At 63.0% G+C, this 57,297-nt stretch carries 53 protein-coding genes and 1 tRNA gene (1 of these 54 only partly in view); 30 read left to right on the forward strand and 24 right to left on the reverse strand.

Annotated features, from left to right (window positions below):
- Positions 1-47 precede the first annotated feature (47 nt).
- Genes ATN37_RS17150 through ATN37_RS17165 form a run of 4 tightly spaced genes read right to left on the reverse strand, consistent with a single transcriptional unit; the run spans position 48 to position 5,017 of the window.
- Entirely contained in the window at positions 48-875 is an 828-nt protein-coding gene (locus ATN37_RS17150; RefSeq protein ID WP_218695440.1) for an oligosaccharide flippase family protein, read from the reverse strand.
- Between the two features lie 7 nt (positions 876-882).
- Positions 883-1,905, reverse strand: a complete 1,023-nt coding sequence (locus ATN37_RS17155) for a glycosyltransferase family 1 protein (protein ID WP_223304406.1) — start codon at positions 1,903-1,905, stop codon at positions 883-885.
- A complete protein-coding gene (locus ATN37_RS17160; protein WP_223304407.1) occupies positions 1,833-3,239 on the reverse strand; it encodes an O-antigen ligase in 1,407 nt (468 codons plus the stop codon). Before ATN37_RS17160 ends, ATN37_RS17155 begins: the two co-directional genes overlap by 73 nt.
- Positions 3,240-3,250: 11 nt before the next feature.
- Positions 3,251-5,017: an alpha/beta fold hydrolase gene (locus ATN37_RS17165; protein ID WP_233272335.1), complete on the reverse strand. Its 1,767-nt coding sequence runs from the start codon at positions 5,015-5,017 to the stop codon at positions 3,251-3,253.
- Between the two features lie 116 nt (positions 5,018-5,133).
- On the opposite strand from ATN37_RS17165, the gene ATN37_RS17170 reads away from it, so the two are divergent.
- Complete coding sequence (locus tag ATN37_RS17170) at positions 5,134-6,270, forward strand: glycosyltransferase (protein WP_020908547.1); 1,137 nt, start codon at positions 5,134-5,136, stop codon at positions 6,268-6,270.
- Here the strand turns inward: ATN37_RS17170 and efeB are convergent.
- Genes efeB through efeU form a run of 3 tightly spaced genes read right to left on the reverse strand, consistent with a single transcriptional unit; the run spans position 6,243 to position 9,571 of the window.
- Positions 6,243-7,523 (reverse strand): iron uptake transporter deferrochelatase/peroxidase subunit, encoded by a 1,281-nt coding sequence (gene efeB, locus ATN37_RS17175; protein WP_218695441.1) that lies wholly within the window; start codon positions 7,521-7,523, stop codon positions 6,243-6,245. The two genes, ATN37_RS17170 and efeB, sit on opposite strands and share 28 nt — an antisense overlap.
- Positions 7,524-8,654, reverse strand: coding sequence for an iron uptake system protein EfeO (gene efeO, locus ATN37_RS17180; protein WP_218695442.1), 1,131 nt, complete (start codon positions 8,652-8,654; stop codon positions 7,524-7,526).
- Between the two features lie 14 nt (positions 8,655-8,668).
- On the reverse strand, positions 8,669-9,571 hold the full coding sequence (efeU, locus tag ATN37_RS17185; RefSeq protein WP_003946279.1) for an iron uptake transporter permease EfeU: 903 nt from the start codon (positions 9,569-9,571) through the stop codon (positions 8,669-8,671).
- 140 nt (positions 9,572-9,711) lie between these two features.
- Here efeU and ATN37_RS17190 point away from each other — a divergent pair, with 140 nt between their 5' ends.
- From ATN37_RS17190 to ATN37_RS17215, 6 genes are all read left to right on the forward strand, one after another.
- Positions 9,712-10,524: a lytic transglycosylase domain-containing protein gene (locus ATN37_RS17190; RefSeq protein ID WP_156665930.1), complete on the forward strand. Its 813-nt coding sequence runs from the start codon at positions 9,712-9,714 to the stop codon at positions 10,522-10,524.
- A 214-nt stretch (positions 10,525-10,738) separates the two neighbouring features.
- Positions 10,739-12,025 carry a phosphopyruvate hydratase gene (gene eno, locus ATN37_RS17195; protein WP_003946309.1) on the forward strand — a complete coding sequence of 429 codons (1,287 nt, stop codon included), beginning with the start codon at positions 10,739-10,741 and terminating at the stop codon, positions 12,023-12,025.
- A 20-nt stretch (positions 12,026-12,045) separates the two neighbouring features.
- Positions 12,046-12,771, forward strand: coding sequence for a septum formation initiator family protein (locus tag ATN37_RS33005; RefSeq protein ID WP_075833969.1), 726 nt, complete (start codon positions 12,046-12,048; stop codon positions 12,769-12,771).
- The gene (locus tag ATN37_RS17205) at positions 12,768-13,313 is read left to right on the forward strand and encodes a DUF501 domain-containing protein (protein ID WP_054827653.1); all 546 of its coding nucleotides are present in this window, start codon (positions 12,768-12,770) and stop codon (positions 13,311-13,313) included. The genes ATN37_RS33005 and ATN37_RS17205 overlap by 4 nt, the downstream gene beginning before the upstream one ends.
- Positions 13,310-14,275 (forward strand): Ppx/GppA phosphatase family protein, encoded by a 966-nt coding sequence (locus ATN37_RS17210; RefSeq protein ID WP_218695443.1) that lies wholly within the window; start codon positions 13,310-13,312, stop codon positions 14,273-14,275. The genes ATN37_RS17205 and ATN37_RS17210 overlap by 4 nt, the downstream gene beginning before the upstream one ends.
- Before the next feature lie 34 nt (positions 14,276-14,309).
- Positions 14,310-14,386 (forward strand) — tRNA-Leu (locus ATN37_RS17215).
- A 93-nt stretch (positions 14,387-14,479) separates the two neighbouring features.
- On the opposite strand, the gene ATN37_RS17220 is transcribed toward ATN37_RS17215, so the two are convergent.
- The 3 genes from ATN37_RS17220 to ATN37_RS17230 all read right to left on the reverse strand — a co-directional run bounded on the left by ATN37_RS17220 (position 14,480) and on the right by ATN37_RS17230 (position 17,290).
- Positions 14,480-15,166 (reverse strand): hypothetical protein, encoded by a 687-nt coding sequence (locus tag ATN37_RS17220; RefSeq protein ID WP_007728826.1) that lies wholly within the window; start codon positions 15,164-15,166, stop codon positions 14,480-14,482.
- Between the two features lie 962 nt (positions 15,167-16,128).
- A complete protein-coding gene (locus ATN37_RS17225) occupies positions 16,129-16,323 on the reverse strand; it encodes a hypothetical protein (RefSeq protein ID WP_007728824.1) in 195 nt (64 codons plus the stop codon).
- Positions 16,324-16,612: 289 nt separating this feature from the next.
- Positions 16,613-17,290 carry a tellurium resistance protein TerA gene (locus tag ATN37_RS17230; protein ID WP_007728823.1) on the reverse strand — a complete coding sequence of 226 codons (678 nt, stop codon included), beginning with the start codon at positions 17,288-17,290 and terminating at the stop codon, positions 16,613-16,615.
- A gap of 296 nt (positions 17,291-17,586) precedes the next feature.
- Between ATN37_RS17230 and ATN37_RS17235 the strand changes: the two genes are divergently transcribed.
- From ATN37_RS17235 to ATN37_RS17270, 8 genes are all read left to right on the forward strand, one after another.
- Entirely contained in the window at positions 17,587-19,890 is a 2,304-nt protein-coding gene (locus ATN37_RS17235) for a bifunctional diguanylate cyclase/phosphodiesterase (protein WP_225320105.1), read from the forward strand.
- Positions 19,883-22,258 carry a bifunctional diguanylate cyclase/phosphodiesterase gene (locus ATN37_RS33010; protein ID WP_218695444.1) on the forward strand — a complete coding sequence of 792 codons (2,376 nt, stop codon included), beginning with the start codon at positions 19,883-19,885 and terminating at the stop codon, positions 22,256-22,258. The genes ATN37_RS17235 and ATN37_RS33010 overlap by 8 nt, the downstream gene beginning before the upstream one ends.
- Before the next feature lie 46 nt (positions 22,259-22,304).
- On the forward strand, positions 22,305-23,156 hold the full coding sequence (locus ATN37_RS17245) for an SDR family NAD(P)-dependent oxidoreductase (RefSeq protein WP_030536264.1): 852 nt from the start codon (positions 22,305-22,307) through the stop codon (positions 23,154-23,156).
- Positions 23,157-23,159: 3 nt separating this feature from the next.
- The gene (locus tag ATN37_RS17250; protein WP_042448880.1) at positions 23,160-24,065 is read left to right on the forward strand and encodes a TIGR03619 family F420-dependent LLM class oxidoreductase; all 906 of its coding nucleotides are present in this window, start codon (positions 23,160-23,162) and stop codon (positions 24,063-24,065) included.
- A 68-nt stretch (positions 24,066-24,133) separates the two neighbouring features.
- Positions 24,134-24,820 (forward strand): nitroreductase, encoded by a 687-nt coding sequence (locus ATN37_RS17255; RefSeq protein ID WP_003943290.1) that lies wholly within the window; start codon positions 24,134-24,136, stop codon positions 24,818-24,820.
- 73 nt (positions 24,821-24,893) lie between these two features.
- Positions 24,894-26,030, forward strand: a complete 1,137-nt coding sequence (locus ATN37_RS17260) for a class I SAM-dependent methyltransferase (protein ID WP_218695445.1) — start codon at positions 24,894-24,896, stop codon at positions 26,028-26,030.
- A 194-nt stretch (positions 26,031-26,224) separates the two neighbouring features.
- Positions 26,225-27,076: a Bax inhibitor-1/YccA family protein gene (locus ATN37_RS17265; protein ID WP_192712320.1), complete on the forward strand. Its 852-nt coding sequence runs from the start codon at positions 26,225-26,227 to the stop codon at positions 27,074-27,076.
- A gap of 120 nt (positions 27,077-27,196) precedes the next feature.
- On the forward strand, positions 27,197-27,952 hold the full coding sequence (locus tag ATN37_RS17270) for an enoyl-CoA hydratase/isomerase family protein (protein ID WP_218695446.1): 756 nt from the start codon (positions 27,197-27,199) through the stop codon (positions 27,950-27,952).
- Between the two features lie 81 nt (positions 27,953-28,033).
- Here ATN37_RS17270 and ATN37_RS17275 read toward each other — a convergent pair whose 3' ends face one another.
- Complete coding sequence (locus ATN37_RS17275; RefSeq protein ID WP_019744600.1) at positions 28,034-29,251, reverse strand: acetyl-CoA C-acetyltransferase; 1,218 nt, start codon at positions 29,249-29,251, stop codon at positions 28,034-28,036.
- Positions 29,252-29,372: 121 nt separating this feature from the next.
- Positions 29,373-30,344, reverse strand: coding sequence for an SGNH/GDSL hydrolase family protein (locus ATN37_RS17280; RefSeq protein ID WP_042448870.1), 972 nt, complete (start codon positions 30,342-30,344; stop codon positions 29,373-29,375).
- A 71-nt stretch (positions 30,345-30,415) separates the two neighbouring features.
- On the opposite strand from ATN37_RS17280, the gene ATN37_RS17285 reads away from it, so the two are divergent.
- The 3 genes from ATN37_RS17285 to ilvA all read left to right on the forward strand — a co-directional run bounded on the left by ATN37_RS17285 (position 30,416) and on the right by ilvA (position 34,317).
- The gene (locus ATN37_RS17285) at positions 30,416-31,801 is read left to right on the forward strand and encodes a cystathionine beta-synthase (RefSeq protein ID WP_003943292.1); all 1,386 of its coding nucleotides are present in this window, start codon (positions 30,416-30,418) and stop codon (positions 31,799-31,801) included.
- Positions 31,802-31,845: 44 nt separating this feature from the next.
- Positions 31,846-33,018, forward strand: coding sequence for a cystathionine gamma-synthase (locus tag ATN37_RS17290; RefSeq protein ID WP_003943272.1), 1,173 nt, complete (start codon positions 31,846-31,848; stop codon positions 33,016-33,018).
- Positions 33,019-33,153: 135 nt separating this feature from the next.
- The gene (gene ilvA, locus ATN37_RS17295; protein WP_228402296.1) at positions 33,154-34,317 is read left to right on the forward strand and encodes a threonine ammonia-lyase; all 1,164 of its coding nucleotides are present in this window, start codon (positions 33,154-33,156) and stop codon (positions 34,315-34,317) included.
- Between the two features lie 6 nt (positions 34,318-34,323).
- On the opposite strand, the gene ATN37_RS17300 is transcribed toward ilvA, so the two are convergent.
- Complete coding sequence (locus ATN37_RS17300) at positions 34,324-35,118, reverse strand: FAD:protein FMN transferase (RefSeq protein WP_003943281.1); 795 nt, start codon at positions 35,116-35,118, stop codon at positions 34,324-34,326.
- Positions 35,115-35,360 carry a hypothetical protein gene (locus ATN37_RS17305; protein WP_153211881.1) on the reverse strand — a complete coding sequence of 82 codons (246 nt, stop codon included), beginning with the start codon at positions 35,358-35,360 and terminating at the stop codon, positions 35,115-35,117. Before ATN37_RS17305 ends, ATN37_RS17300 begins: the two co-directional genes overlap by 4 nt.
- Positions 35,361-35,565: 205 nt before the next feature.
- Here ATN37_RS17305 and ATN37_RS17310 point away from each other — a divergent pair, with 205 nt between their 5' ends.
- The gene (locus ATN37_RS17310) at positions 35,566-36,666 is read left to right on the forward strand and encodes a bifunctional lysozyme/C40 family peptidase (protein ID WP_003943296.1); all 1,101 of its coding nucleotides are present in this window, start codon (positions 35,566-35,568) and stop codon (positions 36,664-36,666) included.
- A gap of 88 nt (positions 36,667-36,754) precedes the next feature.
- Here the strand turns inward: ATN37_RS17310 and greA are convergent, their stop codons facing one another.
- On the reverse strand, positions 36,755-37,249 hold the full coding sequence (gene greA, locus ATN37_RS17315) for a transcription elongation factor GreA (protein WP_007726385.1): 495 nt from the start codon (positions 37,247-37,249) through the stop codon (positions 36,755-36,757).
- A 227-nt stretch (positions 37,250-37,476) separates the two neighbouring features.
- Positions 37,477-37,902, reverse strand: coding sequence for a DUF4307 domain-containing protein (locus ATN37_RS17320; protein ID WP_007726384.1), 426 nt, complete (start codon positions 37,900-37,902; stop codon positions 37,477-37,479).
- Positions 37,903-38,181: 279 nt separating this feature from the next.
- Between ATN37_RS17320 and mca the strand changes: the two genes are divergently transcribed.
- From mca to ATN37_RS17335, 3 genes are read left to right on the forward strand one after another with little or no spacing between them, the layout of a single operon-like run.
- Complete coding sequence (gene mca, locus ATN37_RS17325) at positions 38,182-39,060, forward strand: mycothiol conjugate amidase Mca (protein ID WP_007726383.1); 879 nt, start codon at positions 38,182-38,184, stop codon at positions 39,058-39,060.
- Positions 39,057-39,371 carry a hypothetical protein gene (locus ATN37_RS17330; protein WP_007726381.1) on the forward strand — a complete coding sequence of 105 codons (315 nt, stop codon included), beginning with the start codon at positions 39,057-39,059 and terminating at the stop codon, positions 39,369-39,371. Before mca ends, ATN37_RS17330 begins: the two co-directional genes overlap by 4 nt.
- 19 nt (positions 39,372-39,390) lie before the next feature.
- A complete protein-coding gene (locus ATN37_RS17335; protein WP_218695447.1) occupies positions 39,391-41,418 on the forward strand; it encodes a thioredoxin domain-containing protein in 2,028 nt (675 codons plus the stop codon).
- Here ATN37_RS17335 and ATN37_RS17340 read toward each other — a convergent pair.
- On the reverse strand, positions 41,385-42,053 hold the full coding sequence (locus ATN37_RS17340; RefSeq protein ID WP_003945269.1) for a hemolysin III family protein: 669 nt from the start codon (positions 42,051-42,053) through the stop codon (positions 41,385-41,387). The genes ATN37_RS17335 and ATN37_RS17340 overlap by 34 nt on opposite strands.
- 172 nt (positions 42,054-42,225) lie before the next feature.
- Between ATN37_RS17340 and ATN37_RS17345 the strand changes: the two genes are divergently transcribed.
- The gene (locus tag ATN37_RS17345) at positions 42,226-42,993 is read left to right on the forward strand and encodes an isoprenyl transferase (protein WP_003945211.1); all 768 of its coding nucleotides are present in this window, start codon (positions 42,226-42,228) and stop codon (positions 42,991-42,993) included.
- A gap of 6 nt (positions 42,994-42,999) precedes the next feature.
- On the opposite strand, the gene coaA is transcribed toward ATN37_RS17345, so the two are convergent.
- Positions 43,000-43,932 (reverse strand): type I pantothenate kinase, encoded by a 933-nt coding sequence (gene coaA, locus ATN37_RS17350; protein WP_003945270.1) that lies wholly within the window; start codon positions 43,930-43,932, stop codon positions 43,000-43,002.
- A gap of 172 nt (positions 43,933-44,104) precedes the next feature.
- Between coaA and ATN37_RS17355 the strand changes: the two genes are divergently transcribed.
- The 5 genes from ATN37_RS17355 to ATN37_RS17375 all read left to right on the forward strand — a co-directional run bounded on the left by ATN37_RS17355 (position 44,105) and on the right by ATN37_RS17375 (position 50,655).
- The gene (locus tag ATN37_RS17355; RefSeq protein ID WP_007726370.1) at positions 44,105-45,301 is read left to right on the forward strand and encodes a hypothetical protein; all 1,197 of its coding nucleotides are present in this window, start codon (positions 44,105-44,107) and stop codon (positions 45,299-45,301) included.
- Positions 45,302-45,377: 76 nt separating this feature from the next.
- Positions 45,378-46,685 carry a serine hydroxymethyltransferase gene (gene glyA / locus ATN37_RS17360; protein ID WP_003945195.1) on the forward strand — a complete coding sequence of 436 codons (1,308 nt, stop codon included), beginning with the start codon at positions 45,378-45,380 and terminating at the stop codon, positions 46,683-46,685.
- 152 nt (positions 46,686-46,837) lie between these two features.
- Positions 46,838-48,271 (forward strand): amidase, encoded by a 1,434-nt coding sequence (locus ATN37_RS17365; RefSeq protein WP_218695448.1) that lies wholly within the window; start codon positions 46,838-46,840, stop codon positions 48,269-48,271.
- A 63-nt stretch (positions 48,272-48,334) separates the two neighbouring features.
- Positions 48,335-49,012, forward strand: a complete 678-nt coding sequence (locus ATN37_RS17370; RefSeq protein ID WP_209447816.1) for a LuxR family transcriptional regulator — start codon at positions 48,335-48,337, stop codon at positions 49,010-49,012.
- A gap of 275 nt (positions 49,013-49,287) precedes the next feature.
- Positions 49,288-50,655, forward strand: a complete 1,368-nt coding sequence (locus ATN37_RS17375; RefSeq protein ID WP_007726365.1) for a PhoH family protein — start codon at positions 49,288-49,290, stop codon at positions 50,653-50,655.
- A 60-nt stretch (positions 50,656-50,715) separates the two neighbouring features.
- Here ATN37_RS17375 and ATN37_RS17380 read toward each other — a convergent pair whose 3' ends face one another.
- The 5 genes from ATN37_RS17380 to ATN37_RS17400 all read right to left on the reverse strand — a co-directional run bounded on the left by ATN37_RS17380 (position 50,716) and on the right by ATN37_RS17400 (position 55,540).
- On the reverse strand, positions 50,716-51,120 hold the full coding sequence (locus tag ATN37_RS17380) for a carboxymuconolactone decarboxylase family protein (RefSeq protein ID WP_073512628.1): 405 nt from the start codon (positions 51,118-51,120) through the stop codon (positions 50,716-50,718).
- Between the two features lie 30 nt (positions 51,121-51,150).
- Positions 51,151-51,576 carry a limonene-1,2-epoxide hydrolase family protein gene (locus ATN37_RS17385; RefSeq protein ID WP_007726363.1) on the reverse strand — a complete coding sequence of 142 codons (426 nt, stop codon included), beginning with the start codon at positions 51,574-51,576 and terminating at the stop codon, positions 51,151-51,153.
- A 17-nt stretch (positions 51,577-51,593) separates the two neighbouring features.
- Positions 51,594-53,207 carry a serine hydrolase gene (locus ATN37_RS17390; RefSeq protein WP_209447815.1) on the reverse strand — a complete coding sequence of 538 codons (1,614 nt, stop codon included), beginning with the start codon at positions 53,205-53,207 and terminating at the stop codon, positions 51,594-51,596.
- 97 nt (positions 53,208-53,304) lie between these two features.
- On the reverse strand, positions 53,305-54,876 hold the full coding sequence (locus ATN37_RS17395) for an MFS transporter (RefSeq protein ID WP_003945261.1): 1,572 nt from the start codon (positions 54,874-54,876) through the stop codon (positions 53,305-53,307).
- A 97-nt stretch (positions 54,877-54,973) separates the two neighbouring features.
- On the reverse strand, positions 54,974-55,540 hold the full coding sequence (locus tag ATN37_RS17400; protein ID WP_003945239.1) for a TetR/AcrR family transcriptional regulator: 567 nt from the start codon (positions 55,538-55,540) through the stop codon (positions 54,974-54,976).
- Between the two features lie 340 nt (positions 55,541-55,880).
- Between ATN37_RS17400 and ATN37_RS17405 the strand changes: the two genes are divergently transcribed.
- Entirely contained in the window at positions 55,881-56,336 is a 456-nt protein-coding gene (locus ATN37_RS17405) for a nitroreductase family deazaflavin-dependent oxidoreductase (RefSeq protein ID WP_042920867.1), read from the forward strand.
- Between the two features lie 59 nt (positions 56,337-56,395).
- Positions 56,396-57,115, forward strand: a complete 720-nt coding sequence (locus ATN37_RS17410; RefSeq protein WP_080909223.1) for an NADPH-dependent F420 reductase — start codon at positions 56,396-56,398, stop codon at positions 57,113-57,115.
- 49 nt (positions 57,116-57,164) lie between these two features.
- Here the strand turns inward: ATN37_RS17410 and ATN37_RS17415 are convergent, their stop codons facing one another.
- On the reverse strand, positions 57,165-57,297 hold the 3' end of the coding sequence (locus ATN37_RS17415) for a class II fumarate hydratase (protein WP_003945220.1). 1,271 nt of this gene lie beyond the right edge of the window; the window shows 133 of its 1,404 coding nt (coding positions 1,272-1,404); its start codon lies off the right edge, out of view; the stop codon is at positions 57,165-57,167.

Here is a 57,297-nt window from a genome sequence, read left to right on the forward strand (position 1 = left end):
CATGGTCACTGCGGCGACATCCCGCCAGCAGAGTACGAGAAGACGTTCTACGCTACTGAGCAGGGTGAGCAGGCCTTGGTTGAAATCAAATAGCCAGAGCCTCCATCAGACCCAGGGCGATTCACTCGTGACGACGGCCTAGGCCCGGCGACGCCCTTTCGGACACCGCGCACTTTCACGACGGCCGCGACCACTTCGTTGATAACCGCAGGGATGACGAGAACGAGGAGGATCGGCTGCCACAAAACCGCGACGATGGTCGCGACAAGCTGGGCGAGTTGCCCGACGCCCTCGGCGATCGCGACATACGTCATGCGCAGGCGGCTCTGGTACATGACGGAAAGTGCATGGCTGGGAGTGGCAACGACAACGACCAAACCAGCGACCGCCGTTGCTTCGACCACTTCTGCGGGGTAGCGGAGAATCCAGACATAACCCACCGCGACGATGTATCCGAAAAGACCAAGGGCGACCCGTAGGGATATGAACGCGGTGGTGACCAGCGAAACTTCCCACGGATTGCACTCGACCAACTTCGCGAGCACCACTCGGCCGACGCCGAGATCGGTGACGACGGACAACAATCCGAGCAATCCGAAGATGAGGGAGAACTGACCGAATTCGTCAGGGCTGATCGAACGCGCGATCAGAACCGAGCCGGTCCACCCCATCGCTGCCACTGCGATCCGGCTTCCGAGCATGATCGCAGTGCTTCGGCGTGCATCGTTCGCAGTCAAATCCGGAGCGGCCGGCCCGTGGATTTTCGTCTCTCGCTCGCGACGTTCCTTCTCGAACTTGTCGATAGCGGCCTGGCGCAATTCGGCGAACTCTCGCGGCGATACGGGCTCGGTGCCCGTCGAATTGCGATTCGTCATGAGCAACTCACACGCTCAGCCCTGCAGTGCGGTACGCGTCAACCGTGTATTCGGCTGTTCGGGTCCACGTCGATCGGGCCGCGACACGTGGCGCAGATATACGGAGTGCGGTGTTGACATCGTCGTCCAGGACGACTGAGCGAAGAGCGGCCAACCAGGAAGCCTTGTCGTGCTTGCGGACAAGCACGGCGGCGTTGTCGGCGAATTCGGTCAGTGCTCCGACCGCACTCGCAACCACTGCCGCGCCGCACGCCATGGCTTCGAGTGGCGGCAGACCGAACCCCTCGTAGTGGGAGGAGTAAGCGACAGCAGTTGCGGCGGAATAGAGTGCCGGAAGGTCTTCTGTCGCGACGTAACCCAATCCTCGGGCGGAACGGGGCGCGTCGGGGCCAGTCGAGCCGGAGCCCGCCAGCAGAAAAGGAATCGACAGCTCCGTGCACGCTTCGGCGACCAGAGCGACATCTTTTCGAGGTTCGATCGTTCCGACCTGCAGCACGAATCGCTCCGGTAGTTTCAATCGCCGCCGAACTTCGGTCACTGCAGCTTCGGTGGGGATCGTGGCCCAGGATGCGGGTGCCAGCGGCGTGACAACGGCATGCCGACCGCTCAGTGCGAGTATTCGTTCGGCGGTGAAGTCCGATACTGCAATCACGACGTCGGCCTTGCGTAGCGCCGCGGACAGGAGTCGGCGTTCGCCAGCTGCTCGATATCGACTGAAGGCCCACGGAACGTCGAATACCGACATGTCGTGAAACGTCGAGATCTTCAGGCCGCCTTGCCCGATCGGGAGGTCGACGTCGAGGCTGTGGAACAAGTCGCTGCCCGCGACCGGCACCATCGCCCACGCGGCTCTGCGTGCTCCGGAGGCAACAGGGCGCGTCACGGCGCGCACTCCGGTTGGAATCTCATCGACAGCGTCGATTTGCACTGTTGCGCTGAGGTTCGTCGATTCGCTGATCAGTGGGGAGAGTTCTCGGAGTAGTTCGCGTGCATAGGTTTGGACGCCGCCCCCACCAGGTCGGAGTGCCATGGCTCCGAGGGTGATTCGTGATCGGATATCGCTTCTTTCTCCGAGTGGTGTTGAGTCAGTGCGCATCCCACGGTTCCAATCAGTAGCCAAAAGTAGAGGTCGAGGGGAAATATCTCGAAATATGTCGAGACGACAGAAGCGACCGCGGCCGCGACGATCGAGGCGCTGACACCGAGAGCCAAAGCGCCGTCCGAGCCGGGAAGCACACGCGATGCCCTCAGCGCGGACGCTCCGGAAGATATGAGGACCAGGACAAAAATCCACAAGCCGATCGGTCCGAGCTCGACTGCGACTTTCATGTAGTAGTTGTCGGGCTGATAGGGGATCAGCCCAAGTGTTGTCGCGGCCTTGATCGTCATCGTGTTGAGCATCGGTTGCGCTGCTTCCGCCGCCTTTGCTGCCGCGGATCCTGTTGCGCCCAGACCTTGCCCGAGTGGATGCACGAACAGCGAGCTGATTGTCGACGACCATCCGCTACCGCGTTCTTCGAGACTGTACGACGAGAACAGTGGTTTGACGATTGATGGTGGTGCCAACAGAAGTACAAAGGGAACGGCAGCGGCAGCCGCGCCGAACAACATCAAGATAGACCGATACTTGTATACGGCAATCCAGAGAAGCCCGACAGCCAACCCGATGTAGCTGGCCCGCACAATCGAGACTCCCATGCCTACGACCATGATCGGAGTTGCGGCCAGAAAGATAATGTTGCGCAGCCGTTTCGGATCCGCGAGAGCGACCGAAATACCGACGATCAAACTCAGCATCACGAAGAGACCGAACGCAAACGGACCGGTGAAAGTGCTGAAGCTTCGCAAGATCGAGCCGGTGATTCGAATCTGTTCGGTGTAGCTGTAGCCGAGATCCACCAGGTATGCAGGCCCTACTGCTTGCTGAAGGAGTCCGATGACTGCTGTCAGTATCCCCATACCCATCAGGACGGACACGAGATGATCTCGGTCGTCCCGCGAGAACGGTGCGCGCCAGAGAATGACGGGTATCAAGATGTAGAAGTAGGTGATCTTTATCGATGTCACCCCGGCGATACCGGACAGAAGCAGTGCTGACGCGGAACCGAAAGCTACCCAGGCCGCGGCAGCCGGCCACCAAGGCATCGAGGGGCGCACTACCCGAAGGCGATTGGGGCTGACGAAGGTGCATCCCAACGTGAGCAGGAGCAACCCCTCCTTCCAACCGGCCATCGATGTCCCGCCGGGAATGATCGCCAACAGACCGTGGAGCGGAGCGAACAGTGCAACAAGCAGCAAGCCGCGTTGTGGTCGCTGGTAGATCGCAACGACGATGGGTACTGCGAAGATTGCAGCAACAAACATGAATGATGTGTTCACGCGATGAACCGGTTCGCATTCGCCGTGTCGGCCCGAGGGACCGTCGTAATTCCGAATGCTTTCGCAATCGAAGAAATCGCCTTTGTTTGCACGATATTTCGGAGGTCACGATGGTAGGACGGGTGATCGCCGACCGGTGGCATGATCGCGTCGAACGTTTGTCCTCGGTGAGTCATCCGGGCAACGCCTTCGGGTCCGCGTTGCTGATTGAACCATGCGGCGTCCGCGGGGGAGAGGATGACGGTGGTATCCACCCCACGCTTGCAGAGTGCCTCCAGCATTACCTCAGGAACCTGCGTGATTCCCCTGATTCCCAGAAGCTTCCACGCTGGATAGGGGAGACGGGACTGCAGTACGCCTTTCACCCGTCCGCGGAGGGGAAGTTTCGTGGTTTCGGCACCTGGATCGATTCGAGGAGCCTCCGGCAAGACAGCATCCATCAGGGACTTCTTGCGCCTCACCGACCACAAGATCATGTTTACGAGTATTGTCGATCTCGCACCCATCTGGAGCGCCATGGACGCTGAGGTCCATGCCCCCGAACACAATCCGGTCATCACGAGGTTTCTCGGATCTGCGCCGAGTGCGGCAACGGCAGTGCGTGCGTCCTCGTCTGCCGCGTGTGAATAGACCGACGTCGGATTGTCGGCGTCGATCGGACCCGAGTCGCCGACCCCTCGTCGGTCGAATCGGAGACTCGTGACCGAGAGAGCCGCGGCCTCACGAGCGATGGTCACCCACGAGCGGCCAGGCCCGACTCGATGCTCGATTGCAGTAGTGAAGAACAGTAGTCCGCGCTCGGGAGGCGCATCGGTGGTCGATATGTTGCCTGCCTCGGATTCGGGAGAAGTTGCGGGATGCGTGCGGATCGCGAAGAGCTCCTGAGCGCCGAATCGTTCCAACGTCTCGAACACCTCCTCGCCGACTTCGGTGACCGCGACGCGAGCTGTGGTGGTGATCGCGGGAGTGAACGCGGAGGAACTCGTGGGCGCGTGGCGATCCAACCACTGTGCGATTTCGCTGATGTGTGTGTAGGGGATGTCGACGTAGAAACTGGGAGGCGACGTGAACGCGTCGTGGTTCTCCAAGATCATCATCTCGGGATCAAGAGTTGCTGCGAGCCCGGCGACAGCTCTGCTGTCCAGTACCGAAGACTTCACGGCCAGAAGGGTGCGTGGACGTCCGAGAAATGGTCCGGTGATGCGGAGACGTGACAGTTGGTCGGCGCATTCGGGAGCCAGCACGCCACCCATGATCGACACACGTGAGTCGGCGGGATCGTCCTCTCCGACGCTGATCGCGTAGAACGCACGTTGTTCCCTGAGGTAGTTGCGGCCGGTCAGAATTGGGTCCCACAGGACTATCGAGTTGACGTGTCCGCACTCCTGCAATGCCGACGCTGCCAGGAGGGCACCAACTCTCAGTCCGACGATGCTGACGGATTCCGCGCCCGCTTGTCGGACATAGTCCACAGCGCTGACGATGCTCTTCAGCCAGAGGGTGAGAGCGTCAGGATCGTCTTCGGCACCGGCCGAGTCGCCGACTCCCGCGTACTCGAAACGAAAAGCGGCCATACCCTGTGCCGCGAGTTTTTCGCCGAGAAGTCGCATGCCGCGATAGGTGTCGATGTGCTCCTTGCCCAGCGGGGGGCACATGACCACGGCTTCTCGGACAGTTCCTGAAGAGGGCACGTGAACGAATCCGAGCAACGGCCTGTCTGCCGACCCGAACCACGTGGCCAGTTGAGTCTCGATGGTGATCACTCCGGTCAAGATCGGTTGCCTGTATGTTGCTAGTAAACATACCAGTAGTCTGTTTGATGCCGATCCGGCAATCTCTAGGTTTGTGAAGCGCCAAAAAAGCGCATAGGAGTCCGAAAATGTCAGGTGTTCTCGTCCATGAATGGATAGAGCGTTCGGGCGGCGCAGAGAAGGTGCTGGACGAGTTCGTCAACTGTTATCCGGACGCTGACCTCTATTGTCTGTGGAACGATGCTCCCGGGCGTTACTCGACAACCGATGTCAACGAAAGTGTGCTCGCTGCAACGCCATTGCGTCGTAGCAAAGCGCTCTCATTGCCTGTCATGCCGTTCACCTGGCGAGGGTTGGAGAACCGCGGCTATGACTTCGCGCTGATCAGCTCCCACGTGTTTGCCCATCACGCAACATTCAGGGAGCAGTCTGCGCGATTCCGGAAATTCGTCTACGTGCACACCCCCGCCAGGTACGTGTGGAATCCCGAACTGGACGAGCGTGGAAACTCGCCACTCGCGAGGCTGGGATCACCCATTCTGCGCAAGATCGACCGCAAAAGAGCGTCGGAGGGAGCCTCGTTCGCAGCGAACAGTGTGTTCGTCAGTCGACGGGTTGAGCGAGCCTGGGGCGTGCAATCACGGGTCATCCACCCTCCGGTGGACGTCGACCGGATCTCCGCCGTCGAGGATTGGCGGTCCCGATTGAGCGAAAACGAAATTCAGCTACTATCCAGTTTGCCCTCGCCATTCGTTCTCGGTGCCTCGAGGTTCATTCCGTACAAGCGTTTGGACTGGGTGATCCGGGCAGCCGAGCGGGCCGGAACGGCTGCTGTCATCGCAGGGTCGGGCCCGGAAGAGGATCGGCTCCGCGCGATGGCTGACTCTGCGTCGGTTCCCGTTCGAATTGTTCGGCGCCCCTCGGATGCGTTGCTTTTTGCGCTGTATCAGCAGGCACTCGCATACGTCTTTCCGGCGATCGAAGACTTCGGAATCATGCCGGTGGAGGCAATGGCTGCGGGTGCGCGCGTGATTACGAACAGCATCGGGGGAGCTTCGGAAACCGTGACACCTGGTGTCGACGGACTCCATTTCCACGACGACAGTTGGGAATCGGTGGCCGAGTGCATCCGAGATGTCGCCGCAGTGGACGTGAATGGTGCACGCTCGTACGAGAAGTACTCCGTGCGCAGATTTCGTTCCGAGATCGCAACCTGGACCGGTGTCCCGGTGTTCGGCTACGCGAACAGCGCGGAGCCCCAGTAGCTCCCGTCGGCGAGACCGCCGGGGCAAGCGAAGACCGCAGAACCGACGTGCTGGATGTATTCGTTCAGCGCATCGTGTCGTGAAAGGTTTTGCTGCATCGGAACAAACTGCTCGACCGGATTCCGGCAGTACGCAACGAAAAACAGTCCCGCGTCCAGGTGGCCGAAGCCATCGGAGCCGTCCGTGAAGTTGTATCCGCGGCGCAAGATCTGAATCCCACCGAGTTCCTCGGCAGAGGCCAGGCGCACGTGTGAATCCTCCGGGATGACGAAGTCGTGTCCCATTTTGGAATCGAGATCGAGCTCGTCGAACTCGTCCCTGCCACCGAGCGGCGCTCCGCTCCGTTTGGAGCGGCCGATGACAGCTTCCTGTTCCATGAGTACTGCGCGATCCCACTGCTCGATCAGCATGCGGATTCGTCTGGCGACGAGGAATGATCCGCCTGCCATCCAGGCCTGATCGTCAGTGGGATCAACCCAGACGTGCTGGGCGAGTGCGTCCGGATCTTCCGCCTTGATGTTGGCTGTTCCGTCCTTGAACCCGAACAGATTTCGTGGCGTCGCCTGCGTCGTCGAGGTCGAGGATGTTCGTCCGAACCCGAGTTGCGACCATTTGACCGACGCGGTCCCGAACGCGACTCGCGCGAGGTTGCGGATCGCATGGACGGCAACCTGGGGGTCGTTGGCGCACGCTTGGATGGCGATGTCGCCCCCGCTGCGATTCGGATCGAGGTTGTCCGCACGGAAGTGGGGGAGATCGAGCAGGGCAGCAGGTTTCTTGTCTGCGAGACCGAACCGGTCGTCGAAAAGTGACGGTCCGAATCCGATGGTCAGGGTGAGTTGCGACGGCGCGAGATCGAGTGCCTCACCCGTGTCGCTCGGTGGTGCATACGGACCGTCGCCGGTCGCTCCGTCCTCGGTTGCTTCCTGACCCGCCGTCATTCGTTCGGCCATCGCCGTCCACGTCTGCAGCAGCGTGATCAGTTCGTCGCGCGACTTCGTCGTCACATCGAAAGCGACGAAGTGCATACGATCCTGGGCCGGCGTCGTGATGCCTGCCTGATGCTCGCCGCGAAAGGCGACCACGTCTGCGTGATCGGCGCCGGAACTCTCGTCGGCGGTCACCCGCCCGATGACGACACCGGCACCGGCCAGGACGGCGCCGGCCCCCACGGCGCCGAACAGTCGGCGCCGTGAGACTGCGTGCGGTGCTGCGTTTTCCGCAGCGGGTGTGCCTTCTGGTGAATCAGTCATCTACTGTCCCGCGACTACTTCCTGGACCTGGCTGACCTCGGCGGACAGTGCATCGATTTTACGCGAGAGTTCCTGACGCTGCGCCTCGGTGACGGTGTCGTAGTACACGAATCCGTCGCCGACCCGGAACTGCGCCAGCGCAGCGTCGAGGTCGGCGAATCGGTCAGCGATGCGCTGGGCGAGCTCGGGATCACGTTCCTGCAGAATCGGGTTCAGTGCCGCGATCGCCGCTTGCGAGCCGTCGACGTTGGCCTGGAAATCCCACAGGTCGGTGTGCGAGAAGATGTCTTCCTCGCCGGTGATCTTGGAAGTCGAGATCTCGTCGAGCAGTCCTTGGGCGTCGCCGGCGATCTTGGTTGGATCGATCGTGTAATCCTCGGCATTCAGCTGGTCGGCAAGATACTGAATGTCTTCGAGCAGTTGATCGGCGACCGCGTTGGTATCCGGCTGAAGCCCGGTCACCCACAAATCCTTCTCGAGGCGGTGGAATCCCGTCCAGACCTGACCGGGCTCCAGATCCGCTTCGCGCAGGTCCAGCTTGGGATCGAGTTCGCCGAAGCTCTCGGCTTCGGGTTCGATGCGCTCGTAGTAGGTACGTGCGATCGGGAAGAGTGCCTTCGCCTGGTCGACGTTGCCGGACTGGACGGCGGCGACGAACTGAGCAGCGGTGTCCTGCAGCGCGACGATCTGGCTGCGGATGTACCTCCGGTAGCCGTCGGCAGCTTCGGCGAGTTGGCCGCTCTCGTCGGTGGCCGCCTGCGAATCGCCCGTGACGACGAAGTCCTGACGGATGCCGGTTCCGACCATGCCCGGCTTGCACGCGAGTTGATAGGTCGCAGCCTCGGGGAGGGAGACGATCAGCTGCCGGGTAAGGCCGGGGCCGATGTTCTCGACTTCGCCCATCGCTCGATCGCCCTCGGCGAAGACGTAGAACTCGGTGACCTTCGAGCCGTTGTTCGTCACCTGGAACGTCGAACTGCCAGTGGTTCCAGTGGTGGCACTGACGTCACACGAATCGTCGGTGGCCGTGACGACGATGTCGCCGTCGCTCGCGGTCGTCTTCTCGGTGCATGCGGCGAGGGAGAAGGGAAGTACCGCGGCCGTGGCCAGTACGAGGGTGTATTTACGCATGTCGGCAATGCCTCTCAGGATTTTTCGGGAACGTGTGTGTCGTGCGCAGGCGGGGTTGTCGGTTCCGATGGGCTCGACGGAAGGGGACGTAGGAAGAGCGCGAGGACGACTACGAGGTAGACGACCCATGCGACGGCTTGCAGGACGGTCGGGTCCGGGCGGAAGTTGAAGATTCCGGCGAGGACGGTGCCGTACCAGGTCGACGGGTCGTAGCCGGGTGTCAGGTTGAACGCGAGATTCGAACCGCCCGGCAGGACGTTTCCGGTCTGCAGAGCGCGAACACCGTACGAGAGGATTCCGGCGGCTACGACGATGAGGAAGATCGCCGTGTACCGGAAGAAGGTCGTCAGGTTGAGACGGAGGGCGCCGAAGTACATGGCGACGGTCAAGACGGCGGCCAGGAGAATTCCGAGGAGCAGTCCGACCAACGGCCAGGAGCTGCCTGCGGTGTTCTCGGCGTAACCGACCATGAGCAATGCAGTCTCGACGCCTTCACGACCGACCGCGAAGAACGACAGCGACAAGATGGCGACGGGTCCGGCGATCAACGCCTTCTCCATCCCCGCTTTCAGATCTCCGGAAATGTTTTTGGCGGCCGTGCGCATCCACAGGACCATGATCGTGACGATGACGACGGCGATCAGGGAGGCAACGCCCGCGATGATCTCTGCGGTCAGGCCGTCGACCGTCGACGTTCCGTAGTGGATCGCGAAGAAGATGATCGCCACCATCGCGACGGCGATCGCGACGCCGAGCCACACCCATTTCAGTGCGTCCTTGCGCTGCGCCTTCACAAGGTAGGCGGCGAGAATCATCACCACGATGCCCGCTTCGAGGCCTTCGCGCAGACCGATCAGGCCACTGCCGAATAACTGGGTGGCAACTGATGGTGTGCTCGCGGCAGCGAGTACCGACACGGGCACGGGCGACTCCTGACAGGAAGGGTGTAACAGCTTCGGACAAGTTCGTGAGGCTAGGCCAGCCTTAACTCAGAAGAAGATACTCCATCATCGACGGCGAACCATGCCCTCACCTGTACTTTTGCTGTTCTTTACCAATGGATTCGGGAGTAGTTCACTCGCATGTGGATGATGGAGGGGTGTACCGAACTCCCGTAGCCCGCAGAAGTCCCCGGCGTCTCTGGCGAGCCGTAGCAGCAATAGCTGCCGGAACAGCTTTGCTGGGCGCAGGCGTCGTGGCTTGCGGATCGAACGAACCGAAAGTAGCCATTCCGGAGGGCATACCCCCAGGTACCGGCTCTCCGACGCCGCCGATCGACATCAATGCTCCCGGCCGCAGTGCTGATCAACTCGCCGACTGGGCAGCGGGATTGTCGGACGACATCGGGATCGGGACGACGGCACTCGAGGCCTACGGGTACGCCGCTGCGGTCATGGCCGAGACGCTTCCCGGCTGCGGAATCGGGTGGACAACTTTGGCCGGTATCGGCAGCGTCGAGAGCCGCCACGGGACCTACGACGGCTCGTCGGTCGACGCGTTCGGCCAGGTTGCTCCGATCATTCGGGGAATCCCTCTCGACGGTGGCCCGGGAGTTGCCGAGATCCCCGATACCGACGGCGGGGCGATGGACGGCGATCCAGTGCACGACCGTGCGATGGGGCCCATGCAGTTCATCCCCGAGACGTGGCTCAAATGGGGAGTCGACGCCAACGGCGACGGCCGGGTGGACCCCGACAACATCGACGACGCTGCCCTCACGGCCGCCCGCTACCTGTGTGCACGCGGGGGAGACCTCACTTCCGCTGCCGGATGGCAGCAGGCACTGATGGCGTACAACCTCTCGGGCGACTATCTCGCACTCGTTCGTGATCGTGCGTCGGCGTATTCAGTCGGGGTACGGCCGGACTGACGGTGATCGATCCGCAGGTCGGACCCGTGACCGCGCGTCGATAAAGAAGCCTTCGGCCCGTGCGGTTAGGCTGTGTGCTGGCACTACAGAGGTGCTGGCACTGCAGAGGCCCAGCCGCGATCGTGGTCCTCTTTCGACCGGAGGGGTCGGAGCCCAAGTGTCAAGCACGCAGAGCGTGCCCCAATGCGAAGCCCATTCGAAGGAGAACCACACAGTGGCCAGTATTGAGCAGGTCGGAGCTCGCGAGATCCTTGATTCCCGTGGTAACCCCACGGTTGAGGTCGAGGTTCTGCTCGAAGACGGAAGTTTCGCCAGGGCTGCGGTGCCGTCCGGCGCTTCGACCGGTGAGCACGAAGCCGTCGAACTGCGCGACGGTGGCGCACGCTACGGCGGAAAGGGCGTCGAGAAGGCCGTGGAGGCTGTGCTCGGCGAGATCGCTCCTGCCATCATCGGCATCGACGCAACCGAGCAGCGCACGGTCGACCAGGCGCTGCTCGACGCGGACGGCACCCCGGACAAGTCGCGTCTCGGCGCAAACGCTCTGCTCGGTGCCTCGCTTGCCGTGGCTCGCGCCGCCGCCGAGTCCTCGGGCCTCGAGCTGTTCCGCTACGTCGGTGGCCCCAACGCTCACGTTCTCCCTGTCCCGATGATGAACATCCTCAACGGTGGCGCGCACGCAGACACCGGCGTCGACGTCCAGGAGTTCATGGTTGCTCCCATCGGCGCACCGAGCTTCAAGGAATCGCTGCGCTGGGGCGCCGAGGTCTACCACTCTCTGAAGTCGGTTCTCAAGGAGAAGGGCCTCTCCACCGGTCTCGGCGACGAAGGCGGATTCGCGCCCGACGTCGCAGGCACCAAGGAAGCACTCGACCTCATCACGATCGCCGTGAACAAGACCGGCCTCAAGCTGGGTACCGACGTCGCGCTCGCTCTCGACGTCGCTGCCACCGAGTTCTACACCGACGGCACCGGCTACAAGTTCGAGGGCAAGAACCGTACCGCGGCCGAGATGGCGGCGTTCTACGCCGAGCTCATCGACGCCTACCCGCTCGTTTCCATCGAGGATCCGCTCGACGAAGACGACTGGGACGGCTGGGTCGCACTCACCGATCAGATCGGCAACAAGATCCAGCTCGTCGGCGACGACCTCTTCGTCACCAACCCCGAGCGCCTCGAAGAAGGCATCGTCAAGGGTGCGGCCAACGCACTCCTGGTGAAGGTCAACCAGATCGGCACCCTGACCGAGACCCTCGACGCCGTCGATCTCGCTCACCGCAACGGCTACAAGACGATGATGAGCCACCGTTCCGGCGAGACCGAGGACACCACCATCGCCGACCTCGCGGTTGCCGTCGGCAGCGGCCAGATCAAGACCGGTGCTCCGGCACGCAGCGAGCGCGTTGCCAAGTACAACCAGCTGCTGCGCATCGAGGAAAACCTCGGCGACGCAGCACGTTACGCCGGCGAGGTTGCGTTCCCGCGCTTCGCTTTCGAGGCCTGACGGAAATCTAAGATTCAGTAGTGTCTGCACAGCGCGGTAAGCCACGATCCCCCGGCGGAAGTCCGGGGGGTCGTGGTTCCCGTCGTGGGGACACACCGTCGCGTGCGCGTCGGGACAGTGCCCGACGCCCACGCGTGTCGGAACCTTCGGTAGATCCGGAAGCAGTCGATTCCGCTGTGACAGGCCCCGCGCAACCGGGGGTCTCCGCCGAGAAAGCGTCGGCGCGAGGGTCGAAGTCGGCCCGGGGGAAGAGCGGAACCAACAAGTTCTGGTCTCGGCTTCCGAAGTCGGACAACACCATTTTCGGCTTGTCCACCAGTCGGGCAGTTGTGCTCGCGATGGTTGTGCTCATGCTGGCGCTGACACTGGCAGTGCCGCTCCGTACTTACATCAGCCAGCGTTCGGATGCCGCGCAGGTGGCGGCGGAACGTCAGGTACTCGAGGAAGAACTGCGAAAGCTGCAAGGGCAGAACGCGCGCTTCGACGACCCTGCGTACATCGAAGCTCTTGCACGAGAACGCCTTCGGTACGTCAAACCGGGCGAGACCCCGTTCCAGGTTCAGCTTCCCGGTGACTACAAGGAACCCGAGAAGAAGCAGGAAAAGGAAACACCGCTCACAGGTCCGTGGTATCGCGATCTGTGGCAAACGATTTCGGAACCGCCAGTGGTTCCCGAGACGACGACACCGGCCCCGATGCCGTTGGCGCCGATAGAGCCAGAAGAACAAGGAGTACCCACCGGGTGAGCAACACGTCCGAAAATTCCCCACAGGTTTCACAAGCGGATCTCGACGCCGTTGCCGCTCAATTGGGCCGTGAGCCACGCGGAGTGATCGAGATCGCGTACCGCAGCCCGGACGGTCAGCCGGGCGTGGTCAAGACCGCCCCCAAACTTCCGGACGGAACACCGTTCCCGACGTTGTACTACCTCACGGACCCGCGACTGACTGCCGAAGCGAGCCGTCAGGAATCCGCCGGCGTCATGCGTGAAATGACCGAACGCCTGACCCAGGATCCGAAACTTGCCGCGGCCTACCGACGGGCATACGAGTCGTACCTTGCCGAGCGGGACGCGATCGAATCTCTGGGAACCGACTTTGCCGGCGGTGGGATGCCGGATCGTGTCAAGTGCCTGCACGTGCTGATGGCACATTCGCTTGCCAAGGGACCCGGCGTCAATCCGCTCGGTGACGAGTCCGTCGCGTTGGCCGGTCACGGAAAGCTGCGCGGCACTGCAATTCCCGCGGACTGGCCTGGCATCGACGATGCCGACAACACCGACCGGTGACTCGCCGTGTCGCCGCAGTCGATTGCGGTACCAACTCCATTCGACTGCTGATCGCGGACGTCGGCGCCGACGGTCGTCTGGTGGATGTCCGGCGCGAGATGCGCGTCGTGCGACTCGGTCAAGGTGTTGATGCGACAGGGACATTCGCGCCCGAGGCCATCGAACGCACCCGGGTCGCGCTGGTCGAGTACGCGTCGATGATCGCCGATGCCGGAGCAACCGCCGTTCGCATGGTCGCCACCTCGGCTACTCGCGACGCTGCGAATCGGGAAGACTTCTTCACGATGACGCGGGACGTGCTCGGCGCGGTGATTCCCGGATCCGGAGCAGAGGTCATCACCGGCGACGAAGAGGCGCGCCTCTCGTTCAGCGGTGCTGTGGGAGAACTTGATCCGTCCGAGGGCCCGTTCGTGGTCGTCGATCTTGGCGGCGGATCCACCGAAGTTGTCCTCGGCGACGCGTCCGGCGTCCAGGCTGCGTACTCCACCGACATCGGCTGTGTGCGCGTCACGGAGCGGTGCTTACCGTCGGATCCGCCTACAGCAGAGCAGGTTTCCGAGGCGACGGCTTTCGCGACCGCGAAACTTGCCGAGGCGTTCGAGGCCGTACCTGTCGAGAAGGCGCACACGTGGGTGGGTGTCGCTGGAACCATGACGACGCTGGCCGCGATTGCTCAGGAACTTCCGGAGTACGACGCCGAGAAGGTGCACCTGTCGAGGATTCCGTTCAATCAACTGTTCGACGTGTGCGAGCGTCTCATTGCTATGCCTCGGGTTGATCGTGCTGCCTTCGGCCCGATGCATCCGGGGCGGGTGGACGTCATCGGCGGCGGAGCGATCATCACCACGGTGCTGGCTCAAGCGTTCGAAGCCAAAGCCGGGATCACCGAACTGGTTGTCAGCGAACACGACATACTCGACGGCATCGCGATGTCGGTAGCTCAGACCGACCCGATAGTCTGATCCCTGCCGCACCCGACCCGTCGGGTGCGGCAAGGCCCCCATAGCCCAATTGGCAGAGGCAACGGACTTAAAATCCGTCAAGTGTCGGTTCGAGTCCGACTGGGGGCACCACGTAGATCCTCCTGCACATTGAATCGAAAAACCCCGCTCGTCCTCTTCGGGCGGGCGGGGCTTTCCGTGGAGCAGCGACTGACCACCAAGTGGCTACTGAGCCCAGACGGTCGTCCCTGCAGGAGCATTCAGCGTGTTGACGAGATCGATGCCGGCTACGACAGCCGCGCCGCCGCCGCCGAGGATCGTTCCGGCGACACCGCCGATTCCGGCGCCTGTTGCGAGGCCACCCAGGCACAGTGCCGCGGCGACGGGGAGTCCGACGATGGTCAAGCCCAGCGGAGCGCCGACAGCGCAACCGATTCCGGCGCCGACGATGGTGCCGAGCAGGCTGCCGACCTGAGTGCCGAGGCCCAGTTGACTCTGGAAGTGCGCAATCGCCCGATCATTCTCCTCGGGCGAGGCGACGGGCGTCCATTCCTTTGCCGCAGGCGCACTCTCGGGTCGAGGTGTTGCCTTCGCCGAATCGGTGATCGGTGTCAGCGTGAGGGTCTTACCGTCTTCACTGATCGTGCGATCGAAGGGGAACTGTAGATCCCCGAGGTTGTATGCGAGAGGCAGGGAAACAAGGTCGGCTCCCTTGCTGTCCTGCAAGACGACGGACTTGCCGTCGCCGGACACCTTGAACAGCCCGGCGTCGATGGTGGTGACGATCGACTTGTCGACGACCTTCGCTTCGTAATTCACGTCGGTCGACGGATCAGCTGATGCGATCCCTGTTGATGCTCCGACTGCAGCGACCGCTAGAGCAGTCACAGCCGCCTTCTTGAAGAAACCCATAGTTCAACCCCGTGTTCGCCTGCGTGTGCTCGCAGAAACTCGACAACTTCGGACATTGGTAAACCCCCGACAAAGCCTTCGTATTAAAGCAGACCGAAGTGACGGAAGGGATAGTTGCGCTCGGGCCGACCGGAAGCGGCCGGTGTAATCGAATGTGCAGCGTGCAGTATCAAGTTGTCGAACATGTGTGCGAAAATGTGGAGATGCGGTTGACCGAGCAATCCCCGGACTGCTGCCCCAACGGACACCGGCTCACGGCGAACACATGCCTTGTCGGTTGGGAGGTCTGCGGGTGTGCCTCGGCGGAGAATGGCGGACACAGGACCCATTACTGCAGGCGATGTGGTGAAACTGTCCGGACGCCGGAGTGTGTCGGCGTGAATCCGCAGAAAAGTCGGTGGAGTTGAAGTGCTGTTACGTTGTGTTTCAAAGAGATTCGCGAGAGCCTCACCCGGCGGATCGGTGCCGGGTGAGGCTTGTGGATCAGGTAGGCGGCGCGACGGGTGCGTCGCTGCTTCCTCCCGAGCTCCCGCTCGACGAGCCGGTGCCGAACAGTAGGCCGAAGAAGCCGGAGATTGCGCCGAAGAAATCGAACATGGGCGAGCCTTTCGCGAGGACGAATGCGGTCACGACAAGTGGCCGACTTGTGGTGGTGTTCAGAGAAGTTCCGTCGACATTGACGGCAAAGGCGTCGGACGAAGGCCGACTGCCGGATGAAATGTACGATTCGTCCCGGTTTGATACAAGTCTTTCCCGAGTAACAGTTACTTGAGGCTTAAATTATCGGGGGTGCCTGCCTGATCTGGGGTTCCTGCCTGATCTGGGGTGCCCTGCCTGCTTGGGTGGGGCAACCAGGCAGGGCAGTGGTTGGCCGTCCCTCTCAATACCGACCTACGGCGAACCATCGGCGTTGAAACTACCCACAGTTCGTGACGTGCGCCACTTACGTACCGGTACCTTCGTTAGCCGAGGTCGGACGTTGCGGCGAAGGCGGTCGTCGACGTCCCCGCGGGGACGTGGTTCATCGAGAAATCGCGGTCCCGATCAGGGTTGACGACGCTTGCCAACAGGAGCATGGCGGCGACAAAGAGAACTCCTGCGGCGAGGTAGGCGATTCTCACGGGCAGGCGCGGGCGTCGATCTGAATTCGTGGACATTCACGTTCTCCATCGGTGCATGTTGGACGAACGCCTAGTTTAACGATCAACTAATGAAAGGGTGCGAACAGTGACGCAAGATACGAAAAGGCCCTCGATCTCGGGGGAAATCGAGGGCCTTTCCGGTCGAACGTCGGCGTCGCCAAGCACATAGCGTCACCGACCCACTATCGGTGTCGAGCGTGACCCCTCATGTCCGACCCCACTTCTCGACACTATCCAGTAACTTGCGACATTGTGGATGATTCGGACATTGTCATTCGGATGGGGGAGATCCCGTCCGCAGCCCCTACTTTCGTCCGGCAGCCCATTTCATTCCCCAGTTGTAGGCCCGATCGAGATCTGACTGACTGCCGTTGATGTACTGCACTTCGCGCGTCACCGTCACGCCTTGACCTGAACTCTGGATGAGAGCGATCGCGCACAGTCGCTCCTGGTTGCTGGCGGAGTCGAGTCGCACTTCCACCTCCGGCCCGTTGGTGGGATACAAGGTGACGACGCCGTCCACCGCCGCCCAGTTGGGAGCGCCGTCGTAGATCATCGCGAAGATCAGGATTCGCCGGAAAGCGCTTGGGTCACCAAGATTGACGTGCATGTTCTCGCCGCCGGTGTTCGCACCACTGCGGTCGTCGCCGTCGAGGGAGATGTAGGGCGGAGAAGTCAGTGAACCGAAACTGTTACCCAAGGCCTGAACTACTCCCTTGGACCCGTCGGCAAGTTCGTAGAGGCATCCGAGGTCCAGGTCGACCGCACCAGAGCCTGCGCCGGCGAGCTTGGCGAGAAAACCGGTCTTCTTCGGTGGTGCCCCCTGTGACCAGTTGAGGTTCACGCGCATATTGCCTTGTCGTTCACCCGCCTTCGCGAGGTTGACCGTCGGTGCCGATTTGGTGAGCGTGATCTTGCTCAGGCTGACCGGTGCTTGCGACGGAGTGGACTCGCCGGAACGTCGGGTGTAGTCGATTGCCATCGTGATAGTCCTTGTCTGAACTCGAATGAGTCCGATCGTGTTACCCGTCGAGGAATCTCCACCGACGTGATCGGCGATCTCCGGCCATTGTCCCTCATGTCTGATTTCAACCCATGGGCATCAAACTTGCGGCGCCAACTTGCGGCAGACCAGCAGTTTGCTGATTACTGTGTCTGTGGGCAGACGCGACTCCGAAATAGGGTGGACGCACTGGTTGACACGGCAACGTCCAATTACGGAAGAATTGCTGAGTCGGACGTCCGATTCAATTGCGTCGTGGGAGCGGGAGGTAAGTGATGCCAGTCCTGTCGCTTCTGCAACCCCGCCAGAGAGAAAGACTGACGCCCGCCCAACGTGATGACGTAACTCGTGAGCAGATAGCCGTCACCTTCGGCGTGCTGCCATGGGCCGCTGCCGTCCACCTCGTCGTCACACTCGGGCTGACGTTGTATGTAATTCCCCCGGACGGCGGACCGCTGCCGCGTGTGTGGCCCTTGCTGTCCGGCGTGATCGGGTTGGTGGGGATGTGCGTGGGTCTCGCCATTCATTTCAACCTGATCACACCCACGTACCGGATGTCCTACGCGTTTCTCATCGTCGAATTTGCTGTAGTCGGGATCCTGTATTCCTCGCTCGCCCTGGTCCTGTACCCGATCCTGGACGATTCCGGCGATCTGATCCTGATAGCGGTCACCACATCGATCACCGGTGCCGGAGCCGTGGCCACCGCGATGTTGCGAGTGGTGGGGGTCACCTGGGTCCTGTCCAATCTGATAATCCTCGGGGTGGCATTCTGGCTTCAGCCGGGACCCGAGTTCGAACGAATTCTCATTGGAATGATCGCCTATGGCGCGGCTCTGATCGGCGGCACGATAGTGGTCTCGGGCAACCTGGAATCTCGCTATCGAGCTGAATTGAGCGCCGCGTCGGAACGATCGGTCGTGCAGATGCTTCTCGAAGACTTCGAAGGCAACGCCGGGGACTTCGTGTGGGAGACGGACCAGAAAGGCAAGTTCAACCGAATCCCGACGCGGCTCGCGGTCGAAGCGGGGCTGGACTCCACCGAGTTGCAGGGAACGGCGTGGCAGGACCTGTTCATGGAGTTGGGCACCCTACGGATCCCCGGCGGGATCGATGCGCTCATGGAGTTGCAGCAGGCCCGCCACACGAAGACCGCATTCGTCGACGTGCTCGTTCCGGTCCGAGTTCACGGTGAAATTCGGTGGTGGCAGATCTCCGGACGCCCGCGCCCCGGCCGTACACCCGACGAGTTCGTCTGGCGAGGAGTCGGTTCCGACGTCACGGAAGTAAAACTGCAGAGTGACGAGATCGTGCGGATGGGTCGTGTGGACGCACTCACCGGTATGCCGAACCGGCACAGCTTCTGGACCGAGCTCGAGCGACTGCTGCGCGAGCCGTACACAAGCGAAAGTGGTCTCGCGTTGGCCATGCTCGACCTCGACAACTTCAAGTCGGTCAACGACACACTGGGACACACCGTTGGCGACGCGGTTCTGCGAGAGGTCGCGGATCGCCTGTCCGAAGCCGGCGGGGTGTCACAGTTGTTCGCACGTCTGGGGGGAGACGAGTTCGCGGTTCTTTTCACCGATGTGGGTGACAGCTCACAAGTTCGTACTCTGCTCGGCCGCTACATCGAAACTCTGCACGAGCCGATCACAGTGGCCGGTACGCGGTTGGAGATCGGATGCAGCATCGGGTACTACCTCCCCGACGAGCTGCCGTCCTCCGCCGACGAGATGATGGGCGCTGCGGACCTGGCTTTGTTCGCGGCAAAGGAATCCGGGCGCGGGGCCGTACGTGAATATCGAGACTCGATGAAGTCCGTGGCCGATCGGCGGGCCCGCCTGCTCGAAGATCTGGGAAACACTGTCGCGGAGAAGGACCTCGAACTCGAGCTGTTGCCCAGGATCGACGTGGTTTCCCGCGAGATCGTGGCCGTGGAAGTCCGCGTGATCTGGCACAACGCCCGCCTCGGTGCCGTTACGTCCGCCGAATTCATGAGCGTCGCAGACGACACCGGTTTGGCGTACTCACTGGGGACTACCGTCTTCGAGTTGGCCTGCGAGGCGGCGTCCCGCCTTCCTGATCACCTGCGGGTAGCCGTCGCGGTATCGACGCGTCAGCTCGAATCGGATTCCTTTGTCGTCGCGATAGGGGATTCGCTTCGACGATCAGGTGTCAGTGCACATCAGCTCGAGCTCCAACTCAACGAATCATCGGCGATCACCGACGAGTCCAAGTTTGCGTTGCACGCCATCGCGGACATGGGAATCGCGCTGACCGTGGACGAGTTCGGCGCCGGATTCTCCTCGCTCGCATCACTGTCCGGCCTTCCGTTCACCCGAGTCCGGATAGAGCGCTCCATTTCGGGTGCAGTGCCTGGTGGACGGTCGATCCTCGAAGCTGTCGTGGATCTGGTCGACGCGTTGGGAATGGAGGTCGTCGTCTCGGGAGTCGACGGTGAGGAAGACTTGAAGTCCGTGGCCGCTGCAAGGGTGAGGACTGTTCAGGGATACATCGCCGGCGGAGCCATGTCGGTCGACGCGGTCGCAGCGGCGGTAGCAGGCCGACGTGGGTGACCCGGCAGTACTCCGTAGGCGTCGCGTCGGGACGTCGGTGCGCAAACTCGGTCGCAGCGGCACGGAACAACACCTCTCGGATTACGATCGCCGTCGCCTACTCGATCGACGACTGCGGTTCACCGCGCGCGTACTGCCGTGGTCGTTTCTGACCGCAGCGGTTGCGTTGTCAGCGATCGTGGTGCTTCTACCGGTGGATGCCGGATGGTTCACCTTCGCCTGGTCGAGCGTCATGCTGTTGTCGAGCGCTGGATTCAGTGTGTATTGGCTCCGGCGCTCGCGTCTCGGCGTCTCCGAGTCCCAGACCACCGAACTGGTGGTACTCACAGTCGAAATCATTGTCTGGGGAGTGCTCCTGGCGTGCTTGGCTCTCGTTCTCTTCCCGATGCTCGATCCTCGTGACGAGTTGGTACTGAGCTCGACCTTGATCGGTGGGATCGCGGTCGGCGTGTTTCCCACCATGATGTTTCGCGGAATCACTGTGGTCTGGATCAGCCTGGTGGGAGTCGGGTTGGCCGGGGCGTTCTGGACGGAACCGGGCACATCGCGTTTCGTGCTGATCGGGGTGCTGGTCGTCTTTGTAGGTTCGCTCTACAGCGGAACTTTGCTGTTGGCCAAACTTTTCGAGAGACGGCTACGCGCCGAACTCATAGCCGAGGACGAACGAGATCTCGTCGAGTTGTTGCTCAACGATCTCGAAGACGGAGCACAGGATTGGCTCTGGGAGACCGATTCGCGCGGTATCGCCAGTACCGTGTCGTATCGATTCGCCGAGCAGGTCGGTTTGCCGGCAGCACAGATTCGGGGCCGCACAATGCACGAGATCCTGATCGGGATCGGCGCGTCCCGAACAGATGTGGGCAGGAAGTCCCTTGATCTCCTCGCCGCGAATTTTCAAGCCGGGACGGCGTTTCGGGACCTCACCATGCAGGTCGTCGTACGGGGCGATACTCGCTGGTGGTCGATGTCAGGTCACCCGGGCAGTGGCGATGGGGCGACCTACGGGTGGCGCGGTGTCGGATCCGATATCACGCACTCGTATCACCAGCGCCAGAACATCTTGCGATTGGCAGAAATCGATTCGTTGACCGGGCTCAGAAATCGGTACAGCTTCAACGCTCAACTGTCTTCGCGGATTCGGGACGGACACCGGGTGTGGCTGGCAATTCTGGATCTGGACAACTTCAAGTCGATCAACGACCGGTTGGGACACCACATCGGAGACGACGTGCTTCGCGATGTTGCCAGCAGACTGCACAGCGTTCTGCGATCGAACGAGATCTGTGGCCGACTGGGGGGTGACGAGTTTGCCATCGCCTTCGACGACATCGGGAGTGCAGATGAGGTGGAGGCGAGATTCCAAACGATTCTCGACTCATTCGAACGACCATTTTCACTGGTCGGCAACCAGATTCGCATTCGTGCCAGCCTGGGTTACGGCTCGATGCCCGACGACGCCGACAGCCTCGAAGACCTGGTGATTGTCGCGGACCTCGCGCTTTACCACGCAAAGGAGAGCGGTCGGAACCAGATTCGCGCCTTCGATGCGACTTTGCGGGATCGTGCGACGGGTAGGGCCAGGGCATTGTTGGATCTTCGTCGTGCGTTGATCGACGAAGAGTTCGAGTTGGTTTATCAACCACAGGTCTCGGCCGCGGCGGGAGTTGTTGTCGGGTTCGAGGCTCTGCTGCGGTGGAACCATCCGACTTCAGGTCTCGTCTCGCCGGGAGACTTCATTTCGGTCGCCGAGGAAACCGGCTTGATCGTGCCGATCGGTGCAGGTGTTCTGAGGGCTGCCTGCACGGCGGCGACAACGTGGCCGGAGGACATTCGGGTTGCCGTCAATGTTTCTCAGGTGCAACTGCGTTCGAGTCGATACGTCGACTCGGTACGCCGGACACTGATCGAGGTGAACCTCCACCCCAGCCGACTCGAGATCGAGGTGACCGAATCGTTGGTCATCGACGACGCCGACCGAGATGTGTTGGTACAGCTCTCGGCGCTCGGCATCGCCATTGCGATGGACGACTTCGGCACAGGGTTCTCCTCGGTTGCCAGCTTGGCCCGGCTGCCGCTCGATCGGTTGAAGATCGATCGGGCGTTCGTCGCACCGCTGGACGCGGATCCCTCGAATTCGAGGTTCGCTGTCTTGCGAGCCGTCATCGCGATTGCCAAGTCTCTGGGGCTGGACACCGTCGCCGAGGGCGTGGAGACGGAGAGGCAGCGCGCGATAGTGACCGAGTGCGGATGTGACGTGATCCAGGGGTACCTCGAGGGAATGCCGATACGGGCAGCCGAGATTCCGCACTATTTGAATGGGCGACTCGGCGGTTCGAGCAGGTGGGGTGTCGCGGCTACCACTGAGTGAGAACTTTGCGCCCGTTTTGCCGTTCGATGTGTGACGGTACGCCGAAGTGCTTCACATCGAACTGCAGAAGGGTGTCTTCGTGGTGGTCGGATCGGCGTACTCCCCAGGGCCGATGTTGGTGGGTAAGAAGGCAGTGGTCACAGGCGGTTCCCAGGGAATCGGCGCAGCGATTGTTCGAGCATTTGCATCGCATGGCGCGTCAGTTCTGGTTGTCGACGTGGCTCCTCTTGGCGACGTCGAATTCGACTCGGCTGCAGGTGGTTCGATCAACTATCTCGAGTACGACGTGCGGACGCGGGAAGTCCCCGTCGCGTTGACCGAGTTCGCCCCGGACGTCCTTGTGAACAACGTGGGTCATTTCCTGAACCCGCCGACAGAGTTCACCGGTACGGATCCCGGTTTCTGGTCCGAGGCCGGCAGCATCAATTTCGATCACGTCGTGCGTCTGACCCATGCCCTGCTTCCCGGCATGATCGACCGCGGTTTGGGTGGATCGATCGTGAACCTGACGACGGTGGAGGCGCATCGAGCGATCCCGGGCCACACGATGTACTCGGCATACAAGGCCGCGCTGACACAGTTTACCAGGAGCCTTGGTGTGGAGATCGGTCGAACCGGAGTGCGCGTCAACGCCATTGCCCCGGATCTGATCGAGTCGGTACAGGTGCCGTATCGCACGATCGTTCCTGCCGACGACTGGGACAAGTGGCCGGGGTGGGCACCGTTGGGCGGACCGGGCCAGCCGGTCGACATTGCCGGCCCCGCACTGTTCCTGGCTTCCGACCTGGCGAGATACATCACCGGAACCGTGATCCACGTCGACGGCGGCTCGCACGCTGCCGGAGGCTGGTTCCCCACAGAAGAGGGTGGCTGGACCAACCGGCCCCGAAAGGCTTGACACATGACAACTTTCAGTCTGAACGTTCCCAACTTCGGCACCACTCTCGCGGAGGACTCCTACGCGAAACTCGTGCAGGTCTGTCAGAGCGCGGAAGCTGCCGGCTTCGACCGGGTCCTCGTCACCGATCACGTGGTGATGGGCTCGGACAACTCGGCGTACACGTGGTCGGCGTTCCCCACCGAGCCCGACGCCAACTGGCTCGAGCCGCTGACCGTCCTGGCTTTTGTTGCCGGACAGACGAAGACAATTCGCTTGGGGACCGGAATCGTCATCGCGGCGCTGCGCGGGGGAGCGGTACTGGCCAAGACGGCCGCGACACTCGATCTGCTCTCCGGGGGCCGACTCGACCTGGGCGTCGGAACCGGTTGGCAGGAACGTGAATACGAGGCGGCAGGTATGGACTTCGGTAAAAGGGGACCACTGCTCGACGACGCTCTCGCAGTGTGCCGGGCCCTGTGGAGTTCGGCGCCGGCGAGCATCGACACCCCTCGTCTGAAGTTCGACGACGTGTACTGTGCGCCCCGTCCGGCCGCTGGAATCCCGATCTGGGTGTCCGGTTCGCTCTCCAAGGCCGTTGTACGACGCGTCGCAACCTGGGGTGACGGGTGGATTCCGATAATGGGTGCCGCGGACGACGACCTACGTGAAGGGATCGACGTCATCGGCAAAGCGATGGCGGATCTCGGACGCGATCCAGCGGAATTGCAGGTCCGTGGGCGACTGACCGTCGTACGCGGGTCCGACGGTTCGATCGACCTCCCGGCGACGATGATCGGCGCCGAGCAGCTGCTCGAATCCGGTGCCACCGATGTGCTGGTTGCGCTGGCAGCAGTAGATCCGGATCCGGATGCGGCGATGGCAGAGTTCGGCGAGCTGGTGGCGGCCTTCGCAAAGGTGACCCGCTGACTATTGCGTCGAGGCGGTAGTTCTATCGTGCGAAGTGTTGTAGTGCAGCCTGATCGAGGAGAGAACACATGACCGAGAGCATCGTCGTGGATACGAGCCTGGAAGCGTTGCTCGACGCCCGGATCAGCTGCCGCGCCTACGAGGACCGTCAGGTGCCACGTGAGGTGATCGAGGAGATCCTTCGGCTGGCGCAGAAGACGCCGTCGTGGTGCAACACGCAACCGTGGCAGGTCGCGATCACCGAAGGGGAGGGCACCGAGCGATTCCGCGCCGGCCTCGGTGAGTACGTGATGGCCAACGCCCAGGAGTCGGACTTCGAGTTCCCGCGCGCGTACCAGGGCATCTACAAGTCGCGTCGGTTCGACTGCGCGATGGCGCTGTATTCGAGCGTCGGAATCGAGCACGGTGACCGCGCCGGATCCGCGGCACAGACGATGAAGAATTTCGAGCTCTTCGGCGCTCCTCACGTCGCGATCATCACCACCGACGAGGCATTGGGCACCTACGGCGCAGTCGACTGCGGGTTGTACGTGAACAGCTTCCTGCTCGCGGCCCAGAGTCTGGGGGTCGCCACCATCCCGCAGGCGGCGCTCGCGGGCAGCTCCAAGTTCATTCACGAGCATTTCGGTATCGACGACACTCGCAAGGTTGTCTGCGCGATCTCGTTCGGATACCCCGACGCCGACCACCCGGTGAACGGATTCCGCACCGAACGCGAAACCGTCGACAACGTCGTGCAGTGGATGTCGAACTGACAGGGATGTCGAACTGATCACCTGCTGGTCGGGGGATTGAGTGTTGCGTAGTTCCACCTGAAAGACTGGTGGCATGTCCGACACACCCGAACTGTTCGATCGTCTGCGCCGATTCCCCGATGTCGAGGCACCCAATCTCTTTGCCGTCGATGCGGCTGATCGTCTGATCCTCGACGAGGCCGCCGACGCTCTGGCCGCAGCGCCGGCGGGCACCGTCGTCGTGATCGGCGATCACTACGGTGCGCTGACTGCCGGTGTTGCGCTCGTGCACGGAATCGCCGGCGTGCGCGTTCACCAGGATCCGCTCACTGGAGAGTTGGCCCTCGCGAACAATGCGCGCGAACTCGGATTCAGTGACGCCTTCACCTCGCACGGACTGGACGAGGAGTTGCTCAGCGGCGCCCGCGTCGTGCTCATGCAATTGCCGCGTAGCCTCGCCGAACTTGCCGAGATCGCTCAGCTGATCGCGCTCCACGCCGACCCGGCGGTTCGTGTCTTCGCCGGTGGGCGTGACAAGCACATCACCCCGGCGATGAACAAGGTTCTCGGCGAATCGTTTTCCGACGTCAGCGCCTCGCGTGGGCGTCAGAAGTCCCGCGTACTCAAGGCTTCGGAACCGAAGGCCGAGGTCGTCGTCACGTTCCCGGTGACCGAACGCCTGGAAGAATTCGACCTCGACGTCGTTGCTCACGGCGCAGTGTTTGCCGGTGCGAGCCTGGACATCGGCACCCGGTTGCTCCTGGAGAACCTCGGAAAGATTGCGGTCGATCCGCTGAGTGACGTGATCGATCTGGGTTGTGGCAGCGGCATTCTCGCGGCGGCGATCGCGCGGAAGTTCCCGGACGTGCACGTGATCGCAACGGATCAGTCCTCGGCAGCCGTCGCTTCGGCTCTGGCGACCGCGTCCGCAAATGGCGTCGGCGATCGAGTGAGCGGCCTGCGCGACGACGCCGTGAGTTCGTTGCCCAGTGCGAGCGCGGATCTGGTTCTGTTGAACCCGCCGTTCCACGTCGGCGCGGCGGTGCACACCGGCGGAGCACTCAAGATGTTCGAAGCTGCCGGCCGTGTCCTGCGTCCCGGTGGCGAGTTGTGGACTGTTCACAACGCGCATCTGGGGTATCGCGAACCGTTGAAAGCCGCGGTGGGTCCGAGCGAGGCGATGGCGAAGAACGCGAAGTTCATCGTGATGAAGTCGGTCAAACCGTCCTAGTATCGAAAAGGGACGAGTGTCGAAGAGTGTTGATCTTCCGGAAATGCGCCGGGAACTACAACCGAAGCTTCGACGTTGTAAATTACGAGTGCTTTACTTTTAGTCAGGTACACGGACCGTGTCGGAAACTCGGATCCGTCCGGCGAACCCGCGACGCACCCGTCGTAGGCCACCACGATGAAGGGATGATCACGGTGCGCACCACCAGCAACCCGGTGTTCCGCAATCTGCCCAAGCAAGAGGGCAACGGATACGCCTCGTTCGGATCTGCGACGGCGGGCGCCTCGCAGGCAACCCAGCAGTTCGGTCAGCCGCAGTACGCTCCGGCCGAGCCGTACCAGACCGGTCCCACCTCGCGGGCCATGACGATCGACGACGTCGTCACCAAGACGGGCATCACGCTCGGTGTGCTGACGATCTCGGCACTGGTGTCGTACTTCCTGGTCAACAACAACGTCGACCTCGCTACCCCGCTGGTAATCGGCGGCGGTCTCGTCGGCCTCGTTCTGGTTCTGGTCGCGACGTTCGGCCGCAAGATGGACAACCCGGCAATCGTGTTGGCGTACGCCGTCGCCGAGGGTCTGTTCCTCGGTGCGCTGTCGTTCATGTTCACCAATATTCAATTCGGTGGCGTCGGCGGATCTGCACTGATCGCGCAAGCAGTCCTCGGAACGTTCGGCGTGTTCTTCGGCATGCTGGTCGTCTACAAGACCGGTGCGATCCGGGTGACACCGCGTCTGACGCGAATGATCATCGGCGCATTGATCGGCGTTGTCGTTCTGGCCCTCGGTAACCTCGTCGCGAGCTTCTTCGTCGAGGGCGGACTGGGACTGCGTGACGGCGGAACGCTCGCCATCATCTTCAGCCTCGTCTGCATCGGCATCGCAGCCTTCAGCTTCCTGCTCGACTTCGACGCCGCTGATCAGCTGATCCGCGCACAGGCGCCCGAGAAGGCAGCCTGGGGCGTCGCATTCGGCCTCACCGTCACCCTGGTCTGGCTGTACGTCGAGATCCTGCGTCTGCTGAGCTACTTCAACAACGACTAGTTCTCGAGTCGATCCGTAACACGAAGAAGGGCCCCGCGAGGGGCCCTACTTTTGTCGTCTGTGGGCGGTTACGGTGCTTGGATGCCTAGCAACTGCTTGGTTTGGAACGAAGGGGAGCGAATGTCGACAAACACCTCTGAACCCATCCTGGTCGCGGATGCCGGAGCAGTGCGAACGCTGACCTTCAATAATCCGAGTCGCCTGAACGCATTTGATGCAGCCGGTTTTCGAGCGTTCACCAAGGCGCTCGACGACGCGGCGTCGGACGATGCTGTGGCCGTGGTGATCGTCGAGGGCGCAGGCAAGGCATTTTCCAGTGGCGTCGACCTACGGGCACTGGCCGAACCAGACACGGACAATGCCGACTTCGGCCACGCATTCGCGCCGCTCATCGTTGCGCTGGTGGAGTTCCCGAAGCCTTTGATTGCCGCGGTGCACGGTGCCGCCGTCGGCATCGGGCTGACCATGCTGCTCTACTGCGACGTCGTCTACGTTGCCGAGGACGCACGCTTGCGGGCACCGTTCACCTCGCTGGGTACCGCTCCCGAAGCTGCCAGTAGTTGGTTGCTGCCCAAGGTGATCGGAACGCAGCGCGCCGCCGAGTTGATCCTGTCGGCGCGGTGGCTCAGCGGCGTCGAAGCGGCCGACTACGGACTGGCGACCGTGGCCGTACCGGCCGAAGAGGTTCACATCCGTGCTCGGGAGAGCGCCGAGCAGATTGCCGCCAACGTCGGACCGGCAGTCCTTGCCGCCAAACGACTGCTCCGTCAGGGATGGGCGGACGAAGCTCGCGCTGCCGTGCAGCGTGAGGACGACGCTGCGCGAGAGTTGATTCGCGAGTTGGGGAGTTTTGCTCGGAAGTTCACGACTACATGAAAACCGCGAACCTTGAACACGACCACACGAAAGCGGCCGCCCGGCAGAAGCCGGGCGGCCGCTTTCGACGTGCTCAGGGGATCAGCTGAGGCGCTCGATCACCATTGCCATGCCCTGTCCGCCGCCGACACACATGGTCTCGACGCCGAAGGTCTTGTCCTGCTCCTGCAGGTTGTTGATCAGGGTGTTGGTGATACGGGCACCGGTCATACCGAAGGGGTGACCCAGCGCGATCGCGCCACCGGAGATGTTGAGCTTGTCCTCTTCGATGCCCAGTTCGCGAGCGGATCCGAGGACCTGCACTGCGAATGCCTCGTTGATCTCGAACAGGTCGATGTCGGAGATCGACTTGCCGGCGATCTTCAGGGCGTTCTTGACGGCCTGGATCGGGCCGAGGCCCATGATCTCGGGGGACAGGCCCGAGACGCCGGTGGAGACGATGCGAGCGAGCGGGGTCAGGCCGAGTGCCTTTGCCTTGGTGTCGGACATGATCACCAGTGCGGCTGCGCCGTCGTTGAGCGGGCAGGCATTGCCGGCGGTGACGGTGCCGTCGGGGCGGAAGACGGGCTTGAGGCCGCTGATGCCCTCGTAGGTGGTGCCGGCGCGGGGGCCGTCGTCCTTGGAGACGACGGTGCCGTCGGCGAGCGTGACGGGCGTGATCTCACGCTCGAAGAAGCCGCGAGCGATGGCTTCCTCGGCGCGGTTCTGGCTGCGAACTGCCCAGCGGTCCTGGTCTTCGCGGGTGATTCCGGTGGCGGAAGCGACGTTCTCCGCGGTCTGGCCCATACCCAGGTACACGTCGGGGATCAGGCCCTCTTCGCGAGGATCGGTCCAGGCGACTCCACCTTCGGCGAGCTTGGCGCTACGGGCCTGCGCTGCGTCGAAGAGCGGATTCTTGGTGTTGGGGAGGCCGTCGGCGTTGCCGGTGATGAAGCTGGAGACGGACTCGACGCCGGCGGAGATGAAGACGTCGCCCTCGCCTGCGCGGATGGCGTGCAGAGCCATGCGGGTGGTCTGCAGCGAGGAGGAACAGTAACGGTTGACCGTGACACCGGGGAGGAAGTCGTAGCCGAGCTGGACGGCGACGACGCGGGCGATGTTGAAGCCCGACTGACCGGCGGGCTGGCCGCAACCGAGCATGAGGTCGTCGATCTCGGTGGGGTCGAGCTCGGGGATCTTTGCCAACGCGGCGGCAACCATCTGAGTTGCGAGGTCATCCGGGCGGATGTCCTTGAGCGAACCCTTCATTGCGCGGCCGATGGGCGACCGTACTGCTGAGACGATTACTGCCTCGGGCATGAAAACTCCTTTTGTGTACTGCTCGCGGGCGGCTTGAAACGCCGTCGAGCAGGGCAAGTTGAATGCAGCTTCGACTTACAATTTACGTTGCTGCTCCCAGATGGTGGTCACGCAGTCTCACTCAGTTGACGTCGGGGCGCTGACCTGCAGGTTTTGTGCGTCTCGCGAAGGCTTTCCACTGGGTTGCCGCCGCCGTCAGTCGGGCCGCGACGGTGCGGGCTTGCGCCGCCTCCGAAACGTGGGGGAGCTCGGGTAGCGGGCCACCCTGCCACTCGCCCAGAGCCGACGCGAGAACCGGGACGATCTGCTTCGCCGCGAGTTCGTATCCGGCCGCGGACGGATGGAAACGGTCGGCCGAGAACATCGTGTCGGGCGAGGCCAGGAATTCCTTGGCCAGCAGGTCGGCCAGTGGAACGGGATGACCCCCGGCGTTTCTGGTCGCGGCCGCCTGGGCGAGTGCGAGGCGATGGCCCCATTCACGCACCACGGAGCGCAGAGGTTGCGGGATCGCCGTGACCACCCCCAGATCCGGGCAGGTGCCGACAACAACGACGGCGCCGCTCTCGCGTAAGCGTCGAACCGCGTCGCCGAGGCGTTTAGCCGAAGCATGAATTGCGTTCTTGGCGGTGACGTCGTTGGCGCCGATCAGGATCACCGCAGCGTCCGGGGGAGGACCGGCGACGAACATGGCGTCGACCTGCCCACTCAACCCGCGGGAGGTGGCGCCCCCGATGGCCTTGGTGCTCAAACGGATTCGCTTCCCGGTTTCACTCGCAAGCAGCTTCGCGACCTGAACACCCGGAACTTCCGAGGCCGTCAGCGCGCCGACGCCGGCCGCAGAGGAATCGCCGAAGATCATCAAGTGGAGATCGAAGGGCACGGCCCGCCACCAGAGTTCCGGGTTGTCGGCGCCGGGTGCGTACACCCCGTCCGCCTCGGGTGGCTTGGCGATATTGCGACCGATCACCCCGCGGGCCGCCCCCGCCTGCGACATCAGATAGTTGTAGCCCAACCAGGAGAGCGTGCCTGCACTCGATCCGGCCACCACCGTGGCCACCGACGCTTTCAGTCCGGTTCGACTCACACTTGCCAATCTAGCCGGATTGCACCACCTTCGCCCGACGTCCGCGCGCACCGTTTTCTTTCATCTGGGAACATGGACGAATGCGCATCGCGGAACACGTCGTCGACCTCATCGGCAACACCCCACTCGTCAAGCTCACGTCCGTCACGGGCGAAAACTTCGGCACGGTGGCAGCCAAGGTCGAATACCTCAACCCTGGCGGTAGCTCCAAGGACCGCATCGCCGTCAAGATGATCGACGCAGCCGAGGCTTCGGGTGAACTGAAGCCGGGCGGCACCATCGTCGAGCCGACTTCGGGCAACACCGGAATCGGCTTGGCGCTCGTGGCGCAAAAGCGTGGATACAAGTGCGTTTTCGTCTGCCCAGACAAGGTCAGCGAAGACAAGCGCAACGTCCTGCGCGCCTACGGCGCCGAGGTGGTCGTGTGCCCCACGGCCGTCGCGCCGGACAACCCGAACAGCTACTACAGCGTCTCCGACCGCCTCACCCGTGAGATCCCCGGCGCCTGGAAGCCCAACCAGTACTCCAACCCGGGCGGACCGGAGAGCCACTACGAGACCACCGGCCCCGAGATCTGGGCCGACACCGACGGCAAGATCACGCACTTCGTCGCGGGCGTCGGCACCGGCGGCACCATCACCGGCACCGGCCGCTACCTCAAGGAAGTTTCGGGCGGCAAGGTCAAGGTCATCGGCGCAGACCCCGAGGGCTCCGTCTACTCCGGCGGCACCGGTCGTCCGTATCTGGTCGAAGGCGTCGGCGAAGACTTCTGGCCGTCGGCATACGACCCGTCCATCCCGGACGAGATCATCGCCGTCTCGGATGCCGATTCCTTCGAGATGACGCGTCGCCTCGCCCGCGAGGAGGGACTGCTGGTCGGCGGTTCCTGCGGTATGGCCGTCGTCGCTGCCCTCGAAGTAGCCAAGCGTGAGGGCCCCGACGCCCTGATCGTCGTCCTCCTGCCGGACGGTGGCCGCGGCTACCTGTCCAAGATCTTCAACGATCAGTGGATGGCGTCGTACGGATTCCTGCGCACCCCACTCGACGGCAAGACCAACGTCCCCACCGTCGGCGACGTTCTGCGTGGCAAGTCGGGCGAGCTGCCGGACCTCGTTCACACCCACCCGTCGGAGACCCTGCGCGACGCGATCGAGATCCTGCGCGAGTACGGCGTGTCCCAGATGCCCGTCGTCGGTGCTGAGCCGCCGGTCATGGCGGGCGAGGTCGCCGGAAGTGTGTCCGAGCGGGATCTGCTGAGCGCGGTCTTCGAAGGCCGTGCGCACCTTGCGGATTCCGTCGAGAAGCACATGAGCAAGCCGTTCCCGCTCATCGGTTCCGGCGAGCCGGTCTCGGCTGCCACGAAGGCGCTCGGGGACACCGACGCACTCATGGTCGTCGACGACGGCAAGCCGGTCGGTGTCATCACGCGCCACGATCTCCTGGGTTTCCTGAGTTCGGATTCCTGAGTTCGGATTCCTGCGCCGGCACCGGCGCCATTAGGCTGGGGACCATGAGTGAGCAACGCAGCAAGGCCGACAACATCAGCTGGCAGGGTTTCTCCACGAAAGCGGTGCATGCGGGTTACGAACCCGATCCGCTGACCGGTGCGGTCAACGTGCCGATCTACGCGAGTTCCACCTTCGCCCAGGACGGCGTCGGTGGAATGCGCAGTGGCTTCGAGTACGCGCGAACGGGTAACCCCACCCGTCGCCCACTCGAGGCGAACCTCGCCGCGCTCGAATCCGGAACCTACGGCCGAGCGTTCAGTTCGGGAATGGCGGCCACCGACTGCCTGCTCCGTTCGGTACTTCGACCGGGCGATCACCTGGTCATCCCCGACGACGCGTACGGCGGAACCTTCCGTCTCATCGACAAGGTCTTCACGCAGTGGGGGATCGAGTACACCCCGGCTCCGGTGTCCGACGTCGATGCGGTGCGCGCGGCGATGAAGTCCAACACCAAGCTGGTCTGGGTCGAGACGCCCACGAACCCGCTGCTCAATATCGGTGACATCGAGCTCCTTGCCGAGGTCGCCCACGAGGGCAACGCAAAGATCGTGGTGGACAACACCTTCGCGTCGCCGTACCTCCAGCAGCCGCTGCAGCTCGGTGCCGACATCGCGCTGCACTCCACGACCAAGTACATCGGCGGACACTCCGACGTGGTCGGTGGCGCTCTCGTCTGCAACGACGAAGAACTGGACACCGCGTTCGCCTTCCTGCAGAACGGATCCGGCGGCGTTCCCGGCCCGTTCGACGCGTTCCTGACGTTGCGCGGAATCAAGACACTGGCGCTGCGCATGGAGCGTCACAGTGACAACGCGGAGAAGGTCGTCGAATTGCTCGACGGCCACCCCGCGGTTGCCGGCGTCATCTACCCCGGACTGGCTTCGCATCCGTCGCACAAGGTCGCGGCCAAGCAGATGCGACGCTTCGGCGGCATGATCTCCGTCCGCCTCAAGGGCGGCAAGGCGGCGGCTCTCGACCTGTGCTCGCGCACCGAGATCTTCACGCTGGCAGAATCTCTCGGCGGAGTCGAATCCCTCATCGAATTCCCCGGTGCGATGACCCACGCCTCGACGGCCGGTTCCGCTCTCGAGGTTCCCGACGATCTGGTTCGCCTGTCGGTCGGCATCGAAGACGCCTCCGATCTGGTCGGCGACATCGAGCAAGCGCTGTCCTGATCTTCGCTCTACAGTAATTCGACTTCGAATCTGCAGTGCGCCTTCACACCTCACGAGGGTGTGGAGGCGCACTTTCTGGAGGCATGCGTGAATCTCGAACAGATAAAGGCTGCACAGCAACTGCTCGCCCCGGTCATGCGACGCACCCCGGTCGTGGCCTCGCGAGTGTTGTCCGAAACCACCGGCTTCGCCGTGAGCTTGAAATGTGAAAATCTGCAGCGCACCGGCTCTTTCAAACCGCGCGGTGCGTACAACCGCATTGCCAATCTTTCCGCAGAGGAACGGGCAGCGGGCGTGGTGGCGGCCAGTGCCGGTAACCATGCGCAGGGAGTTGCCTGGTCTGCAACAGAATTGGGAATCAAGTCGACCGTCTTCATGCCGACGGGTGCGCCGCTGCCGAAGTTGGTGGCCACCAAGGCATATGGAGCTCAGGTCCACCTGCACGGTTCGACTGTCGACGAAGCGCTCGTGGCCGCTCGCGAATTCGCGGACCGAACCGGAGCAGTTCTGGTCCACCCCTTCGACCACGAGGACGTCGTGGCGGGGCAGGGGACTGTGGGGCTCGAAATCCTCGAGCAACTGCCTGAGGTCGGCACGATCCTCGTCCCCACCGGCGGCGGCGGGTTGATCGCCGGAGTGGCCGCAGCCGTCAAAGCTGTGCGCCCGCAGGTCCGCATCGTCGGAGTGCAGGCCGAGACCGCGGCTGCCTGGCCGGCGTCGTTGGCAGCCGGGAAGCCGACCGCCTTGGCGTCGATGTCCACGATGGCAGACGGTATCGCCGTTGGCTGCCCGGGCGAGGTTCCGTTCGCCGAAGTTGCCGCCCATGTCGACGCCGTGGTGACGGTCAGCGAGGAAGCGCTGTCCAAAGCGCTCCTGCTGTGCCTCGAACGCGCCAAGCTCATCGTCGAACCGGCCGGCGTCGCGGCCGTCGCGGCCTTGATGACCTGCACTCCGGAGGAGCTGGGACTGACAGGGCCGGTGTGCGCCGTGCTTTCCGGCGGCAACATCGATCCGCTACTTCTCACGCACGTCATCTCGCACGGTCTGCGAGCGGCCGGACGGTTCCTCGGCGTTCACATCACCATCGACGATCGGCCGGGCGCACTGGTCTCGTTGCTGGAAGTGGTTCGAGCGAACGGCGCCAGCGTGGTCGATGTCATCCATTCCCGTACCGGTGGCGAACTCGCGCTCGACGAAGTGGAAGTCTTCCTCACCGTCGAGACGCGTGGTCCGGACAACAAGGCGGAACTTCTGACGGCCTTCGACGGCGCCGGTTACGCAGTACGACTGCAGAACTGAGGCGAGTTACTCGTCAGGCCAGCCGCCCAGAACCGTCACGCGGTACTCCTGGTCGACCAGCCTGGCGGGTACGTCGAGTTGATGTAGCCAGTCGATGGCCGAACCGCCCATGCCGACCGCAACCCGACTGAATGCGGCGGCCTGGGCGCAGGAGGATGCAATCACCGACACCGTGCGCCACATCGGCGTCGCCGTCGATTCGCGGTGCAGTGGCTTGACGGTGCTGGCCGTGGCGATCCCGCAGTCGGACGGAAGTGCTACCTGGCAGGTCGGGTCGCCGGGCAGGTCTTGCACCTGAATCTGCCAGCCGTCTTCCGGCGCCGGGCCGGCAACCGCGATGTCCCCGCCGAGGCCGACCAGCACGCCACACCCGAGAAGAGTTGCAGTGGACGCGGCACAGTGGTCCGCTGAACTGGCGCGGGCCGTCGCGGACAGATCGAGAACGACGTCGTCCGGGCTGTACACGCGGTTGTTCTCGACGCGAATCTTCCACCAGGAGTGAGGGTCTGCCGACCCGGCCGTCGGCGTGAGTTTGCCGTCGGTCAGTCGTGCGACAGCCAACGCGTCTTCGAGGAAGTGCGCGAACATCGGGGTCACGGCGACGCCGTCGACGTTGCTCGCGGCGCTGACATAGGTACGAATCTCGGAGTCGGCACGATCTCGATTGGTGGCGGCGTCGGCAGCGGTGAGGTACCCGCGAACCAGGCTGGCCGCGGAGGGAAGGACTTCAGGGTCGGTGACGACGACCCGGGCCTGAACCCCCCACGTGAGCCACTCGGAGGCCGAGCGCGGAGTACTCACGAACCGTTGGAGACGGCGTCCGGGGTTCCGAATCCGGCGACCACGACGGGCCGCTTCGCTACGGGATTCTTGGTGTGAGAAGCCGACGTGTCCGGTGCGAGTGCCGTGGCAGTGGGAGAAGAAACGAGTGAAAGTCCGCCGCTTGCGAGTGCTCCCGCCACAGCCGTGGCTGCGAGGGCGAGGCGAACGGGTCGATACACCGTAGTGCGTCCCCGGGCGGGTCGTGGCCGATCGTCGCTCATGGACTCAGCTTGCACGCCGAAGCTGAGAAAAGCCTTGGCGTCTGTAGTCATTTGCGTAACGCCCGCCGAGATAAATGAGACATTGGTTACAGGAGTCGCGAGACTGAGCCGTGTCGAATGCATGTTCGAAAGAGTAGATGTTCGCACCGACAAGTTTCGGGTACGACCACGTACATGGATTTTCAGAGGTTTATCGGAGGTTCGGATGGCAGTCGGTGTCCTGGCGATCGCTGTGTCGATCGGCACCGCACTGGGCGTGATGAGTGGAACTCTCGGAGCGCCCGCACAAGTCGAGAAGAACGAGTCTTCGAATGCTGCAGTCTCACTTGCAGCCTGGAACGGACCGGCACGAACTCAGGACACACCTGAGGGAATCGTGCCTTCCGTACCCTCCAACTTTCCGGGAGCGACATTGGCGCCCGTGGGAGCGGTGGCAGTGTTCGCGCCGTGGATCAAAAAGGCCGGTGCTCTGTGCTCGGAGATCACGCCCGCGGTGATCGCCTCGCTGTACTCGGTCGAGAACGGATTCAAGTACGGACCCGATACCGACATCTCACCGGAAGGTGGGCGCGGGCCTGGCCGCTTCACCACCGCAGCGTGGACGGCATACGGCAAGGACGGTGACGGCGACGGAAAGATGGACATCCTGGGCGTTGCCGATCCGGTGATGACAACCGGATACCGGTTGTGCGATCTCGTGAAGCAAGCGCAGTCCTGGCAGAAGTCCGGTGAGGTCGAGGGCGATACCGTCGACCTCGCGCTCGCTGCCTACGACGTCGGGCCGGACGCAGTTCGCGAAGCGGGCGGCGTTCCGGCAGACAAGTCGGGCGAGGTTCCTGCGGAGCAGGCGGTCGCCGCTCCGTTCGTCGCCCAGATCAAATCGTTGCAGGACTCGTTCGCCCTGATGCTTGCGCCCTTCGACTACAACAACCTCGCCGCAGCGGTGGGCGGCGTCGTCGAGGCCGGTCTGAAGTTTCTCGGATTGCCGTACGTGTGGGGTGGCGGAAACATCAACGGGCCGTCGATGGGCGGGTTCGACTGCTCGGGGCTGACGTCGTACGCGATCCACGCGGCCACCGGGGTGACTCTGCCCCGGACCTCGGAGACGCAGTGGGGTGTCGGCGTCGAGATCCCGCTGGATCAGGCGCAGCCCGGTGACCTGTTGTTCGGCAACTGGCAGGCAGGCGGCCCCGGCCACGTGGCGATCTACGTCGGCAACGGTCAGATGCTTCACGCACCCACGTTCGGCGACGTGGTGAAGGTCGGCCCGATCTTCGCCGGCATGAAGGCTCGCCGCGTGGTGTGAGTGGGCAGGAAACGGCGAGCGTCGACAGAGCAAGAAGCGCCACCCGACCGAGTCGGGTGGCGCTTCTTTTCAGAGCTGGTACAGCCGATCAGCTGTGGTAAGGCTCCGCGCTCAGCAGCGTGACCTTCATGGTGCTGCCGTTGGGCAGGTTGTACTCACGCGTGTCGCCGACCTTGGCTTCGAGCAGCGCGCCGCCCAGCGGTGAGTTCGGCGAGTAGACCTCGAGCTTGGCGTCACGTGCGCCTTCTTCGCGGGTAGCGATCAGGAACGTCTCGGTGTCACTCTCGTCGCCGTCGTAGTAGACCTTGACTACGGATCCGGGCAGTGCGACACCGGACTGAGTGGGGGCCTCGCCGACCTTTGCGCTGTTCAGCAGCTCCTGGAGCTGGCGAATGCGGGCTTCCTGCTGACCCTGCTCTTCGCGGGCAGCGTGGTAGCCGCCGTTCTCCTTCAGGTCGCCCTCTTCGCGACGCTCGTTGATCTCGGCGGCGATGACCGGGCGATTGGCGATGAGCTGGTCGAGTTCGTTCTTGAGCCTGTCATGTGATTCCTGGGTAAGCCAGGTCACCTGGGTCTCGGTCATCTCGATCACTCCCTAGTAGTCGGAGCCGGGGGCTCCCTCGACGATCGCTGCAACAGCAGCGAACAACGACACAGAAGCACCACCAGGGATGCAACCTTGCCGTCAAACCTTGCGTCAATGCAGCAATACACGGTTCCACCCGGAACCGTGTATCGGGCAATTCTATCACGCATGACTACCCGCCCTGTCCGGCGTCAAACGTCCGGCAGGGTGGGTGCGTTCCGAGGTCAGCTCTTGGTCAGGTACTCCGGAACGTCGAAGCTGCAGCCGTAGACGTCGGCCATGCCTGGCGGCTGGGACGTCTTGACCTCGGTGTTGAACTCGAGGGTCTGATGTTCCGACGACGGGACGTAGACCTCACGTCGACCGGTTTCGGAGCCGTCCTTCGAGCGTGCGCGCACGATGCACATCGCTTCACGCGACGAGTCGTCGCGTGTGACGGTGAAACGGATCTTCACCGTGGAGTCGTTGGCGATGTCGAACGAGATGGTCTCGGTCTCGATTTCCTTGACCGCAAATTTTCCGTACGCGTAGTACGCGATTCCGCCGCCTACGACGATGACGAGAGCGGTCAGAGCCCACACCATCCACTTGCGGGGACTGCCCGTGCGAGTTGTGCTCGGGTACCGATCTTGGGGAAGCGGTTTGCTCATCACTCTGCTCTCGAAGACTCGAGTTCGCGTGTCGTGCAGCAACTGACTGTGTCCCGCCGGATTACCGAAGGGGTCACGGCTGCGCCAGGAACTCTCGGGTGGAACTATAGAGGACGTATCCCGTCGCGCCGTCGGTAGGTTTGTCGGCAGTCGGTACGTTTGACGGCAACGGCCCGGAGTAATCCGAGCGGTGCACAGCGTGTGATTCGAAGACTGCCGGTGACGGCTACAGGTGAACTGCCGGCAACGGCTACAGGTGAAGTTGAGGTGAACGAACACGTGAGCGGATTCCGGCTCATGGCCGTCCATGCCCATCCCGACGACGAGTCGAGCAAGGGTGCGGCCACCACCGCCCGTTATGCAGCCGAAGGCCACGAAGTGATGGTCCTGACGCTCACCGGGGGTGAGCGTGGCGACATTCTCAACCCGGCCATGGACGTTCCCGGTGTCCGCGATCGAATCAGCGAAGTTCGCCAGGAGGAGATGGCCGAGGCCGCTCGCATCCTGGGCGTGAAGCAGCGCTGGCTCGGTTTCGTCGATTCCGGGCTTCCCGAGGGCGACCCTCTTCCGCCGCTGCCCGAAGGGTGCTTCGCCCTCGTTCCGCTCGAAGAGTCGACGCGCGCTCTGGTCAAGGTGATTCGCGAGTTCCGTCCCCACGTCGTCACGACGTACGACGAGAACGGCGGATACCCGCACCCGGATCACATCCGGTGCCACGAGGTGACGATGGCAGCCTACGAAGCCGCCGCCGATCCCGAGTACTTCCCCGAGGACGGTCAGCCGTGGGAAATCAAGAAGGTCTACTACTCGCACGGATTCATCCGTAAGCGCCTCGAACTCTTCCAGGAGGAGTACGAGCGTCGCGGAGAGCCGTTCCCGATGGCGGACTGGCTCAAGAAGTGGAAGACCGAACGCGGCGACATGATGGTCCGGGTGACCACTCAGGTCACGTGCGGCGACTACTTTCCCCAGCGTGACGATGCTCTGCGCGCACACGCGACGCAGATCGATCCCAACGGTTCGTTCTTCGCTGTGCCGCTCGACATTCAGCAGAAGATCTGGCCCACCGAGGAATTCGAGCTCGCCAAGACGCGGGTCACCACGTCCATTCCGGAAACCGACCTGTTCGCAGGTCTCGAAGAGGACGCTCAGAAGTGAATGCTCTGTCCGCCGAGGTAGTTCTCGGCACCACACAATTTCTTGCTCAGACGCCCAGTAACCCATCCGGCCCGGAGTTCGGAAAGTCGTCTCCGGTCGGCCTGCTGGTGATTCTTGCGCTGCTCATCGGTGTGATCCTCCTGGTTCGGTCGATGAACCGCCAGCTCAAGAAGCTGCCGGAGACGTTCGAACCGGATCATCCCGAACTCGATCAGCAGGCAGACGAAGGCACCGACCGGGGAGCTATCACTGCTCCGAGCCCGGCGGAACCCAACGTCTCTACCGAGAAGAAGCCCAAGCAAGAATCCTGAGACGAACGAGGTAGCGGCGATGGACCCACGGATGCGGAACAACCTGGGTGGGTCCTCGAGCCCTTACCTGCGTCAGCACGCCGACAATCCGGTCCACTGGCAACAGTGGGGCGAAGAAGCGATGGAGTGGGCGCGCGAGCGCAACGTGCCGATTCTCCTCTCGATCGGATACTCGGCGTGCCACTGGTGCCACGTCATGGCGCACGAGTCGTTCGAGAACGACGAGATCGCGGCCGTCATGAACGCGAACTTCGTCTGTGTGAAGGTGGACCGAGAAGAACGTCCCGACATCGACGCCGTCTACATGAATGCGACAGTTGCGATGACCGGCCAGGGCGGCTGGCCCATGACCTGTTTCCTGACTCCCGACGGTTCACCGTTCTACTGCGGCACGTACTACCCGCCGACGCCTCGCGGCGGAATGCCTTCGTTCACACAGCTTCTCGAAGCGATAGTCGACACCTTCACGAATCGGCGCGACGAGGTCGACAACGCGGCGCAGTCGATCGTCACGGAACTTCAGCGCGCGTCGGGCGGGATTCCGTACGGCGGAGCACCCATCGACGCCGAGCTGCTGAACGCGGCGGGCCGGTCGATCCTCGGCGACGAGGACGTCCCGCGCGGGGGATTCGGTGGGGCACCGAAGTTTCCACCGTCGGCACTACTGGAGGGGCTGCTCCGACAGTACGAGCGAACGGGTTCGGGCGAGATCCTCGGCGGCATCGAGCGCACCGCCGAAGCAATGGCACGTGGCGGGATCTACGACCAGTTGGGTGGCGGTTTCTCGCGGTACTCGGTCGATGCCGAGTGGGTGGTTCCGCACTTCGAGAAGATGCTCTACGACAATGCGCTGCTCCTGCGGTTCTACGCGCACTGGGCGCGGCGCACCGGATCGGACCTCGCCACTCGCGTCACCGAGGAGACCGCAAGGTTCCTGCTCTCCGATCTGCTGACCGAGAACGGTTGCTTCGCTTCGGCTCTCGATGCCGACACCGACGGCGTCGAAGGCCTCACGTACGTATGGACGCCGACGCAGCTGGTCGAGATTCTCGGCGCGGAGGACGGGCAGTGGGCGTCGGAGTTGTTCCGGGTCACCGATACCGGAACCTTCGAAGAGGGTGCGTCGGTACTGCAGTTGCTCCGTGACCCCGACGACTGGTCGCGCTGGCAGACGGTCTCCGACGCTCTCCGTGCCGCCCGGGCTCAGCGTCCACAGCCCGGCCGCGACGACAAGGTGGTGACGGCCTGGAACGGGTTGACCGTCACGGCCTTGACGGAAGCCGGACTTGCCCTGGACCGACCCGACTGGATCACCGCGGCGGCCGAGTGCGCAGGCGCTCTTCTCGACCTTCACCTGGTGGACGGTCACTTGCGTCGCGCTTCCCTCGGCGGGGCTGTCGGCGCCCCGACGGGCGTGCTCGAGGATTACGCAATGTTGGCCACCGGCCTCCTGGCTCTCTACCAGGCAACGGGATTGGCGCGGTGGCTCGATGCGGCGCAGCAGTTGCTCGACGTCACTGTCGACCACTTCGCTGATCCGTCCGAGCCGGGAAGCTGGTTCGACACGGCCGATTTCGCGGAGTCGCTCGTGACTCGGCCCCGAGACCCGTTGGACGGCGCGACGCCGTCCGGTGCGTCGAGCGTCGCGGAGGCTCTGTTGACCGCAGCGGCGTTGACCGATGCCGAGCGCTCTTCTCGTTACGCCCAGGCCGCGGCGGACGCGCTGGCGAGGGCCACGCTGCCGCTCGAGCGTGCGCCCCGGTCGGCGGGGCACTGGCTCGCGGTGGCGGAAGCGTCGTTGCGTGGTCCGATACAGGTGGCCGTCGTCGGGGAAGGTTCGCTGTTGGCCGATGCCCGCCGGCTTGCGCCGGGTGGTGCAGTGGTTGTCGGGGGTGCCCCGGATTCTTCACCGCTGCTTGCAGATCGACCCCTCGTCGACGGTGGTGAAGCCGCGTACATCTGTCGGGGATTCGTGTGTGATCGGCCGGTGACGACGGTGGTGGAACTGGCGAGTCAGTTGAACACGACGAGCCATACCGCGATGTAGTGGCAGATCGCTGCGACGACCGTCGCGGCGTGGAAGAACTCGTGATGCCCGAACGTCGTGGGCCACGGGTTTGGCCATTTCGTCGCGTACAGAATTGCGCCGACGCTGTAGAAGATTCCGCCGACGAGCAGCAGCACCATCGGCGCCACACCGACCTGGTGCGTCAGTTCACCGACCACGGGAACGATCGCCCAACCGAGGAGCAGGTAGAGCGGGACTCCCACCCATTTCGGGGCGGTGGGCCAGAGCATCTTGAGTGCGACGCCGGCGAGCGCGCCTGCCCACACGATCGCGAGGATGATCTTGCCGGTGTGAGTCGGGAGGCCGAGCATGGCGAACGGTGTGTAGCTGCCGGCGATGAAGAGAAAGATCATCGAATGGTCCGCACGCTTCATCCACGTACGGCCCTTGACCGTCTGCCACTGGATGCGGTGATACGTCGCGCTGATGCCGAAGAGGCCGCAGATCGTGACGCTGTAGATCGCGGTCGCCCAAGCCGCTTTGGCGCCGACCTGAGCGCCGGCTACGGAGACGAGAACGATGCCCGCGACGACGGAGACACCGAGCGCCCACAGATGGATCCAACCGCGCATGCGTGGTTTGACCGGAAGCTCGTCGAGCCCGAATGCCGTCATGTGCAACCCCTCTCGTTCCGTACTGTTGCGAACCGCGTAACCTACGGTACCGTAGGTTACGCATCAGTAGCATAACCTACCTGCGGGTTTTCGACGCGTACAAAAAGCGTGACGGCGCTCGCATGTGGCTGTCACTGCCGGGCGTAGTCTTTGACACCATGGTGATGTCACGGTGAATCTGCGCGGACTGCTGTACAGCATCTACGAGCGACGACTCCTCAGTCATCTCGACGGTCTCGCGCACCCACGGCACGTAGCCGTGATGTGTGACGGAAATCGGCGATGGGCTCGCGAGAACGGCTTCACCGATGTCAGTCACGGGCACCGCATGGGCGCGCTCAAAATTGCCGAATTGCTCGAGTGGTGCGACGCCGCCGGAATCGAGATGGCAACCATCTACCTGCTCTCGACCGAGAACCTGCGCCGCGAGCCGGAAGAGCTCGACACCCTCCTCGAAATCATCACCGACGTCGTCGAAGAGATCTCCGGGCCCGGCAAGAACTGGAGTGTGCAGATCGTCGGTGCTCTCGATCTTCTGCCTCCCGAGCAGTCCAGGCGCTTGCGGGAAGCGGCGGCGGGGACGAGCGGCCGAACCGGGACACATGTCAACGTCGCGATCGGATACGGCGGGCGTCAGGAGATCGCCGACGCCGTCCAATCGCTCCTGCGCGACAAGATCGGTGCGGGTCTGAGCGGCGACGAACTGATCCAGGCCGTCACGGTCGACGGCATCGACGGGCATCTGTACACGTCGGGACAGCCCGATCCGGATCTGGTGATCCGCACCTCCGGCGAGCAGCGGCTCTCCGGATTCCTGTTGTGGCAGAGCGCCTATTCGGAGATCTGGTTCACCGAGGCGTACTGGCCCGAGTTCCGTCGAGTCGACTTTCTTCGAGCCTTGCGCGATTACGCGGCGCGCCACCGCCGGTTCGGCGCCTGAGCCGTCTCAGAGCTTGCGCAGCCGCAGCCGGTTGATCGTGTGGTCGGCGTCCTTGCGCAGCACCAGGGTTGCGCGGGGACGGGTGGGGAGAATGTTCTCCACCAGGTTCGGGTGATTGATCGAGTTCCAGATCTCCTTCGCCGCGATGGTCGCGTCACGGTCGGAGAGGCCGGAGTAGTGGTGAAAGTGGGCGTTCGGATCGGCGAACGACGTGTTGCGTAGCGCGAGGAACCGCTGGATGTACCAGGCTTCGATGTCCTCGATGCGGGCGTCGACGTAGATCGAGAAGTCGAACAGATCGGAGACCATCAGACGCGGGCCGGTCTGCAGGACGTTGAGGCCCTCGATGATGAGGATGTCGGGCTGGCGGATCAGGTGGTACTGGCCCGGGATGATGTCGTACGACGTGTGCGAATAGACCGGCGCCGCTACCTCTTCCGCCCCGGACTTGACTTCGGTGACGAAGCGCAACAGCTTGCGGCGATCGTAGCTTTCGGGAAAACCCTTGCGGTGCATGATGCCCCGACGCTGGAGTTCCCTGGTCGGATAGAGGAATCCGTCCGTGGTGACGAGGTCGACGCGCGGATGGTGATCCCAGCGGGCCAGGAGAGCTTGCAGCACACGAGCAGTCGTGGATTTTCCGACCGCGACCGAACCGGCGACACCGATGACGAAGGGCACCTGACGGTCGGGATGCTTCTCGCCGAGGAAGGTCGCGGTGGCCGCGAACAGTCGTTGGCGTGCCGCCACCTGCAGGTGGATCAGACGTGCGAGGGGGAGATAAACCTCGGCAACTTCTTCGAGATCGATCTGCTCGCCGAGACCACGCAGGCCGTACAACTCGTCCTCGGTCAACACCAGTGGCGTCGACTTACGCAGTGTCCGCCACTGCTTGCGGTCGAACTCGACGTAGGGACTCGATTCGTTGGTGCGCGCCATCAGCCCAGCTCACCGGCACGTAGTGAACCCGGGGCCCGGCGGACGAAACAGCTATGCGAGCAAGCCAGGCGCGTGTGCGCACGATCCGAGTGCATAGTCGGATTGTGCTCGGTGCCACGTCCGGGACTTTCGCCGGGTGGCATTCCGGAGCGAGCGACTAGGCTCGGTCGTTATGGATCCAGACACACTTGTTCGCCAATACCTGCTGCTCGGACTGGGTTTCGACCGTCTCGAAGACGGGTTCGTCGACGCGTTCACCGGTGACCCGGCGCTGCGTAAGCAGATCGAGAGCGCCCCGAAGCCCGATCCGCGTGAACTTGCCCGCACGGCACGTGAATTGCGGGGCGAGTTGGCCGGAAGTGGTCTGAATGCCGAACGCTCCCACTTCGTCGACGTACACCTTCGCGCTCTGGAATGCTCCGGGCGCAAGTTCGCGGGTGAGGACATCGGCTTCGTGGACGAGGTCGAGGCGTACTTCGACGTCCGAATCGAGAAGGGAAACGAGGACGCCTACAGCGACGCTCACCGGTTGATGGGTGAAGTTCTGCCCGGTCCGGGACCGTTGGCCGAGCGGGTGCAGGCCCATCGCAAGGCCGACGAGATCCCCGCGGCGAAACTGAACGAATGCGTCGAGGCAATGTCGAGTGCGCTGCGCGATCTGGTCCGCGGCACGTTCGGGCTTCCCGCGTCGGAAACCGTCGAATACGAAGTGGTGGGGGACAAGCCGTGGTCCGGCTTCAACTACTACCTCGGTGACTACCGCTCCAAGGTTGCGATCAATTCGGATCTGCCGCAGTTCATGGCCAACCTGCCGCGGCTGATCGCGCACGAGTCCTACCCCGGCCATCACACCGAGCATTGCCGTAAGGAAGCCGGTCTGGTCGGTTCGGGCCAGCTCGAGCAGACACTGTTCCTGGTCAACACGCCGCAGTGCATCATGGCCGAAGGCCTCGCGGATTTGGCGCTGGAAGCGATTGTCGGCCCGGACTGGGGTTTGTGGGCGCAGGACATCTACGCCGATCTCGGCTTGTCTTTCGACGGGGAAAAGGCGCAACGGCTCTCCGCCGCGTCGGGGCAACTGCTGAGTGTCCGGCAGGATGCGGCGCTGATGTTGCACGATGAGGGGCGCAGCCTCGACGACGTGGCGCTGTTCCTCGAACGGTGGTCGCTGTCGACGCCGGAACGCGCTCGCCAATCGCTCAAGTTCCTGTCTTCGCCGCTGTGGCGGGCATACACCAGCACGTATGTCGAGGGATACCGCCTGCTCGGGGGCTGGCTGGACGAGGTGCCGGTGGGCGCGGAGCGCACCGAACGCTTCCGCAGGCTGCTCGACGAGCCGCTGGTCCCCAGCTCTCTGCGTGCTGCCTAGTGCCGGGTGGAGACGGCGGGAGCGAACTTCGTAGACTGGACGCATTCGTTTCCGCATCCAGCTTGGAGATTCCTCGATGACCGCTGTGCCCGGCTCCGACGTCAACTCTGCATCACTCGCCGAACTCGACCCCGAAGTCGCCGAGGCGATGGCTGGTGAATTGGCTCGTCAGCGCGACACGCTCGAGATGATCGCGTCGGAGAACTTCGTTCCCCGCTCGGTTCTGCAGGCTCAGGGCAGCGTCCTGACCAACAAGTACGCCGAGGGCTACCCGGGACGTCGTTACTACGGCGGTTGCGAGCACGTCGACGTCATCGAGGATCTGGCGCGCAACCGTGCGAAGGAACTCTTCGGTGCAGAGTTCGCGAACGTTCAGCCGCACTCGGGCGCACAGGCCAACGCTGCTGTTCTGATGGCACTGATGAACCCGGGTGAGAAGCTGCTCGGCCTCGACCTTGCACACGGCGGTCACCTCACGCACGGCATGAAGCTCAACTTCTCCGGCAAGTTGTACGACGTCGCGTCCTACGGCGTCAGCAAGGAAGATCACCGCATCGACATGGACGAGGTGCGCTCGATCGCCCTCGCCGAGAAGCCGAAGGTCATCGTTGCCGGCTGGTCCGCGTACCCGCGTCAGCAGGACTTCGCGGCGTTCCGTGCGATCGCCGACGAGGTCGGGGCGTACCTGTGGGTGGACATGGCTCACTTCGCCGGACTGGTTGCGGCAGGCCTGCACCCGTCGCCCGTCCCGTACGCAGACGTCGTCTCCTCGACCGTCCACAAGACCCTCGGTGGTCCGCGTTCGGGCCTGATCCTGGCGAAGAAAGAGTGGGCCAAGAAGCTCAACTCCGCTGTCTTCCCCGGTCAGCAGGGTGGACCGCTCATGCACGCCATCGCGGCCAAGGCAGTCACCTTCAAGATCGCTGCCGGTGAAGAGTTCAAGGATCGTCAGGCACGCACCCTTTCCGGTGCGCGCATCCTTGCCGAGCGTCTGGGCAACAAGGACGTCGCAGACCAGGGCATCAGCGTCCTGACCGGCGGCACAGACGTCCACCTCGTGCTCGTGGACCTGCGTAACTCGCAGCTCGACGGCCAGCAGGGTGAGGACCTTCTGCACGAAATCGGCATCACGGTCAACCGCAACGCTGTTCCGTTCGATCCCCGCCCGCCAATGACCACCTCCGGTCTGCGTATCGGTACCGCAGCGTTGGCCACTCGCGGATTCGGCGATGCCGAGTTCACCGAGGTCGCCGACATCATCGGTACCGCTCTGGCCGGCAACGCGGATCTGCCGGCGCTGCGTGCGCGCGTCGCCAAGCTCGCCCTCGACCTTCCGCTGTACGACGGTCTCGAGAACTGGGGCCTGCTCAGCAAGAACGTCTAGGAATTCCTTCACCGACGGCCCGGTCCCTTTTTAGGGGCCGGGCCGCTGGTTTTTTGCCAGTCGCGGATTGTGGCATCGGTCACATGACCGATGGTGGCCGAGTTCGGTGCTTCCTAGCCTGAGAGCATCACCCCTCCGGCGAAGGAAACCCCATGACCGAACAGAATCTGCATTGGCTCTCCGCTACCGAGATGGCGGCGTCGGTCGCGTCGAACAGTCTCTCGCCCAACGAGATTGCCGAAGCGATGATCCAGCGCGTCGACGCCGTCAATCCGTCGATCAACGCGATAGTCCAGTTCGATCGCGAGCAGGTGACGCGCGATGCGGCCGAACTCTCACGGCAACAGGAAGCGGGCGAGAAACTCGGCCCGCTGCACGGCGTTCCGTTCACGATCAAAGATCTGACGGCAGTCGACGGGCTGCCGACCACGTTCGGGATGAAGCCGATGGCCGACAACATCGCGACGGGAAATGCCGTCGTCGTGGACAGGCTGCGAGGCGCCGGCGGACTGTTCCTGGGAAAGACGAACACTCCCGAAAGTGGTTACTACGGTGGCACGGACAACCACCTGTACGGGCCGACGCACAACCCGTGGAAGCTCGGCAACAGCGCGGGCGGGTCCAGTGGCGGTGCGTCGGCTGCCGTGGCTGCAGGCCTCGGGCCACTCGCCGAGGGCAGTGACGGCGCGGGATCGGTGCGTATCCCGTCGGCGCTCTGCGGGGTCGTCGGGTTGAAGCCGACCACCGGCGTCATCCCGCAGACCATCCTGGCCGGGCGCTTCTACAACTGGGCGTATCACGGTCCGATCACCCGGACTGTTGCCGACAACGCGCTGATGCTCGACATCATGGCCGGGCCGGACAATGCGGACCCGCTCTCGATCGAGCGTGCCGAGACCTCGTACGTCGAAGCCTCGAAGGGCGACGTGAAGGGCCTTCGCGTGGCGTGGTCGACGAATCTCGGTCTCGGCCATGTTGATCCGGAGGTGCTGGCGGTGTGTCTCGACGCGCTGTCGGCATTCGAGGAATTGGGTGCCCGGATCACCGAGGCGACCCCGCAGTGGGGAAATCCGTCGGAGTCGATGTGGAACGGCATCTGGGTTCCCGGTTTCGCTTCCGAATACGACTTGCTCGACTGGGAGAACCAGCGCGGCGAGGTCGACGACAACCTGATCGAGATCATGCACGAGGCCGAGCGGCTCACCGGTGTCGACGTCGGGCGGGCCGACGCATTCCGCGGCGTCATGTGGGACACGTGGACCGCGTTCATGAACGACTACGACGTGTTGGTCTCGCCGACCTTGGCTTCGGCCACGTTCCCGCTCAGTCAGTTCGCGCCGTCGTGGCTCGAAGGTGCGTCGTTGCGTGAGCAGTTGCTCGATTGGCTCTTCACCTACCCGTACAACATGCTCAACAACCCCGCGATCACCGTGCCGGCCGGATTCACCGCCGACGGTCGACCGGTGGGGCTGCAGATCGCCGCACGCCACCGCCAGGACGCACTGGTCCTGCGGACTGCCGCGAACTTCGAAGCGGTGCGTCCGTGGGCGGACAAGAAGCCGGCCGATTCACTGGTCGTGGCCTAGCTCACACGATTGGCTAGATTGGTGTGATGACGTCTGTACTGCCTGATCGGCGCTGGACCTGACATGTTCGCGCCGCGATCGCCGGCGGCCGGGGCGTACGGCATTCTCGGCCTGTGCGCCGAAGAACTCCGCGCACGTGGACTCGCGTACTCGGCTGCGGCGGTCACGTACCGAGACCCGTCGAGCGGAAGACATCGGGCTCTGGCGAGTTCCGGATACGACGCCAGGGTGCTCGAGTTCCTGCTCGAGGACTTCGTCGCCGATCGCAATCTCTTCGGCATCATTCGCGAGGCTTCGGGCGTGCCCGTGTTCTGGCAGGACGTGCCACGATTCGAGCAGGTCGAGATGGTCACCGATGTTCTGCGGCCGTCCGGGTACGCCGAGGGTGCGTCGGTCGCATTGGGGTTCTCCGGCCGTGAGGTGACCGGATTGCTGCACATGAGCTTCGCGGATTCCGGCGTCGTCGATCGCGTACGGGAGGTGGTGGCGGCGTCCAGCGCAGCCTGCTCGCGCGTCGTGGGGGACCAGGTGGCGCTCGATCGTGTCCATCTGAGCCCACGGGAGATTCAAGTACTGCAATTGGTGGCCAGGGGCGCGGGCAATGTCGAGATCGCCGAGGAGTTGTTCGTCAGCCGTCGCACCGTCGCCACCCATCTCGAGAACATCTTCGTCAAGACCGGAACCAATTCGCGGGTTCAGGCAGCGGTGCGCGCCGCCAAGTGGGGTCTGATCGAGTCCTGAGTGACGCCGAATCACACGAGTGGCATTTTGTTACCTGGCGTTCACCAGATGTGCGGCTCGTTCCGTGGCGCGAGTGTCCGATCCGCAGTACCGTCGGCAGTAACGAGTAACCAGAAGTTACTTGTGCGGGAGGTTCTGATCGTGACTGAAACACTCAGTACGAGAGGGCCGGCGCCCGGCCCTTGTTTCAGCTGACACAGCGTCACCTGACACCAGAGCCGTCCGGCCCAGCGAGCTGAGTTTGCGCGGGTGCCGCGCAGACCTAGGAGCCCAACGTGACTGCATCACGCTCCGTCTCTGCCCACTCGGCCCGGGCTGATCAATCAGCCGGGAATCATTCGGGAGATGCACTTCGCACGTACGTCTTGGATACCTCGGTACTACTGTCCGATCCATGGGCTGTCACTCGATTCGCCGAACACCACGTGGTACTGCCACTCGTCGTGATCAGCGAACTCGAAGGCAAACGGCACCACCACGAACTGGGATGGTTCGCCCGAGAATCGCTCCGCATGCTCGACGATCTACGGATCGAATACAGCCGCCTCGACCGTCCGGTACCGATCGGCACCGAGAACGGGACACTGCAGGTCGAACTCAATCACACCGACCCTGCGGTCCTGCCCGTCGGATTCCGCACGGACAGTAACGATTCGAGGATTCTGGCGTGCGCGCTGAACCTTGCGGCGGAGGGCAAGGACGTAGTCCTCGTCAGTAAGGACATTCCGCTTCGTGTGAAGGCAGGCGCGGTGGGACTACCTGCCGACGAGTACCACGCTCACGACGTCGTGCCCTCCGGATGGACGGGCATGACCGAGCTGGACGTCGCCTCGACGGACATCGACGAGCTGTTCAACGAGGGTTTCCTGGACCTCGACGAAGCGCGAGATCTGCCGTGTCACACGGGTCTTCGCCTGCTCGGTGGTTCGTCGAGCGCCCTCGGTCGGGTGACTCCCGACAAGCGCATCCAGTTGGTGCGCGGTGAGCGCGAGGCGTTCGGGTTGCACGGCCGCTCCGCCGAGCAGCGCATTGCGCTCGATCTCCTCATGGACGAGAGCATCGGCATCATCTCTCTCGGTGGTAAGGCGGGCACCGGTAAGTCGGCCTTGGCTCTGACGGCAGGTTTGGAAGCCGTTCTCGAGCGCCGCACTCAGCGCAAGGTTGTCGTCTTCCGTCCGTTGTATGCCGTTGGCGGACAAGAACTCGGCTACCTTCCCGGTAGTGAGAGCGAGAAGATGGGCCCGTGGGCTCAGGCCGTTTTCGACACTCTCGACGGGTTGGCCTCGCCAGAGGTTCTCGAAGAGGTTCTCGCCCGCGGAATGCTGGAAGTGTTGCCGCTGACGCACATTCGCGGTCGGTCGCTGCACGATTCGTTCGTGATCGTCGACGAAGCGCAGTCGCTCGAACGAAATGTTCTGCTGACAGTGCTTTCTCGTCTGGGAACCGGCTCGCGAGTGGTCCTCACGCACGACGTCGCGCAGCGTGACAACCTGCGAGTGGGCAGGCACGACGGAGTTGCGGCCGTCATCGAAAAGCTCAAGGGGCACCCGCTTTTTGCGCACATCACACTCACGCGCAGTGAGCGTTCGCCGATCGCCGAGTTGGTGACCGACATGCTCGAGGAGTTCGGCCCCACTTCCTGAGAAGTGATCTCCCCGTGCGGACTTCGGTCTGCACGGGGAGATGCCTGGGTTTGAAGTTGTTCAGTTTTGCAGCGGTCCCAGTTCGTTGTCGAGAACTTCCTGCACGACACGCATCGCCGCCAGTCCGGCCGGAGCGCCGCAATACGCGCTCGCGTGGATCACGGTTTCGACGATCTCGGTGCGTGTCAAGCCGTTTCGCAATGCCCCACGTACGTGGCCTTTGAGTTCGTTCTCGGCGCGCAGCGCGATCAGCATCCCCAGATTGATCAGACTGCGACTGCGGCGATCGAGTCCGGGACGCGTCCATACCGAACCCCAGACGTTGGCCGTCACGAAGTTCTGCAGTTCTTCGCTGTCCGTTCCCCGGGTGCGATCGAAGGCGGCGTCGACGAAATCGGCCCCCATGACTTCGGTGCGCACAGCCAATCCGGCGTCGAAGGAGTCAGGCGTGGTGTTTTCGGACATGGCAGGTTCGCTCGCTTTCGGCAGGTGATTTCAGGCCGGAGCAAGCCTACTTCGTGTCCCGGTCCCGACGACTGCGCGGCCGACCGCGGTCACCACGCCCCACGCGACGTCTCGCAGACTGAAGTAGTCCCGCCAGACACAGACCTTGCCGTCGCGCAGTTCGAAAGTTCCGCATACCCAGAACTCGATGCGCAACGGTCCGACAGTGAGGATGTCGGTGCGTTCGGTGAGCACCGTGGACTCGTCGCCGACGATGTGGTGCATCTCCGCCTCGAATTTCAGTGAAGGCTTGGTGACCAGACGAAGCGCTCGCACGACGGTCTTCTTGCCTCGCAGGGTGGGGAGCGAGACGTTCTGCCAGACGATGTCGTCTGTCATCAATTCGGCTGCGGCGTCCACGTCGAAATCGGTGAGGGCCGCGAACATTGCGTTCACCGTGGCTGTCGAACTACTCATGGGGTGTCCTTGGCTGATTATTCGGCCGGTGTTGCCCGGATGAAGGTACCGAGATGATCGTGATCGAAGTACTCCAAGGTTAGCGAGTTTCCGTCGAAGGTGGCCTTCGAGACCGTCCCGGCCGGTGCGTTCTCGCCGCTGAGCGGGAACGTGAAGGTGTTTCCGTCCCAGTGGGTCAGAGGGTACGTCGCGGCCGCGGGACCCATGGTCAAGGTCAGCGCACCGTTCTGCTGCGTCACGAGCGCGGGACCCCAGTACGGATTGCCGTAGTCGCCGGTCAATTGGTCTGTCGGTGGCGCGGGAGCGGGGGAGGCCGGCGGCGTCTTCCCCCCAAGTTCGCCCTCAGGGTCGGCTTGTGAGGCAAAGGACGCTTCGTACAGCGGGCGCCACTCGCGGGTGATCTTCCCGAACTGCACCAGATCGGCGAATTCGGCGGTCAAGGTCTCTGCGACGCCGGTGGGCGTGCCGTTGGTCAGAACGACTATGCCGACGTCAGCGGAGGGAATCGTGACGAAATTGGTCCCGGCACCGAGCAGGAAGGCGCCGGAGTGGCTGGCGGTCACACGGCCTGCCGCGCTGTCGGAAACGTTGAACCCGTAGCCGTAGAAGCCGGAGCGTTCCCCGATTTCCTGCGCATGGCGCGAGACGATTTCCGGGTTGACTGCGGGCACGAGCGCATCCGTCTGAACGACCTGCTGCCCCTGATACCGGCCGCCCGACAGCACCATGTCCAACCACTTGGCCATGTCGTTCACCGAGGAGCTGACTCCACCGGCGGGGGATTGGGCGTCGGCGTCCCGAACCGGCCCTACCTTGTACTTTCCGTCTTCGAGGATGTGGCCGACTGTTCGATTTTCTCGGGCTTGGTAATCGGCGAACCGCGAAGACGTCGATGTCATACCGAGCGGACCGTAGATCGTGTTCTGCGACAGCGTTTCCCAATCGGTGCCCGCCGCGGCTGCAACGGCCTCCGCACCGGCAGTGACGCCGAAGTTCGTGTACTCGTATGTGATTCGGAAGGGATTGAGCGGTAGTTGGCGAAGTTTTTCGAGCACCTGGGCCCGGTTGTAGCCCAGGTCCTCCAGCCCGTCGCCGGCGTGGTCCGGTAACCCCGACCGATGCGTGTAGAGATCGGAGATCGTGAGGTGGTCGGTCACCCACGGATCGGCAAGCGCAAACCCCGGCAGTTTCGAGATCACCGGAGTGTCCCAGTCGACGGTCCCGATTCCGACTTCGTGGGCGACCACCGTGGCCCCGACCGATTTCGACACCGATGCCAGTTGGAACACGGTGTCGGCATCGACGGTGGCGCTCTTACCCAACTCGCGAACCCCGAATCCCTTTGCGTACACAGTCTTACCTCCGTGCACCACGGCCACCGCCATGCCGGGAACACCGGAACTTGCCATGAGGTCGTTCGCGAGGCCGTCGAGCTTCCCGACCGCGTCGTCGATTTGCCCGTCCGGGATCGGCACCCCGGCGTCGAGACCCGGGCTGGCGTCGCTGACGACCGGCCCGGGCGCCGAGGTGGTGTCTGAATCGGACGAGCATCCGGCGAGCAGGGCGACCGTCAGTACTACCGGAACCGCCGCTGCCGACAGTCGCGAGCTGTTTCTACTGGTGATGGACACGAGATTCTCCCTAGCAGGGTTGTCGTCGGTACCACTCGGTCAATCCAGTATCGGGGAACGGCGGGCTGATATTGGGACAAATCGGGAAACCTTGTAGCTACTTCGGGGTCTTGGTTGTCAGACTGCCGAGAATGGAGCCTTCCGTGACCGGCTTCCAAGGGAGCAACAACGCGACCAGCAGAGCGGTGATCAATGCTGCTCCGACCGTGAAGTACGACGCGATGGCGAAGCCTTCCAGGCATGCGGTCTTCATCGTGTAGATCAGACTGTCCTTCTGCTGCTCGAAGAGCGGACTGATGTCGCGGGAGCGGATTTCGATGACGCTGAGCACGGACTCACGAGCGAAGCCTTTCTCCTGCGCCGACATCACGGCGTCGGGAATGGCGTCGACGATCGGAGCCACCTTGGACGTGTAGTACGAGGCGACGATCGAACCGATGACGGCGACGCCCAGGGTCCCGCCGAGCTCACGCGTCGTGTCGTTGACTGCCGAACCTGCGCCCGCTTCGTCGAGGGGCACCGAGGACATGATGGAGTCGGTCGCCGGTCCCTGGACAATTGCGAGGCCCAGACCCATGAGAACCATCGAGATCACGACGGGTCCGAGGTAGGGCGTCTCGACGGTCGTCTGGCCGGCCAGGAACATGCCGCCGCTGAGGACGAGGAGGCCGAACACCATCACTGCGGTCGTGCCGAGTTTCTGTGCCGCCAAGGTGGCGACGGGGGCGCCCACGGCGACAGCGGCGGCGAAAGGCAAAGAGTGGATGCCGAATTCGAGCGGCGAGTATTCGCGAACGCCCTGGAAGTACTGCGTGATCAGGAACAAGAACCCGAACATACTGAAGTAGCTGACCGCAATAGCCAAGGCGGGGAATGAAAACCGCCGGATTCGGAAGAGATTCATGTTCAGGATCGGCGCGTCGGTGCGCAGTTCCCATGCTACGAATGCGGCCAACAACACTGTCGCAGAGAGGTATCCCGTGATGCTGAATGTCGACACCCATCCGCGATGTGGTGCGTCGATGATGGTCCACACCAGAATGACGATGCCCAGTAGCGACAAGATTGTTCCGACGAAATCGAATCGGCCGACGTGGAGCGCCTTCGATTCCGGAACAACCAGCAGCACACCCACGATGACCAACAATGCTGCCGGAACGTTCATCCAGAACACCGAGTGCCAGGAGAAGTGCTCGAGAAGCCAGCCGCCCGCAGTCGGGCCGATGGCAATCGCGAAGCCGGCCATTGCGGTCCAGGCCGCGATGGCGATGGCTCGTTCTCTGGCGTCGGTGAAGATGTTGGTGATCATGGCCAATGTAGCCGGAAAGACCGCTGCGGCAAAGACACCCATGGCGGCTCGCGCCATGATCACCTGTTCGAGGTTGGAAGCCAAAGCGCCGACGAGCGACATCGCACCGACGCCGATCAAGCCGATGATCATCACTCGGCGGCGTCCGAAGCGGTCACCCAGGTGGCCGAAAGTGAGTAGGAACCCGGCGAAGGTCAACGTGTACGCGTCGACGATCCATTGCAGGTCGCTGACGCTGGCGAACAAGTCGACGCTCATCGTCGGCAATGCGACGTTGACCACTGTGTTGTCCAGCACGACAAGGAGTTCGGCGAGGCAGATGAAGATCAGCGCAGTGAATCGACGGGACTTGGTCATCATGGGCGCCGAGGGCGCCGGTGCAAGTGTGTGAGACATGTTTGTACGCCATCTCTGCTCCTGCGCGGACGGCAGCAGCGGTTGGAAGAAAGAGGGTTGGTCAGCTCGGGGCCGAGACCAGAGCCTTGAGGTGAGCGCCGATGCGATCGAGAGGCGCCGTAGTGTGCTGAGCTTTTGCCATCAGCGTCGCGCCTTCGATTGACGCGATCACGACGGTTGCCCATTGTGCTGCAGTCTCGGACGGCTGTCCCTGCTGCCAGAAGAACGATGTGAGTAGCGATTCCCACGAGGTGAAGGATTCGCCCGCAGCAGTTAATGCCGCCGGCGTCGACGCGCCCTCCACTGCCGCGGCTGCGACCGGACAGGAGGAGGTGAAATCGCTCTCTACCAAGCTGTTTCGAAATATCGTGACAACCGCGTCGATGATCTCGGGTGGGGAAGACTGAGCGATCATCGAACTGATGGCGGCACTGACGCCCCGGCCGAAGTAGGCAACTGCTTCGCCGGCCAGCTGTCCTTTGCCCTCGGGAAAGTAGTGGTACACCGACCCGCGGGGAGCTCCCGAGCGTTCGACGATCTCGGTGAGCGAGGTCGTCGCGATCCCGTGTTCACGGAAGGCATTGATGGCGCCGACCAGCATCAGAGTGCGGGAATCGGAGTCGGCCATCCCGCCATCGTATGCAATCGCAGTGCTGTTCGAATCATCTGGTGCCGCTGATTCTCTTGGTACTCCCCACTTGCGACGCGCTGCGGCGATCGGACAACGCGTCTGCGGGCCGGTCATGGCAACGAGGCGTCTCGGGGTGTGTTCATCACTGCCTCCCAGTATGTCGATCGGTATAGGAACGAATCTGAGACTAGATGTAACCGACAGACACAGTCAAGTGTTGTGTGCAGGTGGTGGGTATCGACGGAGATTCTTGGTGGCAAAACTCCTCGAACAGTGCTTATATCGTGCGGTATAGAGCTGTTGCTTCGAGCACCAGCTTCGGAGGAGAGGAAACGACATGCCGGTACCGACGTCAGTTGCACGAAAACGAAGAATCGAAGTCGCAGTCGGGAAGTATTTCGCCAATCCGCTGGTCACCGGATTGAATCGGATCGGTTTGATGCCGTCGTTGATGACCGAGATCGAGACGGTTGGACGCCGAACCGGTCTGACCCGCCGAGTGCCCGTTGCGATCACCTACGACGGTGACGAGGCGTGGGTCATTGCGCAGCATGGCACAGGCACGGGGTGGGGTGCCAATATCTCTGCGACGCCGAAGGTTCGGATCCGTCGCCGCGGCGAGTGGGTGGACGGACAGGCCCAGATCATGCCGGACGACGACGTGCCGGCGCGGGTGAAGACATTTGCGTCGGGGAAGATCAGATCGGCGCTGACGGCCTCTGCCTTTCGCGGATTGCAGACCGACCCGGTCAGTGTTCGCATCAAACTCGCACTCGATTCGTCAACCGATTGAATCAACGGGAGTTGAAATGGCCGGTGCGGAATGACCCGGTGCGTTCTCGTCGTTGACGAATGCAGCGGTGGCGCGATCGCCACTCCACACGACGAAGGAGCAGGATCATGCGCATCGGAATCATCGGAGCCGGTCAGATCGGTGGCACGCTCACACGTAGGCTCGCTGCGCTCGGTCACGACGTGCGCGTCTCGAACTCGCGGACACCGGACACGCTTGCAGAACTGGAAGCCGAGACGGGTGCGAAGGCAGTCCGCAGCACCGAGGCCGCCGAGGGTGCCGAGCTGGTCATCGTGAGCATTCCGCAGAAGAACGTGGTTGATCTACCGGCGGGGATTCTCAGCGGTGCGGTCGCAGGTGCCCCGGTCATCGAGACCAACAACTACTACCCGCAACAGCGTGACGGTCTGATCGCCGCCATCGAGGACGGACAGACCGAAAGCGGATGGGTGCAGGAACACCTGGGTGTACCGGTGTTCAAGGCGTTCAACGGAATCTGGTGGAAGCATCTCCTCGAGAAGGGGCTTCCCGAAGGTGCAGAGGGGCGCATTGCGCTACCCATCGCCGGCGACGACGACGCGAACAAGCAGGTCGTCTTCGATCTGATCAATCAGTTGGGCTTCGATCCCGTCGATGCGGGAACGATCGACGATTCCTGGCGTCAGCAGCCGGGAACTCCCGTGTACGGCAAGGATTTCGATCGCGAAGCGACGCTGAAAGCATTGGCCGAGGCGAGCCCCGATCGCACCGACGAGTGGCGGGCAACCACTACGGTGTAGGGAAAAGTGTGGCGGTTTCCGAAGTGGAAACCGCCACTCTTTTGTTTGTTCAGTCCTTGACCTTCGCCATCGCCAGAACGTCGAGACGCTTGTCGAGTTCTTCCTCGCTCAGCTTGTCCGGGACGAGTCCGCGCTCGATGACGACCTGACGGATCGTCTTCTTCTCTTTGAGCGCCTGCTTC

It is taken from the genome of Rhodococcus sp. MH15 (assembly GCF_019266045.1).
Classification (GTDB): Bacteria; Actinomycetota; Actinomycetes; order Mycobacteriales; family Mycobacteriaceae; genus Rhodococcus_F; species Rhodococcus_F qingshengii.

What these genes read in the sequence shown, in the direction of transcription:
- ATN37_RS17150 (WP_218695440.1), bottom strand. Translation starts at nt 875, where the DNA reads ATGACGAATCGCAATTCGACGGGCACCGAGCCCGTATCGCCGCGAGAG.
- ATN37_RS17155 (WP_223304406.1), bottom strand. Translation starts at nt 1,905, where the DNA reads ATGGCACTCCGACCTGGTGGGGGCGGCGTCCAAACCTATGCACGCGAA.
- ATN37_RS17160 (WP_223304407.1), bottom strand. Translation starts at nt 3,239, where the DNA reads ATGTTTGTTGCTGCAATCTTCGCAGTACCCATCGTCGTTGCGATCTAC.
- ATN37_RS17170 (WP_020908547.1), top strand. Translation starts at nt 5,134, where the DNA reads ATGTCAGGTGTTCTCGTCCATGAATGGATAGAGCGTTCGGGCGGCGCA.
- efeB (WP_218695441.1), bottom strand. Translation starts at nt 7,523, where the DNA reads ATGACTGATTCACCAGAAGGCACACCCGCTGCGGAAAACGCAGCACCG.
- efeO (WP_218695442.1), bottom strand. Translation starts at nt 8,654, where the DNA reads ATGCGTAAATACACCCTCGTACTGGCCACGGCCGCGGTACTTCCCTTC.
- ATN37_RS17190 (WP_156665930.1), top strand. Translation starts at nt 9,712, where the DNA reads ATGGATTCGGGAGTAGTTCACTCGCATGTGGATGATGGAGGGGTGTAC.
- ATN37_RS17220 (WP_007728826.1), bottom strand. Translation starts at nt 15,166, where the DNA reads ATGGGTTTCTTCAAGAAGGCGGCTGTGACTGCTCTAGCGGTCGCTGCA.
- ATN37_RS17225 (WP_007728824.1), bottom strand. Translation starts at nt 16,323, where the DNA reads ATGTCCACGAATTCAGATCGACGCCCGCGCCTGCCCGTGAGAATCGCC.
- ATN37_RS17230 (WP_007728823.1), bottom strand. Translation starts at nt 17,290, where the DNA reads ATGGCAATCGACTACACCCGACGTTCCGGCGAGTCCACTCCGTCGCAA.
- ATN37_RS17235 (WP_225320105.1), top strand. Translation starts at nt 17,587, where the DNA reads ATGCCAGTCCTGTCGCTTCTGCAACCCCGCCAGAGAGAAAGACTGACG.
- ATN37_RS17250 (WP_042448880.1), top strand. Translation starts at nt 23,160, where the DNA reads ATGACAACTTTCAGTCTGAACGTTCCCAACTTCGGCACCACTCTCGCG.
- ATN37_RS17255 (WP_003943290.1), top strand. Translation starts at nt 24,134, where the DNA reads ATGACCGAGAGCATCGTCGTGGATACGAGCCTGGAAGCGTTGCTCGAC.
- ATN37_RS17260 (WP_218695445.1), top strand. Translation starts at nt 24,894, where the DNA reads ATGTCCGACACACCCGAACTGTTCGATCGTCTGCGCCGATTCCCCGAT.
- ATN37_RS17270 (WP_218695446.1), top strand. Translation starts at nt 27,197, where the DNA reads ATGTCGACAAACACCTCTGAACCCATCCTGGTCGCGGATGCCGGAGCA.
- ATN37_RS17275 (WP_019744600.1), bottom strand. Translation starts at nt 29,251, where the DNA reads ATGCCCGAGGCAGTAATCGTCTCAGCAGTACGGTCGCCCATCGGCCGC.
- ATN37_RS17285 (WP_003943292.1), top strand. Translation starts at nt 30,416, where the DNA reads ATGCGCATCGCGGAACACGTCGTCGACCTCATCGGCAACACCCCACTC.
- ATN37_RS17290 (WP_003943272.1), top strand. Translation starts at nt 31,846, where the DNA reads ATGAGTGAGCAACGCAGCAAGGCCGACAACATCAGCTGGCAGGGTTTC.
- ilvA (WP_228402296.1), top strand. Translation starts at nt 33,154, where the DNA reads ATGCGACGCACCCCGGTCGTGGCCTCGCGAGTGTTGTCCGAAACCACC.
- ATN37_RS17305 (WP_153211881.1), bottom strand. Translation starts at nt 35,360, where the DNA reads ATGAGCGACGATCGGCCACGACCCGCCCGGGGACGCACTACGGTGTAT.
- ATN37_RS17310 (WP_003943296.1), top strand. Translation starts at nt 35,566, where the DNA reads ATGGCAGTCGGTGTCCTGGCGATCGCTGTGTCGATCGGCACCGCACTG.
- greA (WP_007726385.1), bottom strand. Translation starts at nt 37,249, where the DNA reads ATGACCGAGACCCAGGTGACCTGGCTTACCCAGGAATCACATGACAGG.
- ATN37_RS17320 (WP_007726384.1), bottom strand. Translation starts at nt 37,902, where the DNA reads ATGAGCAAACCGCTTCCCCAAGATCGGTACCCGAGCACAACTCGCACG.
- ATN37_RS17335 (WP_218695447.1), top strand. Translation starts at nt 39,391, where the DNA reads ATGGACCCACGGATGCGGAACAACCTGGGTGGGTCCTCGAGCCCTTAC.
- ATN37_RS17340 (WP_003945269.1), bottom strand. Translation starts at nt 42,053, where the DNA reads ATGACGGCATTCGGGCTCGACGAGCTTCCGGTCAAACCACGCATGCGC.
- coaA (WP_003945270.1), bottom strand. Translation starts at nt 43,932, where the DNA reads ATGGCGCGCACCAACGAATCGAGTCCCTACGTCGAGTTCGACCGCAAG.
- ATN37_RS17355 (WP_007726370.1), top strand. Translation starts at nt 44,105, where the DNA reads ATGGATCCAGACACACTTGTTCGCCAATACCTGCTGCTCGGACTGGGT.
- glyA (WP_003945195.1), top strand. Translation starts at nt 45,378, where the DNA reads ATGACCGCTGTGCCCGGCTCCGACGTCAACTCTGCATCACTCGCCGAA.
- ATN37_RS17365 (WP_218695448.1), top strand. Translation starts at nt 46,838, where the DNA reads ATGACCGAACAGAATCTGCATTGGCTCTCCGCTACCGAGATGGCGGCG.
- ATN37_RS17370 (WP_209447816.1), top strand. Translation starts at nt 48,335, where the DNA reads ATGTTCGCGCCGCGATCGCCGGCGGCCGGGGCGTACGGCATTCTCGGC.
- ATN37_RS17380 (WP_073512628.1), bottom strand. Translation starts at nt 51,120, where the DNA reads ATGTCCGAAAACACCACGCCTGACTCCTTCGACGCCGGATTGGCTGTG.
- ATN37_RS17385 (WP_007726363.1), bottom strand. Translation starts at nt 51,576, where the DNA reads ATGAGTAGTTCGACAGCCACGGTGAACGCAATGTTCGCGGCCCTCACC.
- ATN37_RS17395 (WP_003945261.1), bottom strand. Translation starts at nt 54,876, where the DNA reads ATGATGACCAAGTCCCGTCGATTCACTGCGCTGATCTTCATCTGCCTC.
- ATN37_RS17400 (WP_003945239.1), bottom strand. Translation starts at nt 55,540, where the DNA reads ATGGCCGACTCCGATTCCCGCACTCTGATGCTGGTCGGCGCCATCAAT.
- ATN37_RS17405 (WP_042920867.1), top strand. Translation starts at nt 55,881, where the DNA reads ATGCCGGTACCGACGTCAGTTGCACGAAAACGAAGAATCGAAGTCGCA.
- ATN37_RS17410 (WP_080909223.1), top strand. Translation starts at nt 56,396, where the DNA reads ATGCAGCGGTGGCGCGATCGCCACTCCACACGACGAAGGAGCAGGATC.